The sequence below is a fragment of the Tsukamurella sp. NPDC003166 genome (assembly GCF_040611135.1).
In the GTDB taxonomy this organism is placed as follows: domain Bacteria; phylum Actinomycetota; class Actinomycetes; order Mycobacteriales; family Mycobacteriaceae; genus Tsukamurella.
This window is the reverse complement of the sequence record NZ_JBEXNL010000010.1, coordinates 1-55,012: the sequence shown is the minus strand read 5'-3', so window position 1 is coordinate 55,012 and position 55,012 is coordinate 1. Positions and strand designations below refer to the sequence as shown.

The window sequence follows — 55,012 nt, the reverse complement described above, 5'->3', positions numbered from 1 at the left end:
GCCGACATCCGCGCGCAGATCGAGCGAGTGCATGCGATCGCCGCCGCAGCAGGGCGGAGCACTCGGCCACGGATCTGGGTCACCTTCCGGCCGATCATCGACCGCACCGAGGAACTCGCGTGGGCCAAGGCCCACGAGTACGTGGATCGCATCGCCTCGAACTTCCAGCAGGTTCTGGGTTCGGACCGGCGCTTCTCCGCGGACCCGCAGAACGTCGGCTCGCAGCGCGCGCTCGACTTCGCCCGCCGCGGCGAGGTCTACGACCGCGCGCTGTGGACCCGCACCGCCGCGGCGACCAACGCGGCCGGCGCATCGACCGCGCTGGTCGGCACGCCGGAGACGGTGGCGGCGGCGATCGTCGACTACATCGATCTAGGTGCGGACCTCGTCTCCATCCGGGGCTACGACACGCTCAACGACGCGATCGACTACGGCCGATTCGTGATTCCGCTCGTCCGTGAGGAACTCGCGCACCGTGCTCGCACCGGACGGCGCGGCACGCTGCAGGCCGACAACCCCGGCGCGCTCGCGGGAGTCGGCGCATGACGACCACCGAATCCCGGACCCTCCCCACGCCCGACCTCTCGCCCGCAGCGCTCGGCGCCGTCACCGCGGAGATCGCGGCGACCGCCGAGCGCTACGACCGCTCCGGCGAGATCCCCTGGGACGGGCTGGCGGCCGCGCACCGGGCCGGTTTGCTCACGGCCACCGTCGCGGCCGAGTACGGCGGGCCCGGGCTCGGCCCCCTGGAGGTGGCGCGGATCCTCGTCGCGATCGGCGAGGGCGATGCCTCGGTGGCGCTGCTCGTCGCCAACACGCTCGGCGGACACCAGGCGCAGGCCGTCGCGCGGCACTGGCCGGAGGCGGCGTACGCGGACCTGCTCGCCCGCAGTGTCGAAGGGCCGGCGTTGGTGAACACGATCCGCGCTGAACCCGAGCTGGGCGCGCCCGCGCGCGGCGGGCTGCCCGCCACTACGGCGACCCGCGTCGGTGACGCTTGGGTCGTCAACGGCCGGAAGGCCTTCGCCACTGGCGGTGAGGCGCTCGCGTACCACCTGGTGTGGGCCGTCACCGACGACGGCCGCGTGGGCCATCTCGTGGTGCCCGGCGACGCCCCGGGCATTACCTGGATCAAGACCTGGGACCACCTCGGGCTGCGTGCCTCCAACACGCACGACGTGGTCTACGACGGCGTCGAGGTGCCCGCGGCGAACTTCGTGGAGATCCCGCGGGTCGACGGCCGCTACGTCGACCCCGCCGCGACCCCGAGCGTGTGGGGCCTCGGTCACGCGGCGCTGTACATCGGCGTGGCGCGGGCCGCTCGGGCCGCGTTCGCCGACTTCGCCACGACCCGCGTTCCGACGGCACTGGGTCGCCCGATCGCGACGACCGAACGGATCCAGACCGTCGCCGGAGAGATCGACACGCACATCACCATCGCCGAAACCCTGCTGGCCGGGGGCATCTCCCGAGTCGTGGACGGGGACGACGCCGGACACCTCGCCGCCGTCAAGGTCGCCATCGCACGGTCGGTGGTCGAGGCCGTGCAAACCGCCGTCGGTGCGCTCGGCAACGCCGCGCTCACGCGGCGCCGGCCCCTGGAGCGCCATCTGCGTGACGTGCTGTGCGTCCGCGTGCACCCACCGCAGGAGGACGTGGTGCTGCTCACCGCCGGCCGCCGGGTGCTGGGCATATGACGGTTTCCCAACAGCGGAAGACCGTGGCCCCGCGGACCGTCGGGGCCGAACCGATCGAGAGGATCCCCGCATGACAACCGCCGCAACCACCTTCACCGACGCCTGGCGTGCCTGGCGCACTGAGCGAGAGGCCGCGGCGACGGCACCCGGCGGCCTGGCCGTGGTGACCGGGACGCATTGGCTCTCCGACGAACCCGCTCCTGTTGAAGGCGTGACCGGGAGGTGGAGCCGGGCGGGCGATCGCGTCGTCGGAGACCTGGGTGGCAGCACCGTCGAGCTGGGCATCGGTGAGACGGCGGAGATCGGAGGCGTGACGGTGCGCGCCCTGTCCAATCCGCGCGGGATCGGCGTGCGACTGTTCGACGATGCGTCCCCGTACCGCGCCGGGCTGGCGGGGATCGACGCCTACGAGCCCGACGAGGTGTGGGTCCTGCCCGGACGGGTGACCGTCCCGCGACGGGCGACGGTGCAGGTCCGGCACGCGGACGGCTGGGTGGCCGATGTTCGCATCGCCGCCGACGTGGTGGTGACCGTCGAGGGTCGCGAGGTGACGCTCGCCGCCTGGGACGACGGTGCCGGGGCGCTGCAGGTCAGCTTCGCCGACAGCACCCGCTCGAGTGAGGAGACGGGTTTCCGGTTCCTCTCGCTGCCGCGCGGGGAGGGACCCGTCACCGTCGACTTCAACCGCGCGTACCTGCCGCCGAGTGCCTTCACCCCGCACTACCTGTGCCCGAACCCTCCGGCCGGCAACACTCTTGACGTCGCCGTCGAGGCCGGCGAGCGGCGACCCCGCCGTCGCTGACGGCGCCGGGCGGCTCGGCCCCGAAACACGCCGGAGGGGCGGCACCGTCGGACATGACGGTGCCGCCCCTGGCGCTCTGCGGCGTGGATCAGAGGTGACCCGAGGTGCAGGTCCAGACGAAGATCGACCCACCGCCGGACAGCGAGATGGCGCTCCGCTGTGCCGCGTAGAGGGAGCGGCCCGTGCCGCCCTGGTACCGGGTGCGGGTCTGGGCGACGGCGCCGCAGCCGTCGCTGAAGGAGGCGAGCACCTTGCAGCTGCCCCAGCCGCACGAGTTGAGCGCGGCGCGCTCGGCGGCCGCGCGGGACGGGTAGTCCCACGAGCGGCCCGTCGCGCCGTTGGACGCGACCGCGATGGCGCCGAAGTTGACGGCGGCGTTCGCGGCGGGGGCGGCCGCGATCTGGATGCCGCCGGCGACGCTCGCGGTGGCGACGGCGGCGACGAACGCCTTCTTGGTGAGGGACTTCATGATGGTGCCTTTCTCGGAAGAGCTGGGGGATGGTGCGATCCGGGGGAGACCGCGACGGGGTCAGCGGGGCAGGGCCTCGCCGGCTTCGGGCTTGTCGGTGGTCTCGATGGGCGTCACGTTCGGCTTGGTCACGGTGACCTTCTCGCCGAACTTGGAGAAGGTGAGCGTGATCGACCCGTCGGTGGCGGGCGTGATCTCGATGCGGACGAGCTGCTTGTCGCCGGACTTGCGGACCCACACGGTGGTGGGGACCGGGACGCTCTTCTGCGGATCGACGCGCGAGCCGGAGATCGTGGCGATCTCCGTCGCGGGCACGGTGCCGGTGATCTTGGTGGTCTCCTGGCCGTCGATCGTCTCGGTGCCGACGGCCTTGGCGCCCGTGATCTTGGTCAGGATGTTGGGGATGCCCGTGCTCTGGTCGAAGAGGGCCGAGACGTCGTAGATCGACTTCCCGTCGCCGTAGTCGACGTACTTGTCCCCGAAGAGCGCGGCGTACATCGTGCCGTCGATGAAGGTGAACTTGCCCTCCGCGTTGCCGGGCTGCACGAGCGCCGTGCCCTGCGCCCGGGTGGCGGGCTTGATCTGGAGGTCACCGTCGACCTTGGAGATCGGGAGGCCCTGCACCTTCCCGGCCACCGCGACGACGAAGTGGGTGCTGGTGAGGTTCTTGGCCGCCTCGGACGACTCCTTGAGCACGGCCGGGGCGTCGATTCCCGACGCGTCCGCCGATGCGGTGGGCGTGGACTCCGAGCCCGTCGACGAGCTGCCCTTATCGGCGCAGCCGGTGAGCGCGACCGTCAGCGCGAGCGCCGCGGAGGCGGCGACGAGAGCGGGGCGGGAAGACTTCATGAGATGTGTTCTCCATTCACTTCGACTGCGGTAACCATCGTCGGCGGCGCTTAATCAACGCTTGCCGTCCTCTGAATTCAGACATAATCGCCAGGGGCGCAGGGTCGATCGCAAAACTTACCGACGGGTAGGTTGCGGAGCCCGATAACCGCAGGTCAAGTGAGATAGGTCATGGAACAAGGGTCGGCGCCCGGGCGGATTCGCGGAGGCATAGAGTCGTCTGCGGACCCGTGATGAATGCGGGTGGACCGAGTAACCAGACAGATGGTGAGCTGATGGATCTCTTCGAATACCAAGCGAAGGAACTGTTCGTCAAGCACGGCGTGCCCACATCGGCCGGCCGCGTGACGGACAATGTCGCCGACGCCCGCGCGATCGCCGAGGAAATCGGCAAGCCGGTGATGGTCAAGGCGCAGGTCAAGGTGGGTGGCCGCGGCAAGGCCGGCGGCGTGAAGTACTCCGCCGACGCCGATGCGGCGCAGGCCAACGCAGAGGCCATCCTGGGCCTGGACATCAAGGGTCACGTCGTCAAGAAGCTGCTGGTCGCCGAGGCGAGTGACATCGCCGAGGAGTACTACATCTCCTTCCTGCTCGACCGCGCCAACCGCACCTACCTGGCCATGTGCTCGGTCGAGGGCGGCGTGGAGATCGAGGTCACCGCCGAGGAGAACCCGGACGCGCTGGCGAAGATCGCCGTCGACGCGACCAAGGGCGTCGACCTGGCCACCGCCCGCGCGATCGCCGAGGCCGGCAAGCTGCCCGCCGAGGTGCTCGACGCCGCGGCCGTGACCATCCAGAAGCTGTGGGAGGTCTTCGTCGGCGAGGACGCCACCCTGGTCGAGGTCAACCCGCTCGTCCGCACCCCGGACGACCAGATCCTCGCGCTGGACGGCAAGGTCTCGCTGGACGAGAACGCCGACTTCCGCCACCCCGATCACGAGGCCTTCGCCGACGCCGGGTCCACCGACCCGCTCGAGCTCAAGGCCAAGGAGAACGACCTCAACTACGTCAAGCTCGACGGCCAGGTCGGTGTCATCGGCAACGGTGCGGGCCTGGTCATGTCGACGCTCGACGTGGTCGCCTACGCCGGCGAGAACCACGGCGGCGTCAAGCCGGCCAACTTCCTCGACATCGGCGGCGGCGCGTCCGCGGCCGTGATGGCCGCCGGCCTCGATGTCATCCTCGGTGACGAGCAGGTCAAGAGCGTGTTCGTCAACGTCTTCGGTGGCATCACCGCGTGCGACGCTGTCGCCAACGGCATCGTCGGCGCCCTCGAGACCCTGGGCGACTCGGCCTCCAAGCCGCTCGTCGTGCGCCTCGACGGCAACAAGGTGGAGGAGGGCCGGGCGATCCTGGCCGCCGCGAACCACCCGCTGGTGACGCTCGCGCAGACCATGGACGAAGGCGCCGACAAGGCCGCCGAGCTGGCGAACAAGTAAGGGAGACAACAGAAAAATGGCTATCTTCCTGACCAAGGACAACAAGGTCATCGTCCAGGGCATCACCGGCGGCGAGGGCACCAAGCACACCGCGCTGATGCTCAAGGCCGGCACCAACGTCGTGGGCGGCGTGAACGCGCGCAAGGCGGGCACCACCGTCTCGCACACCGACAAGGACGGCAACGCCATCGAGCTCCCCGTCTTCGGCTCCGTCGCCGAGGCCATGGAGAAGACCGGCGCCGACACGTCGATCGCCTTCGTGCCGCCCGCGTTCTCCAAGGACGCCATCGTCGAGGCCATCGACGCCGAGATCCCGCTCCTGGTGGTCATCACCGAGGGCATCCCCGTGCAGGACTCGGCGTACGCCTGGGCCTACAACGTGGAGAAGGGCCAGAAGACCCGCATCATCGGCCCGAACTGCCCCGGCATCATCACGCCGGGCGAGGCCCTCGTCGGCATCACCCCGGCCAACATCACCGGCACCGGCCCCGTCGGCCTCGTGTCGAAGTCGGGCACGCTGACCTACCAGATGATGTACGAGCTGCGCGACTTCGGTTTCTCCACCGCCATCGGCATCGGCGGCGACCCGGTGATCGGCACCACCCACATCGACGCCATCGAGGCGTTCGAGAAGGACCCGAACACCAAGCTCATCGTCATGATCGGTGAGATCGGCGGCGACGCCGAGGAGCGCGCCGCGGCCTACATCCAGGCCAACGTCACCAAGCCCGTCGTGGGCTACGTGGCCGGCTTCACCGCTCCCGAGGGCAAGACCATGGGTCACGCCGGCGCCATCGTCTCCGGCTCCTCGGGCACGGCCGCCGCCAAGAAGGAGGCCCTCGAGGCCGCCGGCGTCAAGGTGGGCAAGACGCCCTCCGAGACCGCCGCTCTCGCCCGCGAGATCCTCAAGTCGCTGTAACAGCAGCGCATTCGGTCCACGGCCCCGTCTCCCCTCCGGGAGGCGGGGCCGTCCCGTTTCCGGGATCGACGGTGCGGGGCTACGCCGACGGTGCGCGCTCGACGCCGCGGAATGCCAGGTACAGCAGCAGCGCCGCGGCAGCGAGGCCCGCGCCCAGCAGGCACGCGCCGGTCCAGCCGGCGAGCGGCCACAGCGCGGCGGTCGCCGCGGAACCCAGTGTGCCGCCGAGGAAGAAGGTGCCCATGAACACCGCGTTGATCCGTCCGCGGGCCTCGGGCCGGAGCGAGAAGACCACGGCCTGCGACGAATTCAGCGCCGCCTGCTGCCCGATGCCCATCAGCGCCAGTCCGATGATCAGCGCGGGCAGGCCGATCGCGCCGCCCGCGGGGATCATGAGCAGCCACGCCGCGGCCTGCAGCGCGAGGCCGCCGGCCGTGAGCACTGCGCCGTGGCCCCGGTCGACGAACTTCCCGATCGTCGGGCCGGAGAGCGCGCCGACCGCGCCGAGCAGCCCGATCGCGCCGATGGCGGCCGGTGTCCAGCCGTAGCGCGGGCCGGCGAGCAGGAAGGTCACCGCGGCGCCCTGGACCATGAACGAGCCGAGCGCGAGGCCGATCAGCACCGCCCGCAGGCGCAGCACCGGCAGTTCGCGCACGAGCCCGGCCATCGAGACCAGGAGGGCGCGGTAACCCGACGGGGTCAGTCCCGGGCGGCCCGGGTCGTGGCGGGGGAGCGCCCGGGCGAGCGCCCCGGTGACCGCGACGAGGAGCGCCGCGAGCACGAGGTACGGCGTGCGCCAGCCCGCGACATCGGACAGCACGCCGGAGAGGAAGCGGCTCACGACCGTGCCCAGCACCAGTCCGCTCATCACGATGCCGACGGCGCGGGCCTGGTGCTCCGGTCCCGCGAGTTCCGCCGCGTACGGCACGATCACCTGCGCGCCGACGGAGGTGATCGCCGCGACCGTGGCCGCGACCAGGAGCACCCCGCCCGACGGGGCCGCTCCGGCGAGGACCAGCGCGGCGGCGGTCACGAGCAAGAGGGCCAGCGCCAACGGGCGGCGACGCACCGCGTCGGCCATCGGCACCAACAGGAGCAGCCCGAGGGCGTACCCCGCCTGTGCGGCCGTGACGAGCATCCCGGCGGCGGTCTCCGACATGCCGAGCCGCTCCTGCAGCAGGCCCAGGATCGGGTGCGCGAGGTAGTTTCCCGCGACGGACAGCCCCGTCGCCAGCGCCATCAGGCGGAGCAGGCCGGACGCGGCCGTCGCGGTGCGGTTCGTCGTGGTGGTCATGGCTTCCAGTCTGGGGTGTCCCCATATCATGAGTCCAACGTCTGATTTCGATGAAATGATCTGTTCTGGAGATGATCGGTGGAGCTGCAGCAGTTGCGGTACGTGGTCGCCGTGTCGGAGACGCTGAACTTCACGCGCGCCGCCGAGCGCTGCCACGTCGTGCAGTCGGCCCTGAGTCACCGTGTCGCGGCGTTGGAGAAGGAGCTCGGCGCGCGGCTGTTCGATCGCACCAACCGGTCCGTGCGCCTCACCCGGGCCGGCGAGGCCTTCCTCCCGCACGCGCGGGCCGCGCTCGCCGCGACGGAACGCGCCGCCCACGAGGTCGCCGCGACGCTCGGCGGCATCCGCGGCACCGTCACCGTCGGGACGATCCCCACCTTCACCGCCTTCGACGTGGTCGGCGTCCTGACGGACTACCGGGCGGCGTATCCCGAGGCCACGGTGCACCTGCGGAGCGGCGCGAGCGAGAACCTGATCGAGGACGTGCGGACCGGCACCGTCGACCTGGCGCTGCTGGGGGTGCCGGACGGCTTCTCCACCGCGGGGGTCGTCGCCCGACGGCTCGCCGTCGACCACCTCGTGCTCGTCGTGCCCGAGGCCGAGCGGGTCGACGGTCCGCTCACCCTCGCCGCCACCGCCGACCGCCCGTTCGCCGACTACCCCGCCGGCGGCGCCGGGCGCGCGGAGTCCGACCAGGCCTTCGAGCGGGCGGGCGTGCGGCGCACCGTCGCCTTCGAGGTGGACCGGGCGGAGACCATGCTCGAGCTCATCGCGGCCGGGCTGTGCGTCGGGATGGCCGCGCGGGAGACGGTGCCCGACGGTGCCGGGCTCGCCGTCGTGCCGCTCGTGGACGGTCCGACTCGCTCGCAACTGCTGGTGCATTCGAAGCTCCCGAGTCCCGCGGCCCGCGCGCTCGTGACCGTTGTGGACCATCACACTCGATGAGTTGAATCCCATCGGCGTCGGAGTCGGTGTATAGGGTGGTGGCGTACTGGCTCCGTGCGGAGCCGCGTCGACCTTCGGGGAGAAGAACATGACCTACTCAGGTGGAGGGTACGGGCAGCAGCCGGGCCAGGGGGGCTACGGGCAGCCGGACTACTCGCAGCAGGGCTACGGCCAGCAGGGTTACGGCCAGCCGGCGCAGCAGCCCCAGCAGGGCTACGGCCAGCAGGGCTACGGCCAGCCCGCGCAGCAGCCGCAGCAGCAGGGCTACGGCCAGCAGGGTTACGGACAGCAGGGGTACGGCCAGCAGCCGGACTACGCGCAGCAGGGATACGGTCAGCAGGGGTACGGCCAGCAGTACGGCGGCTACCCGCAGCAGCCGGCCGCGCCCGCCAAGCCGCTGGACTTCGCCCTGATCGCGTCCATCGCCACCGCCGCACTGGGCGTCATCACGTTCCTGCTGGGCTTCCTCGAGTTCACCTCGCTCGGTGGCCAGTACAGTTCCAAGACCATCGACTTCAACGGCTTCAGCACCCCCGGTGCCACCGGCCTCGGGCTGGCCCTCGCTGCGGGCGTCGCCGCCGGACTGAGCCTGATCTCGAAGGGCAACACCGGTCGCACTCCCGCCGCCGCGCTCGCATCGTCCGCGTTCCTGTTCCTGCTGTTCGGCAGCTTCACCTGGAGCGATCAGCTGTACGGCGGCCTGTCCTACGGTTTCTGGATCACGCTGTTCTTCGCGCTGCTCACCGCGGCCGCCGGCGTGGTCCTCGTGCTGATCGACGCGGGCATCGTCAAGAACCCCGCCGCCGTGGCCGCCGCTGCGGCCAGCGCCTCGACGGATGCGTCCGCGACCGCCGCCCCGTCCGCCGACGCCGCGCAGGCGCCCGCCGCTGAGCAGCCCGCCGTCTCGTCCCCGTCGCTCACCGCCGCGCCGTCGGCGCAGGCACCGTCCGCGCAGTCGCAGTGGCCGAGCTACGGCGGCTACCAGGCGCCGGCCCCGTCGGGCTACCAGGCCCCGGGCGCACCGTCGACGCCGGCCGCTCCGGCCGCCCCCGCCACCACGGGCTTCCAGGCTCCGGGTGCGTCGGCGGCACCGTCGAACCCGGGCGCCTCGGCGTCGCCCGACGAGGTGACCACCGCGTTCGGCCAGTCCGCGTCGTCGTCGGCCACTCAGGCCTTCGGCAGCCCGGCCACCCCGCAGCACGGCTCGCACTCCACCGAGGGCGAGAGCAAGCAGGGCCAGTAGTCCCCGCCTGCGGCGCGCCTGAGCCACTATCCGACGCTGCGATGTCACAGTGGTGAAGATGATGGATTCAGCGCGCGCCGCCGGGCCGGGCCCGAGCGAGACCCGGCCGCTGTTCGTGATGGCCTTCGGGCCGTCGCTCGTGACCCTCCTGATCACGTTCGTGGCGGGAGCGGTCGTTCTGCTCACCTCGTCGACCGGTCTGGGGGCCATCGCTCCTACGGTCGCCGGTCTCTGGCTGGCGGTGCACCAGGTGCCGGTCACCGTCAGCGACATCACCCTCGGGGTGCTGCCGCTGGTCCCCACGGTCGCGCTGGTCGCCGGCGTAGCCCGGGCCGCACGCCGCGCCGGCGGCGAGAGGCGCCCGCTCGCCGAGCTCCGCTCCGTGCTGCTGTGCGCCATCGCCGGACCCGCCCTCTTCACCGCCATCGCGCTGGCCGTCGTCAACGACGCCGCGGGGCGGTTCACCATCGGCACGCCGCCGCCGCTCACCGCGTTCCTGTGCACGATCGGCGTGCATCTCGGCGCCGCTCTGCTCGGTCTCGCGCCCGCCTATTGGCGCGACGCCGCCCACTTCCTGCACGTGCCCACCTGGGTCGACGACTGCGCCCGGCTCGCGGGGCGGGCGCTGCTCACGTTCGGGGCCGTGGGCCTCGCGATCGTCGTGGTCCGCCTGGCGATCCGCTGGGAGACGGTCTTCGAGCTGATCCGCTCCGGCAACGACGCCGTCGGCATGATCTCCCTGGTCCTGCTGTCGCTGCTGTACCTGCCCAACGTGGTGATCGGCGCCGCGGCGCTGCCCCTGGGCGCCGGAGTCCAGCTCGGCCCGATCTCGATGAGCCTGTTCTCCGCGGCCCCGGGCCGCGCCCCGGGCGTGCCGATCCTCGCGGTCCTGCCCCAGGCACCGTCGCCCTGGTACCTGCTGCCCCTTCTCGTCGTTCCCGCCTTCGTGGCGGTCCGGGTGGGCCGACGGTGCGCCGCCCGCTCCCTCGACCTCGGGCCGACGGTGACCACGGTCGCCGTCACCGCGCTGCTCACCGCGGCGGGTTTCACCGCGGCGGCCTTCGTCGCAGGTGGGGAGCTCGGCGGGTTCGGCTACGCGGGCGCGGACCTGCTGCAGGTGTTCCTGTTCACCCTGGGCTGGGTCGGCCTCGTCGGTGTCCTCGCCGCGCTCGTTCTGCAGCAGGCGGGCGAGTCGCGCGCCGTTCGCGCCGCGCGCCGGGCCGAGGAGGAGGCACCGTCGGGCTACACGACCTACGCCGACGAGCCCGACGCGATCGACGACGGCGCCACCGTGGAGATCGCGCCCGCGCAGCGGGGCGATCACGACGGCGACCCGGACGACGACCTGCGCGAACACGACGAGTCCGCGGCCGACACCGGGGACTTCGACGCCCTCGCCGAACAGCCGACCGAGGAGGTCCGGCCCGTGTCCCGGCCGGCCCGGCGGGCGACCCCGGCGCCGGCCGCGTCGAAGCGGGAGCGCAGTATCGCGGACATCGAGGAACTCGACAGCTACACGTTCGGCCAATAGGCCGGACCCGGCGATCGGTAGGCCGGATCGAATCGTTCGGACCGGCCGATTAGGCTGGACGCGAATCGTCCCCCTGCGATGGAGAGCATCCTGACCACCCCCAGCCCCTCCGTGGTGCCGCCGTGCGCGCCCGCCCGGATCGTCGTGCTGGCCTCCGGCACCGGTTCGCTGCTCGAGGCACTGCTCGCGGCGTCGTCCGGCCCCGACTATCCGGGGTCCGTCGTCGGCGTCGTCGCCGATCGGAGTTGTCGGGCGCTGGAGATCGCCGCGCAGGCAGGGGTCGAGAGCGCCGAGGTGCCGCTGCGGGCCTACGCCGACCGCGCCGAGTGGGACGCCGCGCTGACGGCCGCCGTCACCGAGCGTCAGCCGCACCTCGTGGTGGCGGCCGGCTTCATGAAGATCCTCGGTCCCGCGTTCCTCGCCGCGTTCGGCGGACGCGTGATCAACGCGCACCCCGCGCTGTTGCCCGCGTTTCCGGGCGCCCACGCCGTTCCCGCCGCCCTCGAGCACGGAGTCAAGCTCACCGGCTCCACCGTGCACCTCGTGGACGCGGGACTCGACACCGGACCGATCCTGGCCCAGGAGGCGGTCGCGGTGGAGGCGGGGGACACCGAGGACACCCTGCACGAACGGATCAAGGTCGTGGAGCGCCGGCTTCTGACAGAGGTCGTCGCGGACGTCGCCCGCCAGGGCTACCGCGTCGATGGACGAAAGGTCACCATTTCATGAGCAGCAACATCCCGCTCAAGCGCGCGCTGATCAGCGTGTACGACAAGTCGGGTCTGGTGGAACTGGCCACCGGGCTTGCCCAGTCGGGCGTCGAGATCGTCTCGACCGGTTCGACCGCGCGCACCATCGCCGACGCCGGCGTGGCCGTGACCCGCGTCGAGGACGTCACCGGCTTCCCCGAGTGCCTCGACGGCCGGGTGAAGACCCTGCACCCGAAGATCCACGCCGGCATCCTCGCCGACACCCGTCTGCCCGAGCACCTCGAGCAGCTGCGCGAGCTGGACGTGAAGAAGTTCGAGCTGGTCGTCGTGAACCTCTACCCGTTCACCGACACCGTCGCGTCGGGCGCCTCCGAGGACGAGTGCATCGAGCAGATCGACATCGGCGGCCCGTCGATGGTGCGCGCCGCCGCGAAGAACCACCCGTCGGTGGCGGTCGTCGTCTCGCCCTCCGACTACGGCGACGTGATCGACAACGCGCGCGTCGGGTTCTCCCTCGAACAGCGCAAGGCGTTCGCGGCGAAGGCCTTCCGGCACACCGCCGACTACGACGTGGCCGTCGCCTCGTACATGACCAATGTCGTGGCGCCCGAGGCCGACCAGAGCTTCCCCTCGTGGATGGGTGGCACCTGGACCCGCGAGGCCGTGCTCCGCTACGGCGAGAACCCGCACCAGGGCGCGGCCCTGTACGTCGGCGGCTCGAAGGCCGGGCTGGCGCAGGCGCAGCAGCTGCACGGCAAGGAGATGAGCTACAACAACTACACCGACGGCGACGCCGCCTGGCGCGCCGCGTACGACTTCAACGAGCCGGCCGTCGCGATCATCAAGCACGCCAACCCGTGCGGCATCGCGATCGGCAAGGACGTCGCGCAGGCGCACCGTAAGGCGCACGCGTGCGACCCGGTCTCGGCCTACGGCGGCGTCATCGCCGCCAACCGTGAGGTCAGCCTGGAGATGGCCGAGCAGGTGTCGGAGATCTTCACCGAGGTCATCATCGCGCCCTCCTACGCCGACGGTGCCCTCGCCGTGCTGCAGCGCAAGAAGAACATCCGCGTGCTGCTCGCCGAGCCGCCCGTGCTGACCACCGAGATCAAGCAGATCACCGGCGGTCTCCTGCTGCAGCAGTCCGACGCGATCGACGCCCCCGGCGACGATCCCGCGAGCTGGTCCCTGGCCTCGGGTGAGCCCGCCGACGAGGCCACCCTCGCCGACCTCGAGTTCGCGTGGCGCGCCTGCCGGGCCGTGAAGTCGAACGCGATCCTCCTGGCGTCGCGCGGAGCGTCCGTGGGCGTGGGCATGGGGCAGGTCAACCGTGTCGACTCGGCGCAGCTGGCGGTGACCCGCGCGGGTGACCGGGTCCTCGGCTCGGTGGCCGCGTCCGACGCCTTCTTCCCGTTCCCGGACGGTCCGCAGATCCTCATCGACGCGGGCGTGAAGGCGATCGTCTCGCCGGGCGGTTCCATCCGTGACAAGGAGGTCATCGCGGCGGCGGCCGAGGCCGGCGTGACGATGTACTTCACCGGGACGCGCCACTTCTTCCACTGAGCCCGCGTTGGCCGGTCGGAGTCACCGGCCGGTTGAGGGCTACCCGGCGGGCGGGGGTGTGCGGGTGATCCTGCCCGCGAGCGGGTTGCCGGCGTCCTCGTACAGGACCTCGCAGTAGGTCACCGCGGGCCGGGAGAGGACGAGGCCGGTCGCGGGCGTGCACCGTGTGATGTCGGAGGCCCCGTCGATCCGGCGGGTGACCTGCCACGCGAGGAGGTCGCACGGGATCGTGCGCACCAGTCCGCTGCGATCGCCCCCGGCCGGGTAGCAGGACCCCGCGTGGAGAACCGGGGCGAGGCACATCGAGCCCCAGCCGTACGTGGTGCGGATGGTGCGCGCGCCCTCGGCGATCCGGATCCTCGCCGCCGCGGTCACGTCCTTCTTCCCGTCCGGGCACGTCATCGCCGTCACCGGGGTGGTCGTGCTGTGCGCGACGACGACGTAGTTCGCCTGCGCGCCGTCGCACGGCACCGTCGTGGCCCGGGTGGCGCCGTGCCCGCCGAGCTGTGCGACGGGGCCGTACGGCACGGAGGCGAGGCACTCGCCGTCCGTCGCGTCGTCGAAGAACGTTCCCGTCGCGCGGCCGTGGTACCAGATCCCGACCGCGACGGAGGCGGCTGCGATCACCAGCACTGCCGCGACGCGCCGCCACCCGTCCATGCGGAGATGTTCCCACGAGACGGCGCTGCGGGCGCGGTCGCGCGGTGCTGGTCGTGCCCGGCGCGCCGTGGGCGGGGCTGGCGGAGACAGCACGGGCCACCGGTGTCCCGGCTACTCGCGGGTGAGGTCGTCCAGTAGCGATACGGCGGCGCGGGCGTACTCGCCGATCCAGCGGTCGTGGATCCGCTTGATGGGCACCGGCGCCAGGGTGAGGTGCCGCTCGCGGCCGACCTTCCGGCCGATCACCAGCTCCGCCCGCTCGAGGACGCGCAGGTGCTGCAGCACGGTGGTGCGGTCGAGGTCGGGGAACTGCGCGCACAGGTCGCCGGTGGTGCGGGGCGACTGTTTGAGCACGTCGAGCATGCGGCGGCGGGTGCCGTTCGCGAGTGCTTTGAAGACCTGGTCATCGGCATCGTCGGGCTCGGCGGCGCGCGGCGTCCCCGTCGCCGAGAGCGCGCCCGCGGCGGCGGGCGTCCCGGGATTACTCTTGCGGTCGGCGTCAGACATGTTGTAGTTTTATCACATGTCCGAACTCAGAGAACTCACCTTCACCGTCTCCGGCTACGTGGCGCGCCCGACCGCGCAGGTGTACGAGGCCGTCGCCGACCCCGACCAGCTGTCCAGGTACTTCACCACCGGTGGCGCCCGGGGGCGGCTGGCGTCGAACACCGAGGTCACCTGGGACTTCGCCGACTTCCCCGGCGCCTTCCCGGTGCAGGTGGTGGAGGCGACGCCGCACTCGAAGATCGTGATCCGCTGGAACGCGGAGCACGCCGTCGCCGGCGACGGACACACCACCACGACGTTCGAGTTCGCCCCGATCGACGACGACAGTCGCACGCTCGTCACCATCACCGAGTCGGCGTGGACCGCGACCGAGGACGGCGCCAAGAGCGCCTTCGGCAACTGCATGGGCTGGACCGGCATGCTCGCCGCGATGAAGGTGTGGGTCGAGCACGGCATCAACCTGCGCGAGGGCTTCTACACGTAACCCGGCGTCGACAATCCCCGCCCGCCCTGACAATGTGGGGACATGTCGGACAACGCCGTCGCCCTCGCCCGGACCGCCTACGAGACCGTCGAACCCTTCCACGTGGTCGCGTACTTCAACCCGGGCATCCGGGACGCCGTCCGCGATCTGGGCATCGACCAGCACGCCTTCTACGTGGGCGCCCGGGCCGCTCCGATCGGTGAGGCGCACGCCTCCGTGGTCGCCGCCGCGTTCTACAATTTCGCACCCGCGCTGATCGGGACCGCGTGGACCGTCGCCGTCGACGCGGGACTCGCCGAGATCGACGACCGCCGCTACGTCATGCTCGCCGAGCAGTACCGCGGGATCCTCGCCGGCATCGATCCCGCCGAGGTCCGCGCGCTCGCCGAGGGCTTCGGTGACCTCGTCGCCGATCTGCCGCTGGCAGGTCGCACCCTCGCCTCGGCCTGGGCATCGTCGACGGTGCCGGACGACCCGGCCCTCGCCCTCTGGCGCCACCTCTCGGTGCTGCGCGAATGGCGCGGTGACAACCACCTCGCCGAACTGATCCGGCACGGGCTCACGGGCCTCGAGGCGGGCGTCCTGCACGAGGCGGACGTCCCGGATCCGACGGTGCGCCGTCGGGTCATGGGCCGCAGGTTCTTCCGCATCACCCGCGGGTACAGCGAGCAGGAGTGGGGCGACGCCGTCGCCCGCCTCGCCGAGCGCGGCCTCGTCGAGGGCGAGCCGGAGGAGCATCGCCTGACGGGCGAGGGCATGGGCGTCTACCTCGACATCGAGGCGGGTACCGACGCCATCTCCGCCGCCGCGTTCGGCCCGGGTGCGGAGCAGCTGATCGCCCGGATCCGGCCGCTGACGAAGGCCGTGATCGACGCGGGTGTCATCCCCGGGACCAAGAAGAAGTAGCCCCGCCGTATTCCCGATTTCGCTGCGGGCGTAGACACTGGGGCGGCGCGGGCCGATCGGCGTAGCGTGGACGGCGTGACTTCCGCACGCTCCGATGCACGCACCGATCGCCGCTCCGACACCCCCGCCGAGCTGCCCGCCACGCTCGGCGAGCTCAGGGCCTCCGGCCACGTCTACCGGGGGATCAAGGACGAGCTCCGCAACAACCTGCTCACCGCGCTCCGGGCGGAGACGAACCCGTGGGACGGCATCCAGGGCTTCGACGACACCGTCATCCCGCAGCTCGAGCGGGCTCTGCTGGCCGGCCACGACGTGGTGCTGCTCGGTGAGCGCGGCCAGGGCAAGACCCGCCTGATCCGCACGATCGTCGGTCTGCTCGACGAGTGGACCCCGGTCATCGACGGTGCCGAGCTCGGCGAGCACCCGTACCACCCGATCACCCCGGCCTCGATCCGTCGCGCGCAGGAACTGGGCGACGATCTGCCCGTCGCGTGGAGGCACCGCGAGGAGCGCTACTCGGAGAAGCTGGCCACGCCGGACACCTCCGTCGGCGACCTGGTCGGCGACGTGGACCCCGTCAAGGTGGCGCAGGGCCGCAGCCTGGGCGATCCCGAGACCATCCACTTCGGCCTCATCCCGCGGGCGCATCGCGGCATCGTCGCCGTCAACGAGCTGCCGGACCTGGCCGAGCGCATCCAGGTGGCGATGCTCAATGTCATGGAGGAGCGTGACATCCAGGTGCGCGGCTACACGCTCCGCCTGCCGCTCGACGTGCTGCTCCTGGCGTCCGCGAACCCCGAGGACTACACGAACCGCGGCCGCATCATCACCCCGCTCAAGGACCGCTTCGGCGCCGAGATCCGCACCCACTACCCGCTGGACCTCGAGGACGAGGTCGCGGTCATCGAGCAGGAGGCGGACGTGGTCGCGTCCGTGCCGCAGTACCTCACCGAGGTGCTGGCGAGGTTCACCCGCGAGCTGCGCGAGTCGCCCGCCGTGGATCAGCGGTCCGGGGTGTCCGCCCGGTTCGCCATCGCGGCGCAGGAGACCATCGCCGCTGCGGCGCTGCACCGGGCGGCCGTCGGGGGCGAGGAGCTGCCGGTGGCGCGCCCCGTCGACCTGCTGACGGTGCCGGACGTGCTGCGCGGCAAGGTGGAGTTCGAGGCGGGCGAGGAGGGACGCGAGGTCGCGACCCTGGTGCACCTGCTGCGGCGCGCCACCGCCGCGACGATCGGTGAGTACCTGCTCGGCGTCGACCTGGGTCCGCTGGTGGACGCGATCGAGGCCGGCGGGCCGATCGTCACCGGCGACGACGTGACGGCCGCGGCGCTGCTCGAGAACCTGCCCGAGGTGCCCGTGCTCGCGGAGGTGTACCGGCGGCTCGAGGCCGAGTCGCCCGGGGAGCGCGCCGCCGCAGCCGAATTCGCGCTGGAGGGCCTGTACTTGGCGCGGCGGATCGGCAAGGAGTCCGACGACGAGGGGCAGACCGTCTATGGCTGATCGACCCCGTCGCGGGCAGGGGATGCGACGCGGACGACTCGCCCGGTACCGCCGGTACACCGGCGGGCCGGATCCGCTGGCCCCGCCGGTGGACCTGCGGGACGCACTCGACGAGATCGGTCGGGACGTGATGAACGGCGTTTCGCCGCGCCGCGCGCTGCAGGAGTACCTGCGGCGCGGCGGCGAGAACCGTCGCGGGCTGGACAGACTGGCGGAACTGGCTAACCGGCGGCGCCAGGAGTTGTTGCAGCGCAACAACCTCGGCAAGACCTTCGAGGACGTCCAGAGGTTGCTCGACGAGGCGGTGCTCGCGGAGCGCAAGGAGCTCGCGCGGGCGCTGGACGACGATGCCCGGTTCCAGGAGATGCGCTTGGCCGACCTGCCGCCGTCGGCGGCACAGGCGGTGCGCGAGCTGGGCGACTACCCGTGGCGCTCGCCCGAGGCCGCGCAGAAGTACGAGCAGATCCGCGATCTGTTGGGGCGCGAGCTGCTGGATCAGCAATTCGCCGGGATCAAGCAGGCGCTCGAGGGCGCGACCGACTCCGACCGCGCCGCGATCCAGAAGATGCTCGACGACCTGAACGCACTGCTGGACAAGCACAATTCCGGCTCCGCGACCCAGGAGGACTTCGAGGAGTTCATGGCCGAGCACGGCCAGTACTTCCCGGAGAACCCACGGAACATCGACGAGCTGATCGACGCGCTGGCCAAGCGGAGCGCCGCGGCCCAGCGGCTCTACAACAGCCTCACGCCCGAACAGCGCGCCGAGCTCGAGGAGCTGTCGCAGGCGGCCTTCGGCTCGCCGCAACTCTCCCAGGCGCTGAGCGACCTCACGGGCAAGCTCATGGACGCCCGTCCCGGCGAGGACTGGTACGGCAGCCAGGAGTTCGAGGGCGATCAGGGCATGGGCCTCGGTGACGCCACGCAGGCCATGCAGGACATCGCCGACCTGGAATCCCTGGCGGACCAGCTGAACCAGCAGTACAACGGCGCATCGCTCGACGACATCGACCTCGAGGCGCTGCAGCGCCAGCTCGGCGACGAGGCGGTGGCCGACGCGCGGACCCTCGCCGACCTGGAGAAGGCGCTGAGGGACCAGGGTTACTTCTCCCGCGACGCCGACGGCTCACTCCGCCTCTCGCCCAAGGCGATCCGGCAACTCGGCCAGTCGATCCTGCGGGATGTGGCGCACCGTCTGACCTCCCGCGGAGGCGAGCGGAACACCGCCCGCACCGGGGCGACGGGCGAGGCCACCGGCGCGAGCCGGGAGTGGCGGTTCGGCGACACCGAGCCGTGGGACGCCACCCGGACCGTGCTCAACGGCGTACTCCGGCAGGCCGCCTCCGGCACGGCGGGTCCGGTGGCACTCGACGCGCGCGACATCGAGGTGACCGAGACCGAGGCCCGCAGCCACGCGGCGGTCGCGCTGCTCGTGGACACCAGCTTCTCCATGGTCATGGAGGGGCGCTGGCTGCCGATGAAGCGCACGGCTCTGGCTCTGCACCAGCTGATCTCGACGCGCTTCCGCGGAGACGACCTGGCGCTCATCGGATTCGGCCGGTACGCGCGCACGCTGAGCGTGGGCGAGCTGACCGGGCTGGACGGCGCGTACGAGCAGGGCACGAACCTGCACCACGCACTCCAATTGGCGCAGCAGCACTTCCGTGCGCATCCGAATGCGCAGCCGGTGCTGCTCGTGGTCACCGACGGTGAGCCGACCGCCCATCTCGAGCGGAACGGTGAGCCCTTCTTCGACTACCCGCCGCACCCGCGGACCGTCGCGATGACGGTGCGCGGCCTGGACGCCGTCGCCGCACAGGGCGCCCAGATCACCGTCTTCCAGCTGGGTGACGACCCCGGCCTCACCCGCTTCCTCACCGCGGTGGTGCGGCGCGTGGGCGGCCGCCTCGTCTCCCCGGACCTCGACGGTCTGGGCGCGGCCGTGGTCAGTGATTACCTGGGCAGCCGCAAGCGGCGGTGATCACCGGATCGTCACTTCGGACCGCCCAGGTGGTCTCGCCCAGGCGCGGCACCCCCGCGGGCGCGGTCGACGGTGCCCGGCGAGAGGCCTCGCCGTCAGCGCGGGCAGAGCCAGTGGCGCGCCTCCTGGGCGATGTCGCCGCGGGCGCTGCCGCCGGCGCACACCTTGCGTCCGTCGCGGATCATCGCTGCGGCGTCGGTGATCTCGGTGCCCCGGGCGGCGACGGCGTTCAGGAACGCGTTCTCAGAGCGTGAGTAGGCCGCGTGCGGGGGTCGGCCGGCATCCCATCGGATGCCGCCGGGGCACAGCCACCGTCGGGCCTCCTGGGCGATGTCCTTGCGCGCCGACCCGCCACGGCACACCGTGTAGCCGTCCCGGAGCATCGCGGGGGCATCGGTGATATGGGTGCCTCGAGCGGAGACGGCGCCCAGGAACCCGTTCTCCGCGGGAGTGAATGCGGAGGCGGCACCCGGACTCGCGAACACCGTGACGGCGGCGACCGCGGCAACGGCCGCGGCACGCAGTGTTCTGTTCATCGTTCCTCCGATCGGTCGGGATGCACCGACTGTGCCACTCGGAGGGCGCGGGCGGCAGCCCTCCGGCCGGGATTCATCCGGTCGGAGGACGGGCCCGAACCGAAGCCGGCCTCCCCGCTGGAGCGCGGGGAGGCCGGATCGTCGAGGGTGGGGCGCCGCGTCAGAGCAGGCGGCCGACCACCGGGAGGCGCTTGAGGAGCAGTGCGATGCCGGTGGGCTGGTTCTTCTTCGGCGCGGGCTTGTCGGCCGTGGCCTCGTCCTTCGACGGTGCCTTCGTCTCCGGCTTCGTCTCGGCCTTGGCCTTGGGGGCGGCCTTCGGGTCGGCCTTGGGGGCGGCCGCGGGCTTCGTCGACTTCGCGTCGATGGAGGCGGGCGCCTTGCCCTTCGCCGCGGCGTCCTTCTGCGCGGCGATCGGGGTGATCTTGGCCTCCGACGCCTTGACCGGTGCCTTCTTGGCGGCCGGCTTGCTCGCGGAAGGCCTGCTCGCGGAAGGCTTGCTCGCCGCGGGCTTCGGCGCAGCGGTCTTCGCAGCTGCGGGCTTGGCGGCGGTCTTCGCGGGGGCCTTCGCGGCAGTGGCGGTCTTGGCCGGGGCCTTCTTCGCGGGCGCGGCCTTCTTGGCGGCGCTGCTCTTCGCTGCGGCGGGCTTCGCAGCGGCGGCGGCCTTGGCGGGCGCGGCGGGCTTCGCGGGCGCGTCGGGCTTCGCGGGCGCGTCGGCGGCACCGTCGAGGCCCAGGACGGACCAGGCGTCCTCCCAGGCGGCCACGGCGTCGGCGGTCACCACGAGGTTGGTGTTCGCGGTCAGGGTCTTGCCCGGGTTCTTGCCCTCGTAGCCGGCGGCGAGCTTGGCGACGTGCGCGGCGTAGTCGGCGGCGGAGACGATGGCGATCGGCGCACCGTCGGACAGGTCGACGAGCGCCCACGCGGTGACGGGCGCCTTGGCGACGGCCTCGCCCTTGCGGGCCTGCCAGGTGTCGCCCGTGGTGGCCTTGACGCGGAGCGTCTCGGTGCGGTCGGCTGCGGTCACGGTGACGAGCACAGTGCTCCCCTTCGTGGCGACCTCTGCCTTGCCCCCGCGGGCCTGAACGGCAGAGACGAACACCTCGACGGCGCGCTGAGCGGCGGTCTGAGCCATGGGTCTCTCCTGAGTGTGTGGTCGCGGCGCGCCGTACAGCGCACCGCTCGTGGTCTTATTAACCCACGAGTAAGATGTCGAACCCAAGCCGAAACGGGCGTCACAGGCGTAATGTGACCCGGTCGTTCGTCACATCCGTCAGGTGAGAAGAGCCGCGATCAGCATGATCGCCGGTATCGACAGCATCGTCGTGATAAGGCCGGAATCCCGCGCCAGGATCACGCCTCGGTTGTATCGCAGGCCGTAGACCAGCACGTTCTGCGCGGTCGGGAGAGCCGCGGTCACCGTCTGCGCGAACAGTGCGTGCCCCGTCTGGCCGAACAGGAAGCGCGCCATCGCCCATGCGACCACGGGCATTGCGATCATCTTGAGCGCGGTCGCCAGCGCGATGTCCCGACGGGGCGCCTCGCCCTTCTGCAGCACCCGCACCCCGCCCAGCGACAGCCCGAAGACGATCAGCGCCATCGGCACCGACGCGTCGCCGAGCAGTTTGACGGGGCTCATCAGCCAGTCCGGGGGATGCCACCGCGCGAGCGAGATCACGAGGCCGATCAGGGCGCCGACCACGATCGGGTTGAGCAGGGGAGTGGCGACGGTGCGCCAGATCGGCTGGGTCTTCTCGGGACTGTCCCGGAACTCGGCGACGTCGAGCATGGTCAGCGCGATCGTCGAGTAGATCAGGATCTGGAACAGCAGCAGCGGAGCCACGTACGAGGTGTCGTGCAGCACGAACACCGCGATCGGGATGCCCAGGTTCGACGAGTTGACGTAGCTCGCCGCGAGGGCGCCGATCGTCGCCTCGCCCATCGGCCGGCGCCGGAACGCCCGCACGATCACGTAGTAGATCGCGCCGATCACCAGTGCCGACCCCGCGCTCACCCACAGCCGCGAACTGAACAGCACCGTCACGTCGGTGGTCGCCAGCGCGTGCAGCAACAGGGCCGGGGTGAGCAGGTAGAACACCAGGAGCGAGAGCTGCTTCTCGGGCTGCTCGCCCAGGACGCCGACCCGGCCGACCAACCAGCCCGCCGCGATGATGATCGCGATCACGGCGAAGCCGGCCAGTACGGAGGTCACGGGCGAGAAGGTTACGCGCCCGAAGTATCGCGGTGTTTCGTCGCCCGGGCGCGGTCGATTTTCGCGGTGCGGCGCCCGCGATGTTCTGCGACGTCACCCCGCGGGTGGCGACTCTCGGATTCTGTCCGGATCGGGGGCAGCACGCTCGCCCCCTGGCCGACAGCGCAGCGCGGGGGACGGCGGCGCGGCGTGGGGGATGTCGTCGCCGCGTGGGGGACGGTCGGCCCCTCATGGGGAGCCGGTCGTCTGGAGGGGGAGCGATGTGGCCCGGGGGAGGTCGTCGCCGCGTGGGGGACGACGGTGCGGCGTGGGGGACGACGGGGCGGCGCGGGGGACGACGGGGCGCCCGCCCACCCGCGGTCCGTGTCCGCCCACCCGCGGCCTGCGTTGTCCGATCCGGACAGGATCCGAGAGTCCGCCTCCGCCGGGACTCGCTGACATCCGGCGCCGACTCGCCCGAGCCTCCGTCGCCCCCGGGCAACGAGCCTCGGCCTCCCCCGCACGCATCGTGCGGCGCTATTTCGTCGAGTACGGCAGCAACGCCATCTCGCGGGCGTTCTTCACCGCCAGCGCGAGCCGCTTCTGGTCCTGCGGCGACAGCCGGGTCACGGCGCGGGAGCGCAGCTTGCCGCGGTCGTTGAGGAAGGTCCGCAGGTAGGTGACGTTCTTGTAGTCGAGGGCACCGTCGGGCACGCGGACGAGGCCGCGGCGCGCGGCCGGGGCGCGTAGGGGCTTGCGTGCCATCACCAGCTCGACTTCCGGACGCCGGGCAGCTGACCGTCGTGCGCCATCTGCCGCACGCGCACCCGGGACAGGCCGAACTTGCGCAGGTGTCCGCGGGGCCGGCCGTCGGCGGCGTCGCGGTTGCGCACGCGCGTCGCCGAGCCGTCCCGCGGTAGCTTCGCGAGCGCGCTCACGGCCGCCGCACGGTCGTCCGGCGGCGTCGAGGGGTGCGCGATGACGCGCTTGAGCTCGGCGCGCCGCTCGGCGTGCCGGGCCACCAGGGCCTTGCGCCGCTCGTTGGCCGCGATCTTCGCCTTCGTCGCCATCAGCGCTCCTCGCGGAAGTCGACGTGCTGCCGGACCACGGGGTCGAACTTGCGCAGCACCATGCGGTCGGGGTCGTTGCGGCGGTTCTTCCGGGTCACGTACGTGTACCCGGTGCCGGCGGTGGACTTGAGCTTGATGATCGGTCGGATCTCGTTGCGGGCCATTTACAGCTTCTCCCCTCGGGACAGGATGTCGGCGACCACGGCGTCGATGCCGCGGCGGTCGATGGTCTTGATGCCCTTGGTGGACACCCGGAGCGTGACCGAGCGCCCGAGCGAGGGCACGTAGTAGCGGCGGCGCTGGATGTTCGGGTCCCAGCGGCGGTTCGTGCGCACGTGACTGTGCGAGACCCGCTTGCCGAAGCCGGGCGCGCGGCCGGTGACCTGGCAGTGTGCGGACATGGTCCTCCTTCTTGCGAACGGTTGTCGATAAGGTAACGTACTAGAAATGGGAATCATTTCCAACAGAACTCCAGTCCTGCTCCTCACCGGCTTCGGTGGGCAGGAGCGAGCCCTCGAGCTGGCCGAACCCGGCACCGTCGTCGTGCACCACGACCTATCGGGCCTGCGCGAGGGGCTGGTCGTCCGGTCGGAGGCCACCGTCCGGCCCGACGGCACGGCCGAGGAGCGCGTCGCTCTGCTCGAACTCGCCCACGGCTGCGTCTCGTGCACGCTGCGCGAGGACCTGCTGCCGTTGCTGCGCTCCCTGCGTCGTCGGCGGAACGTCCGGCGGATCGTGGTGCGCCTCGACCCGACTCTGGAGGCCGACGCGCTGCGGCATGCGATCGAGCACGTCGTCGTCGAGATGGTCGGCAGTGTGTCCGCTCCCGCGGCCCGCGACGTCGAGGTGGTCGGGACGATCGGCTTCGTCGACGGCGCGACCTGGCTCGACGACGCCCTCGGCGAGCAGGACCTCGGCGAGCGGTTCGCGGTGCCGGACGACGACGAGCGAACCGTCGCCCAGCTGGCCGTGGGGCACGCGCAGAACGCGGACCTGCTGGTGGTGACCGGCGACAGCCCGGACCCCGCCCGCCTGCGCGCCGTGCTGCGCCGCCTGGCGCCCGGTGCGCCGATCGCCCGCGAGCGGGTGCCGCTGGCCGGCCTGCTCCCACGGCTGGGAACTCCGCGCGCACCGATCGAGCCCTTCGGTCCGCTCCTGCCCGGCTGCCCGCCGCTCGACGCCGACGGCGACGTCCGCCTGATCGAGTTCAGCGCCCGCCGCCCGCTGCACCCCGGCCGCTTCCACGAGGCCATCGACGTGCTGCTCGACGGTGTCGTCCATGCGCGGGGCCGGATGTGGCTCGCCACCACGCCCGACGAGGCCTTCTGGCTGGAGTCCGCCGGGGCGGGGCTGCGCGTCGGGGCCGCCGGACGGTGGCTCGCCGCCGGCGGCGACGGCTCGCCCGAGCGGTGGGCGATGGCGTCGGCGGCGTGGGACGAGACGCACGGGGACCGTCGGACCGACCTGGTGGCACTGGTCGCCGGGGCAGACCCCGCGCAGATCACCGAGACCCTGCGGTGGGCCGAACTGACCCCCGCCGAATTCGCCGCCGGGCCGCCGGCGTGGGCCGGCTGGCACGACCCGTTCGGCGCGATGCACGCCGACCCGTGCGAGGACCTGACCCCCGACCAAGCGGCCGGGACACGAGAAGACGAGGAGATGTCATGAAGCAGGGAATCCACCCGGAGTACCGCCCCGTCGCGTTCCAGGACGCGTCGACGGGGAAGGTGTTCGTCACCCGGAGTACGGCGACGTCGGCGCGGACCGTCGAGGTCGAGGGCGAGACCTATCCGCTGATCGTCGTGGACGTCACCAGTGACTCGCACCCGCTGTGGACGGGCAAGCAGCGCCTCGTCGACACCGCCGGCCGGGTGCAGAAGTTCCACGAGAAGTACGCGCGTTTTGGCGGGCGGGCCGCGGGACGGTAGACTTCAGTGCTTGTGACGTTGGAAGCCTTCCGGGCTCGCGTCGAGAGCTTTTCTCATCAAGACCGATAGGAAGAATCATGGCTGTACCGAAGCGCCGTATGTCGCGGGCGAACACGCATGCTCGCCGCTCGCAGTGGAAGGCGAACAACCCCGAGCTGCAGGCCGTGCAGGTCGGCGGCCGCACCCACCTGGTTCCGCGTCGCCTCGTGCGCGCCGCGAAGCTGGGCCTGGTCGATCTCGACCGCCGCTAAGAACTGATCTTTCCGCAAGAGCGGGTCGGCCTGGTGCCGGCCCGCTCTTGAGGTGTATGCAAGCTCGTTAGGGGGGTTCCGTGCTGCTGGCGGTGCTGAACTACGCGGGTATCGCGGTGTTCGCCGCGTCCGGCGCGTTGATCGGCGTCCGCAAGCGGCTCGACCTGTTCGGCGTCTGGACGCTGGCCGCGCTCACCGGCGTGGGCGGCGGCGTCGCGCGCGACGTCCTGCTCGGCATCCACCCGCCCGCGTCCTTCCAGGGCTGGGAGAACCTCACCACCGCCACGATCGCGGCCGCCTTCGTCTTCGTGTTCCACCCGCAGTTCGGGCGGCTCAAGCTGTCGGTGGTCGTCCTCGACGCGATCGGCATGGGCGTGTTCTCCGCCGCCGGCGCGCTGACGGCCCTGCATCACGACGCGTCGCCCTTCGCCGCCGCGCTGATCGGCATCACCGCCGCGCTCGGTGGCGGCGTGCTGCGCGACATCCTCGTCAACGAGGTGCCGCTGCTCATCCAGGAGCGCGACCTCTACGCCATCCCCGCGCTCGCGGGGGCCGGCGCCACCGTGCTCGCCTCGTACTGGGGCGCCACCGACGCGCGGTCGCTCCTGGTCGGTGCCGTGCTGGCCACGGGCTTCCGGCTGCTCGCCCTGTGGCAGGGGTGGAGGGTGCCGGTCGCCCCCGAGAACGTCGCGCGCCAGTTCTACCGCGGGTGCCGCTGGCTGCTCCGGCGCTGACGGCCCGGCGGCTGTCCTTCGTTCGGACTAATCCACCCACGATCCGGCTGGTCACGCCCTCGGCCCACCTACCATGCAGGTTTCGAGTGGAGAGGCGTGCGATGAGTGATGCGGACCGTCGGGCAGGGGCGGACGGGTTCCGTGCGCGGCGACGAACGCAGGACCCGGCGCCGGCGGCCCGGCCTCCCGTTCCGCCGCAGCAGCCGTCCGTCTGGAGCGCGCCCGTCCCCCCGCCCGCGCCGCCCCGGCCGGTTCACCCGCACTCACAACCGCTGCAGCACCCGCAGCAGCAGGCACCGGTCCCACGGACGCATCCGCTGCCGCCCGCACCGCCGCCGCCCACCCCGTCGACGCCGGTCCTGCGTGCCGACTCGCCCGCGGCGGTCACCGTCGAACCGCCGGAACCGGGGGCCGACGACGCGACGTCCGGGCGGTCCCGTCGGAGGAAGCGGCGGCGCTACCGCGTACTCGCGGTGGCGCTCCTGGTGGTGGCGTTGCTCGTGGGCGGCGCCGCGGGCGGGTACTACCTGCAGAACGAGGTGTCCGCGCGCCGGACCAGCCCCGACCCCGCGGTGGTGACCGTGCCGCAGGCGGCGGCCGGGGGCGGTGAGGTCCGGATGCTCGACGTGCGGGGGATGGACGAGCAGGTGGCGCGGCAGGCCCTCATCGACCAGGGCGTCTCGGCCGATGTGATCAGCGTGCGGACCGAGCCCGCTGCGGGCTCCCCGGGCCGGGTGGTGTCGCAGACCCCTGCCGCGTCCACGCAGAACCCGCAGAAGGTCGAGCTGACGATCTCCGCGGAGGCGCGGATGCCGGTGGTGCTGGCGACCGACGGGCAGCAGACCTCGGTGACCCTGCAGAAGCTCGGCGCCCAGGTGACCATGGTGAGCCGGTACCAGCCCGGGGCACGCCCGGGCGATGTCATCGCGTCCGTCCCGGCGGCGGGTGCGGTGCTGCCGCAGGACGTGTCGCTGACCGTCGCCGAGGCCGGGTCGACGGTGCTGATGTCCAGCCAGCGGCTCGTGCGGGGGAGCTGCGACTCGGGGTCGTACTCGCTCAACGGCAAGGACTTCCCGAAGTCGACGGCGTGCGGTGTGAGCACCGATCCCGAGCTGTACGAATGGGTGACCAAGCGGGCCGTCGACGAGGTGGTGGCCACCGTCGGGATCGCGGACCGCGCCGACACCGACGGTGAGGCCCGGGTCGAGGTGCTGGCGGACGGCCGGTCCGTGGCCGTGGTGACCGCGCGGTACGGGGCGACGGAGAACCTCGTGGCGCCGGTCACCGGGGCCCTGCGTGTGGCGCTGCGGATCACCCGGATCAAGGGCAAGAGCACCGTCTACCCGGTGTTCGGCGACGGGCAGTTCCGTGGCAGCGCCGACATCGCACAGAAGCTGGCGGCGAACTGATGCGCCGCCTGGCCCTGCTGGTCGTGGCGTTGCTCCTGATCGTCGCGGCGCCCGCGGTCCTGCCTCCGCGCACGGCATCGGCGCCCGTCGCGGCCGCGCCGGACACATCGGCGGTGCTCATCGTTCTCGACCTGTCGTCGTCGATGAACTCCGACGACGGGACAGGCATCACCAAGCTGGACGGTGCCAAGCGCAGCCTGGTGAACCTGGTCAACAAGATGCAGCGCGGATCGAGGCTGGGGCTGTGGACCTATCCCGGGAAGTCCGATTCCTGTTCGGCGGGTGGGTACGAGCCGAACGCCGAGGTCAAGCCCGTACAGAACCCCTACGACATGGGGCTGACGATCAGTGGGCTGTCCGCGAACGGCGACACTCCGACGGGCGACGCGCTCAAGGCGGCGGCCGCGTCCGTGAAGGGGAACGAGAAGAACACCACGATCATGTTGGTCTCCGACGGCGAGAGCAACTGCAACAACGATCCGTGCGCGGTCGCGAAGGACCTGGCGGCGCAGGGCCTGATGCTGACCATCAACACGGTCGGCTTCCGCATCTCCGACCAGGGCAAGAAGGAACTCGAGTGCATCGCGGGCGCCACGAACGGCAAGTACATGTCGGTCGACGACTCGCAGCAGCTCGGCAAGGTGCTCTCGGCCGCGGCCGTCCCGGCCCTCGAGCTGACCACGACGGTGCCCGACACGGCGCCGACCGGCGGCACCGTCGACCTGTCCGCGACGGTGAAGAACGTCTCCGACAAGCCTGTCAGCGGGGTGCAGGTGGGCCTGCAGTTCCGGCTCACGGGTGATCCCGCGGCCGTCGCGCCGGCGGTGATCCCGCCGCGCTTCGACCTGGGCACGCTGGCGCCGGGGGAGTCGCTGACCCGGAAGTGGACCGTCCAGACGACGCCCGCCGGGAAGCCCGGGAACCTCAACTGGTCCATCGGGGCCTGGGGTGACACGACGGTGCCTCTGCGCAAGTCCGGCACGATCCGGTCGACGGATGAGCGGCTGACGGGGTCGGGGCCGATCCTCGAGATGATCATGAACTCGAAGCACAAGGCCGTCGTGATGGGCGACTCGTACAGCTCGGGCGAGGGCGGCGGCGACTACCTGGGCCGCGACGCGGACCACGCGGACATGTGTCACCGGAGCCCGCACACCTACGCGGCACAGCTGCTCGGCTCCGCGGATCGGGTGAACATCCTCGCGTGCAGCGGCGCGGTCATCGACGACATGCGGGATCCGCAGATCGAGCGGTACCCGATCGGGTCGGCGGCGCGGACCGGCCGCGGCCAGCTGAACATGCTCGACGCCGCGGCGGCCCCGTCGGCGGTCTTCCTGACGCTGGGCGGCAACGACATCAAGTTCGCCGATATCGCGAAGGCCTGCATCCTGAACGTCGCGGTGGACACGGACTGCTCGGCGGGCACCGGTCCGAACAGTCTCCCGACCACGGTGAACAACGGCCTCAAGACGATCGAGGGCCTCAATGTGATCTATCGGGATGTCTTCGCGCGAGCGAACACCCAGGCGAAACGCGCCGCGCGGGGCGGGGCCATCGCCCCGGTCATCGTGCTGCCCTACGTGATGCTGTTGCCCGAGACCGTGCGCGCGAAGTCCTGCGCGAACCTCAACGCGAACGAGATCCGGTTCCTCAACGACGTCGAGGAGCGACTGAACGCGAAGGTCCGCTACGAGGTGGAGCAGGCCCGGGCGGACACGGCGAACCCCGCCGAGGTGTACTTCGCGAGCGAGGTCGCCGATGCGTTCCGGCCGGTGGGAACGATGTGCGATACCGCGGGCAATGTCGTGACCGCGGCGGTGCTCGAGGGGGCGGTGTCGAACGCAGGGGACGCCGTCGCCACGGGATTGTTGGGGTGGGGAGCAACGAAGTCGGGTTTCGCGCAGGAACTCGCGCATCCTACGAAGGCGGGGTACGGCTCGATCGCGGAGGGGCTGCGGAAGTGGTCCCGGCACGCCCAGCGCACGACGGTGAACGGGGTCGCCGCGCCGTCCGTCGGGCTCTCCACCGCGAGCGCGGTCCCGGACCTCCGGATCGACCTCGGCACCCGGACCCGCCAGGGCGTGGACGCGGCGGGGAAGGCGATCGGGGACGGCGTCGCCGACCTCGGCCGGACGGTGCAGTCGAAGGCCGGCGACCTGATCGAGATGGTCGGAAAACTGCCGTCGTCGAAGCAGGTCTCGGTGCTGCCGGAGGCCGTGGGGCAGCTGCATTCGACGCCACGGATCGTGGGCACCACGGTCGTCGACCCGGAGGGCGCGTTCACGCTGCGGGTGCGGATCCCGGCGGATCTGCCGGCGGGGCGGCACGTGCTGGAGGTGTTCACGTTCGGCGACGGCGAGCCGGCGACGGGCTGGCGCATCCCGATCGTGGTGCGGTCCCCGCTGCCGTGGTGGCTGTCCGCCGCCGGGGGCGTCGCGGGCGCGGCTCTGCTCGGTTCGGCGGTGCTGTTCTGGCGGGCCCGGCGCCTGCGGGAGGCCAGGTAGCGCGGCTCCGCTCAGGCGGTCCGACGGTCCGCCGCCCGTTTCGTCCGGTACATCGCGGCGTCTGCGCAGGCGAGGAGGTCGTCGAGGCAGGCGACACCGTCGGCGATGCCGTGCGCGATCCCGGCGCTGGCCTGAACGGGGACGGGGTCGGCGGGGTCGAAGAGGCGGTCGCCGAGGTCGGCGGGCAGGTGATCGGCGACGACCGCGAACTCATCGCCGCCGATCCGGGCGACGAGGGCGTTTGCGCCGCAGACGGCTTGGAGCCGGCGCGCGGCCAGCTGCAGGACGTCGTCGCCGGTGGCGTGGCCGTAGGCGTCGTTGATGCGCTTGAAGTGGTCGAGGTCGATCACGGCGACGGCGACGTGGCCCGACCGGTTCCGGGTCACGGCGGTGAGCCCGCGCCGGTTGAGGAGGCCGGTCAGCTCGTCGAGCCGCGACAGTCGTTCCGAGGTCACGGCGTAGTGGCCGAGGCGATCCTTGCCCGCGAAGGTCAGCCAACCGAGTTGTGCGGCGGCGGCGACGGTGCCGAGGCTGATCATCAGGTCCGCGGGGCGAACGTCGTGGACCCGGGCGGCGACGACGGTCGTGAGGATCATGCACTGGATCAGGAAGCCGTACTGGATCAGCACGGCGACGCGGCCGTGCCAGGCGTACGCGTAGCAGACGGTGGCGAGCATCCAGGTCGTCTCCAGGAGCGCGACCAGCGTTGAGGGCGCTGCGTGGACCGCGATGAGCAGGCCGACGTTGCTGAACGCGAGGTACGCGAGTGACTCGTGGTAGCCGAGCGGGCGGCCAGTGGCGAACCGCGCCCCCCAGAGGAATCCGGGTACCGCCGCGATCAGGCTGAGGATCGCGGCGGGTGATCGGGCGTCGAGGGCGAGCAGTGCGATGGCGGTCCATCCGCCGAGCACGTACACGGCCGCCAGCAGTGACGCGGGGCGTTCGAGGCCGAGGCTGCGGATGAGGTTGAGGTTCTGCTGGTGGACCCGAGCGCCGTCGCGGTACATCCCGTGCAGGCGGACGAGGCGCGTGGCAGCACTGCGGTGGGCGAATCCTAGGGCTGAGGACACGAAGGAAGTGTATGCCAGTGCATCTGACATGCACCAATTAAGTGAACCGACGTTCCGGATTACCGGAGTCGCGCGTCATCGGGTCTCTTCAGCGAATTCCTAGCCTGCTTCGGTAAGACTGGTAGCCATGCGAATTCTGGTGGTCGACGACGACCGCGCGGTGCGGGAGTCCCTGCGGCGCTCACTGACCTTCAACGGGTACCAGGTGGACACGGCCGTGGACGGCCAGGACGCCCTCGATCACATCGCGGGCAACCGCCCCGACGCGGTGGTGCTCGACCTGAACATGCCCCGGCTCGACGGCCTCGAGGTGTGCCGTCGCCTGCGCAGCGCGGGCGACGACCTGCCGATCCTCGTGCTCACCGCGCGTGATGCGGTGAGCGACCGGGTCAGCGGGCTGGACGCGGGCGCCGACGACTACCTCCCCAAGCCCTTCGCGCTCGAGGAGCTGCTGGCCCGCATGCGCGCGCTGCTGCGCCGTGCGGCGCCGGACACGGGCGCGGACAACGAGGTGCTCACGTTCGAGGACCTGAGCCTCGACCCGGCGACCCGTGAGGTCTCCCGCGGTGAGCGCTCCATCAGCCTCACGCGCACCGAGTTCAGCCTGCTCGAGATGCTCATGGGCAACCCGCGCCGCGTGCTCACCCGCAGTCGGATCCTCGAGGAGGTGTGGGGCTACGACTTCCCGACCTCGGGCAACGCGCTGGAGGTGTACGTCGGGTACCTGCGCCGCAAGACCGAGGCCGACGGCGAGAGCCGCCTGATCCACACCGTGCGGGGCGTCGGGTACGTTCTGCGCGAGACCCCGCCGTGACGCCCGGGGGCGCTGCGTGACGGCGCGCATCCCGACGGTGTCCGGTCCCCTGCCCCGGCACGCCCGGCCGGAGGTCCGGGACAAGCGCCCCATGCGCGACCCGAACCCGATCACCCGCAATGTCAGCTTCCGCTGGCGGGTGACGCTGCTGGCCGCGGTGGTCGTGGGCATCACCGTCGCACTGATGGCGGCGTCGGCGTTCTTCGTGGTCAAGCGGGCCATGTACGCGGACGTCGACAACCGGCTGCACCAGCAGGTGGATTCGGTGGCGCCGGCGATGAGCTCGCCGGTCACGCAGTTCACCACGGTGATGATGATGCTCATGTTCCGGCCGGACATGTCGGTCAACCGCACGATGGTCGTCTATCCCGACGGGACGCCGTACCACTCCGGGCCCTCCGGGCAGGTCCCGATCGGCGACGACGAGCGCGCGGTGATCTCGGGCAAGCTCGAGCAGTCGCTGCGCTCGGTCGGCGACACCAGGGTCATGGCCCGGCGGCTGGACAACGGCGTCACGATCATCGTGGCCGAGGACCTGACGCCCACGAAGAACCTGCTCAGCGAGTTGGGGACGGTGCTCATCGTGGTCGGCGCGTGCGGCGTGATCCTCGCGGCGATCGCCGGCACCGCCGTCGCCCGCGGGGGCCTGCGACCGGTGCAGCGGCTCACCGAGGCGGCCGAGCGCGTGGCCAAGACCGACGATCTGGCACCGATCCCCGTGACCGGCCGTGACGAGCTGGCCCGGCTCACGATGAGCTTCAACGCGATGCTCCGCGCGCTCGCGGAATCGCGGGATCGGCAGGCGCGGCTGGTGGCCGACGCCGGGCACGAGCTGCGCACGCCGCTCACCAGCCTGCGGACCAATGTCGAGCTGCTGGTGGCGTCGAACCGTCCGGGGGCGCCGCCGATCCCCGCGGACGACATGAAGGAGCTGTCCGACGACGTGATCGCGCAGGTCGAGGAGCTGACCACACTGGTGGGCGACCTCGTGGACCTGGCCCGCGAGGACGCGCCGGAGGCGGTCAACGAGGAGGTCGATCTCGAGGAGGTCCTCGCCAAGGCGGTCGAGCGGGTGGAGCGACGCCGCCCGACGGTCCGCGTCGAGGTCGCGTCGTCGCCGTGGTTCGTCTACGGCGATCAGGCCGGCCTCGGTCGGGCGGTGATCAACGTGCTCGACAACGCCGCCAAGTTCTCGCCCGACGGTTCCGTGGTCCGCGTCTCGCTCGCGGAGACGGGCGTCGACCGGGCGGCGCTCACCGTCGCCGACAGTGGGCCGGGCATCCCGGAGGAGGACCGTGAGCTGGTCTTCGAGCGGTTCTACCGATCGATGGCGAGTCGTTCGATGCCCGGCTCGGGCCTCGGACTCGCGATCGTCAAACAGGTGATCGAGCGGCACGGTGGCAGCGTGGCGGTCGGTTCCGCCGACGGTGGCGGTGCCCTGGTCCGGTTCGAGATCCCCGGCAGCCCCGTGGCGGGCGGACGGGCCCCGCAGATCGTGCATCGGGAACCCCGCATGCGGCTGCTGCGGGGGAAGTGACAATCTGCTCACAGCGACCTCACAGACGGCGACTGCAGTCTTGGCGTGAGAAACGAAGGAGGGGCCTGACATGACCGAGGGTCCGCAGAATCCCTATCAGCAGGGACAGCAGCCGGGACAGCCAGCGCAGCAGCCCGGACAGTACCGGCCCACCCAGCAGTACTCGAACCCGTACGCGGCGGCGGGGTCCGGCGCACCGTCGGGCTACCCGGTGCCGGGCGGGGTGCAGACGGTGCCCCCGGCCCCGTCGGGCTCGCCCACGGGCGGGCCGAAGCTGGGCGCCCTGGTGGCGCTGGGCGTCGCGATCGCGCTGGTCGCGTCGCTGCTGTCGGTGACCGGGGCGTACCTGGTGTGGGGCAACGACTCCGCGAGCACGACGACGACCGTGTCCGGGGGAGCGGCACCGCCGGTCGTGAAGGGGTCGGTGCAGGAGGTGGCGCAGAACGTGCTGCCCGCCGTCGTGTCGATCGACAACCAGGCGGGGTCCTCGGAGTCCTCGGGCTCGGGTGTGGTGATCACCGCGGACGGCAAGATCGTCACGAACAACCATGTGATCGCGGGGAACGGCAAGCTCACCGTGTCCTTCTCGGACGGCAGCGTGAGCAACGCGGCGGTGGTCGGCGCGGATCCGGTGACCGACCTCGCGGTGATCCAGACGGACAAGCGCGACCTCAAGCCCCTGGCCTTCGCGGACAGCGGCAAGCTGACCGTGGGCCAGGAGGTCGTGGCCGTGGGTGCGCCGCTGGGGCTCGCGGGCACGGTGACCAGTGGCATCGTCTCGGCCCTCAACCGTCCTGTCGCGACGAGTGGCAAGGATTCCGACGAGGCGACCGTCGTCAATTCGGTGCAGACGGACGCCGCGATCAACCCCGGCAACTCCGGCGGTGCGCTCGTGGACATGGCGGGGCAGCTCGTCGGTATCAACTCGTCGATCGCGACGCTCGGATCGTCCCGGACCACGGGGCAGCAGAGCGGCAGTATCGGCCTCGGCTTCGCGATCCCGGCGAACCTGGTGCAGCGGATCAGCAAGGAGCTGATGGCATCGGGGAAGGCCTCGCACGCCGCGGTGGGCGTCCAGGTGGACCCGCGGCAGACGTCGGTCACCCGGCCCGGGGCCCTGGTCGCGGGGGTGTCGGCGACGGGCGCCTTCGGTCGCGCGGGCATCCCCACGGGCGCGCTCGTGACGAAGATCGACGATCTGCAGATCACCGACGGCTACGGATTGATCGGGGCCGTGCGCTCGTACCCCCCGGGGGCTACCGTGACCATCACGTACCTCGAGAGCGCGAGCAGTACGAGTCCGGTGTCCAAGCAGGTGACGCTCGATAAGTTGGACAAATGATGCGAGGAGTGGACATGACCGCAGCGGATTGGCCGGAGGACGAGGTGCTCGACGTGTCGACGCTCGACGAAGCGGCGCTCGACGGTGCCGGGGTGATCGGTCGCGCGCTCGTGGTGGTCGTCGACGACCACGTGCAGCCGGGCGTCCCGAACGCCGGAAAGTCAGTGGGGTCGCTGGTGACCGAACTGCTGGAGGAGGCGGGCTTCGAGGTGGACGCCGTGGTCGTGGTCCCCGCGGAGGAGGTGGACGTGCGCAACGCGCTCAACACCGCGGTGATCGGCGGCGTGGACCTGGCGGTGACCATCGGCGGTGTCGGCGTGGGCGCCCGCGACGTGACGCCGGAGGCCACCGAGGACATTCTGGACAAGAAGTTGCCGGGCATCTGCGAGGCGCTGCGCTCGTCGGGCTTGGCGGCCGGCGCCACCGACGCGGGGCTCTCGCGCGGCCTGGCCGGCGTGTCCGGCAGCACCGTGGTGGTGAACCTGGCCAGCTCGCGCGCGGCGATCCGGGACGGCATGGCCACGCTCACCCCGCTGGCCACCCACGTGATCCGGCACATCGCCGGTGGAGACGACCAGGCCCGGTGACCGAGGGCACTGACAGTCGGTCCGGCGGGCCCGGGCCCCGGAAGTACTCCGCGCGCGACATCGCGCGGATCTTCGGGGACGTTCTGCCCGCGCAGACCAAGGACGACATGTCCGACGATGCCGCATCCCGCTCGGGTGCGGCATCGCCCGTTTCCAGGTCCGACGGTGACGCGACCGAGCGCTGGTATCGCGAGAACCGTCCGCCGCACCACGGGGGCTGACCCGCTCGACCGTTCTGCGCTGCGAACCGTGTAAGGTTTTGCATTAGCGCTAGCAGTGTGACGAAGGACACAGTCGTGCGGACTGACGGTCAGGTTACGGGACCGGGTTGCCTGAGTGAACTCTCAGGGGAAGCCTACCCTTACCGGACCGCTGGTCAGGGCGTAGTTACCGGTGAGTATGTCCTAAGAAGTCCTGGTTGCGACCTCGAAGCTGGTTTCTGATTGAGAATTACATGTTTCGAAAGATACGATTAACGAAGATCGAAACCGTTGCGGACTGTCGAAACCTGAGGATATGCTGCGCGGGAACCGAAGGTCGACGTAGATCTCCGGGGAAACGACAGTGGTCGCGTGCTGAGACAATGCGCGGGATTCGGTAGGCGGCTGGGTGAGCTGCCACGCCGGCGGTCCTGATCGGGGCGTCACTCCACAGATTCCTGGTGAGGGGAACGAATGAGCAAGATGAGCAAGGTCGCAATGCGCGCAGGCGTCGTTGCGGTCGCGGTGGCAGCTGCTGCCTCGGTCGCTGCGGGTTCGGCTGGTGCTGCGCCGCTGCCGAACGGTCAGAAGACGGTCGCTGCGCCTGAGGGGTGGAGTGTCGTTCTGAAGTCGACGGGTAACTCCTTCTCGATCCAGCCTTCGCTGGCTACTGCGCAGACGCGGACGGTGTGGGTGACTACGACCGGTGCGGTGGATGTGAAGCCTGCTGCTGGTGTGAAGGATATCCAGGGCAAGCTGGGTGTTGGTGTCGTGTCGGGTTGCCAGTTCCCGGGTGCGATTGGTGGTTCGGTGGGTGTGACCGGGCCGGGTGCGTCTGCGGGACTGGGTGGTTCGGGTTCGCCGAGTGCGAGTTTGTCTCTGGGTGGTGTGTCCGTTGGTTTGGATGTGCCGTTGAGCCCGGGTTCGACCTCGTCGGTGACGGGTTTCGGTCGTGGTGATCAGCCGAACTCGTTGGATTCGATCAAGTTCTCGAAGGCTGGTACGTACACCGTGGGCCTGAAGAACTACGACCTGAATTACGGCAACTGCAGTGGCTATGCGCAGGCTCGCGTTGTGACGTGGGTGGAGATCAAGGGCAGTAATCGTATTCAGGGCTTCCTGTACGGTGCGCCCTTCAGCATGGGCTAAGCCCACACCCCAAACCCACTCTTGCCCGTCTCGGGCTGACTAATCACGAAGGACATCATGAAGAACCTCGCAATCCGCGGCGCTGCCGTCGCGGCTGTTGCTGGCGTTGCGCTCGGCGCGGCCGCCACCGGCGTCGCGAACGCCGATACGTTCATCCCCCTGCCCGGCGAGTCCGTTACGCAGAAGATCGGCGACGGCTCAATCACCATCTCGCTTGGTAAGAACAGTGCGCTGCTGTCGCCCGGTATGGTGGCGCTGCCGACCACGCGCAACGCTTGGGTGTCGGGCGCCCTCTCCGCCAAGCTCACCGGCACCAAGCCCAGCGGGGGCTCGATTCAGGCCGGCTACGTTGTTGGTTGCCAGGTGCAGATCGGTTCGGCGAAGCTCAGTGTCGGTTCAAGTGCGACCGGTCCGGTTTTCTCGTCCAAGACGGACGACGCCAAGATCGCCGGTGTGAGCGGTTCGACGGGTGCGACCTTGTCGCTGGCCGCCGGAACAATCGGTACGCAGGCGCTGACCTTCGACCGCAAGAAGTGGCCGAAGCCGGGCGATGAGATCAGCCCGAGCTGGAATGTGCCGAGCCAGAGCTACGACTTCGACGGTGCCTCCGGCTCGCTTTCGTGGGCGGACCAGACCATCGGTGTCGATGGCTGCGGCGGCTACGCGCAGGCACGCTTCTACGCCTACGTGACCGGCAAGGTCGGCAACAACGAGGGCACTGCGGTGCTCTGGGGCAAGCCCTTCACGCTGGGCTGATAGGCAGAGAACTTCGATGACGACACGGGGTCGACGCCGATGAGGCGTCGGCCCCGTGTCTTCTTATTCGCTGTCCTTACTAGGACTTTACTTTGATCGCGTTCGTGGGATGATTGCCCCGGGCACGATGTCGGCGAAGCCGATGAATCAGCTGAGTGAGTTTGGCGGGTCCAACCCGGTGCGAACACTCGGCACTAACCTTGAGGGGAACAAACAATGAATCGACGGAGAGCGTCCATCGCCGCGGTGGTTACTACCGCTGCCCTCGTTGCGACACCGACCTTGGCGTCTACCGCCAACGCTGAGCTGTCGCCCACCAACATCCTGAACGTTCTGGGCGCACCGCTGCAGAACGCCAACCAGGTCATCAAGGCTGGCGTGGTCCAGACCGGCGATCTCAATGACGACGGCAGCCCGAAGACGACAAACCTGCCCAATGCGCTCTTCGCGACACTGGTCAACCAGGGCGGAACCGGCAACACGGCCGAACTGCAGAAGCGTCTGAAGAGCTATCTCGACCAATCGACCGCCAGTTTCGGTTCGCTGCCGACTAAGGTCGTCGGCTACGACGTGGCAGCGATCAGTGCGCTGTTCGCTCCGGCCGCTAAGCCGCTGGCGTTGCAGACGGTGTCGGCTGGCCCCGCGGCTGCCCCGAGCCTCGGATCGGCGCTCGATGTCCTCGGCCTCCCGCTGCAGCTCGCCACGAATGCGCTGCAGACGTTCAACGTCGAGTTGCGCGACGCCAAGGGCCAGCTCGTCCTCGACAAGGACAAGAAGACGACCCAGACGAACGTTGTGAACGCGATCTTCAAGGCCGTGGTTGATTTCGGTGCCACCGGTCAGTGGGGAGCGCTGGCGAACAATGTGAGCCTTTACCTGGCGCAGTTCGGCGCAAACGTCGCGTCGGGCGGCTTCGTCTCGCAGAAGCCCAAGGAAGTCGTGACGCCTTCAGTGGCGACGGTCCAAGTTCAGTCGCTGACCGTAGCGGCGAAGGATACGCCGAAGTCGAGCCCCGCCGACGCAGGTCTCGTCGGTGACCTGCTCAACGTGGCCGGGATTCCGCTCAACAACGTGAATCAGGCGATTCAGTCGTTCGTCGTTGTGATCGGCCAGGACAAGGACGGCAATGACATCAAGACGAATGTCGTCAACGCCGTGTTCAAGGCGGTCGTGGATCTTGGACTGACCGGCCAGTGGGGCAAGCTTGCTGACACCGTGACGGGCTACGTGGCTACCGCCGCCAAGCAGGTTGCGGACCTCCCCGGCAAGGTGCTCGCCTACGACACGACCGCGATCGGCAATGTGTTCAACGGTGGCCTTGCGCCGGTTCCGGCTCCGAAGACCGTTCCGTCGGGCGACGCCCTTCCGACGAGCACCAAGTCGCTCACGCTGCGCACCGCCTCCTCGGGGTCGGGCTCTGAAGGCGGTCTGGGCACCGGGTCCTCACCGGCGGATGTCGCTCCGTCCGAGGCGCCGACCGTTTCGCAGCAGCCGCCCGCGACGACTGGCTCCAAGGGCAAGGGTGTTGACCTGTTCGAGAAATTTGCTGACGCGCTGGGCGGCAAGGGCGGGCCGGCGTCCGGTGGTGGTACGACCGGTGGTGGTACGACCGGTGGTGGTACGACCGGTGGTGGTACGACCGGTGGTGGTACGACCGGTGGTGGTACGACCGGTGGCGGTACGACCGGTGGCGGTACGACCGGTGGCGGTACGACCGGCGGCGGTACGACCGGCGGCGGTACGACCGGCGGCGATGCTTCGAACGGTGGGACGACTGGCGGCGCGGCGTAGCTGACGCCTGTCTCCACCGACGAGGGGGTGGTCATCCGAAGGGATGACCACCCCCTCGTCGTCTCCGCTCGGTGATGGATCATGTGTCCCAGCGATCGGTTTGTTGCATCGCTGTTACGGCGCCAGCGGCGCGGACGAGAAACTGATTAACAATTCTTGGCGTCTGTTAAGGTCTCGCCACGAAGTTGCACCGGGTGCGGCGCGGGAACTACCGTGCATCTACGCCGCTCGCGCTACGGTCTCACCGGTTGACCTGCGAATGTATTGCAAGTCGTTCATACTTGCGTTCCTTCTGGGCGCCTGAGAGGTTGCTGGCAATGAGGAGAGTTTTCACGCTCAGGCGAGTGGCGCGTGACAAGCATGTACTGACCATGAAACGAGGGCGATGGTGAAGGCGAAACTGAAACCGAGTGTAGGGCGCGCATGTGTCGTTGCGGTCGCGGTGGCAGCTGCTGCCTCGGTCGCTGCGGGTTCGGCTGGTGCTGCGCCGCTGCCGAACGGTCAGAAGACGGTCGCTGCGCCTGAGGGGTGGAGTGTCGTTCTGAAGTCGACGGGTAACTCCTTCTCGATCCAGCCTTCGCTGGCTACTGCGCAGACGCGGACGGTGTGGGTGACTACGACCGGTGCGGTGGATGTGAAGCCTGCTGCTGGTGTGAAGGATATCCAGGGCAAGCTGGGTGTTGGTGTCGTGTCGGGTTGCCAGTTCCCGGGTGCGATTGGTGGTTCGGTGGGTGTGACCGGGCCGGGTGCGTCTGCGGGACTGGGTGGTTCGGGTTCGCCGAGTGCGAGTTTGTCTCTGGGTGGTGTGTCCGGTGGTTTGGATGTGCCGTTGAGCCCGGGTTCGACCTCGTCGGTGACGGGTTTCGGTCGTGGTGATCAGCCGAACTCGTTGGATTCGATCAAGTTCTCGAAGGCTGGTACGTACACCGTGGGCCTGAAGAACTACGACCTGAATTACGGCAACTGCAGTGGCTATGCGCAGGCTCGCGTTGTGACGTGGGTGGAGATCAAGGGCAGTAATCGTATTCAGGGCTTCCTGTACGGTGCGCCCTTCAGCATGGGCTGATTTGCCCGTTTCTTTGGGCGGCAGCCCTCATTGTAAGGATGGACTACATGACAAATATATTTCGACGCACGGTTGCCGGATGTGCGATCGCAGCCGTCTGTTCCACGGCAATCGTGGGAACTGCGCATGCGGACACTTTCATTCCTCTGAAGAATGTGTCGGTGACCCAGAAGGTTGGGGCGGGCACCATCACCATCACCGTCACGCGGCAGTCTGCGAGGCTTTCACCGGGAATGGTCGCCTTGCCGACTACGCGCAATGCGTGGGTGTCGGGCGCGATCGAGGCGAAGGTTTCCGGCGCGGACGCGAGCGGTGGCTCGATTGAGGCGGGGTATGTCGTCGGCTGTCAGGTCGCGATTGGCGACGCAGGCCTGTCGATCTCGGGTGGCGCCAACGGCCCGGTACTCGCGTCGAGTAGCGATGATGCATCGATCGCCGGGACCTCGGCGTCCACCGGCGCGTCCCTCAAGCTGGCCGCTGGCACGATCGGCAATCAGTCGCTGACCTTTGATCGCAAGTCGTGGCCGAAGCCTGGTGACGAGATCAAGCCCGATTGGAATCAGCCCTCCACGAGCTACGACTTCGAAGGCAAGGGCGGTTCGCTGTCGTATGCCGACCAGACCATTGGTGTCGACGGCTGCGGCGGCTATGCCCAGGCCCGACTCTATGTCTACGTCGCCGCGCAGATCGGTGACCACGAGGGCACCGCGGTGCTTTGGGGCCCGACCTTCACCCTGGGCTGACACCGCGCCCTCGGCGCACCGTCGGCCCAAAGGAACGGAGGCCGGCTTCCCACACGGGAGGCCGGCCTTCGTCCTGACTGCGGTCAGTGAGTTGAGCGCTACGCCGCGGCCGCAGGAGGCTCCGGCGACAGGCTCTGCCAGTCGACCTCCGCGTCGTGTTCCGCCAACATCTCCTCGAGGATCGGCGGACCGTGGGGCCCGTCGAGGATGGCGGCGATGTCGTCGTAGACAGTGCCGATGAGGTCCTCGTACTGCACACGCAATTCCTCACTGCGCCACAGTGATCGGAGCAGGGCCCGCCGCTTCTGCCAACGTTCAAGCGACTGGCGGTACAACTCGTTAGCGTGGTGCTGATGGTTCACCCGGATCTCGCCGGTGGGATCGGCTTTGCGACGCCAGCCGGTGCGGCCGGCGTGCTCACCGTGCGGAACGGTGATCGTCTCCCACCCGCCCGGGTAGTCGCTCGTGCTCGGCGTGACTCTCCCGTGGTGCTTGTCGCACGCGAGGGTCAGCAGGGTGATGTCCGTGGCGCCGCCGTCCGCCCACTCCGTGATGTGGTGGACCTGGCAGCGGGTCGCGGGCGCGTCGCAACCGGGTGCGGTGCAACCCTTCTCGCTGCCGTACAGCGCGATCCGCTGATCCGGGGTGGCCAGCCGCTTCTCGCGGCCGAGGAACAGCGGCCGGTTCGCGAGGTCCAGCACCAGCACGTACTTCGGGTTGGTGCCCATCATGCGCAGCGCGTCCTCGACGGGCATGCGCCCGCCGGTGGCGGTGGTGGCGAACCCGGCCTCGGACTCGAGTTGATCGATCCCCAGCGTGACGATCGGGACGCACGGCACACCGCGGTGCTGCCCCAGCGCGCCGGAACCGACGAACTCCCGCAGCGCCGCGAGCAGCGCATCGTGATTGCGCTGCCCCTGCGAGCGGGTGTCGCGCTGGGCCGCCTCGGCGACGGCGTCCTGGTCCGCGGGGTCGACGGGGTTCTCCGCGTCCGACGGGTTGTTCACGCCCGGCCGGGCGAGCTTCTCGAAGACCACGTCCATCAAGGCGCGGCACTCGGGGGAGAGCGCACCGTCGAGGTCGGACATCAGATCGTCACCCTGTTTGCCCAGGTTCACCTCCCGCTTGCGCGCGATGTTCTCCGGGCTGGGCTCAGCACCGTCGGGATCGATGAGCTCGTAGGCGCGCTGCCCGATCTTGGCGAGCTCCTCCGGCCGGACACTGAGCGCCGCGGTGACGAGCACGTCCTCGAGGAGGGCGAGCTTCTCCGGAGTGGCCTCGGGCGCCTTGGCCACCTTGTCGATCCACTGCTCCACCGCGGCGGCGTGCCGCTCGGAGACAAGGCCTTCCCGCTGCGCCGCGGAGAGCTCGGGCAGCCGGGGCTCCGGCGCCTCGCCTCGCACATTGCGCGGCGCGCGGGACCTGGCGCCCTTCATCCGGTCTCGTGCCTCCGTGCCCGCGAGCCGCAGCTGATCGACCAGCATCTCCTTGATCCCCGTGTAGCCCAACTGCCCGGGGATCCCCTGCTCGACGCACACCTGCGCGAGGAGATGTTGGCCGTGCGGCACCTTCCGCGCCGCCTTCTCGAGCCGGGGGAGCGCATCCAGGACTTCCTCCGAGGAGAGCATCACGGGGCTCGCCGCAGCGAGTTTCTCAGCCGCATGTTCGAACGAGGTGAGGGCGGCCAGGTATTCGGCTGCTGTGCTGGTAGTCATGGTTGCCACCTCCTCGGACTGCTACCACGAGTCTACTCCGATATTCGGGGAATATCGATGCAATCGAACAAAAAAGCTAGTAACCTGAGAGTATGACAGCGGCGCTATCGGCGTCGCCTTCGTGTCACCTGAATCGTTGTGTGCGATGCCCTGCCGTCGGGTGCCTGCGTGGTGGGAACCGAACCCCGTGCTGGTGCGTCCAATTGATGAGGGCCGCGGCGACGCGAGAGGTCCGCTCGCGCGAGCGGGCGCAGCGGTTGTTGTGGAGCGTTGTCGCTGTGGCGGTCGCGGCTGGTCCAGGACTGCGTCTGTCTCGTGATCGCTGGCCCCAGGGGACCTCCGAAGTGCTGCACAGTGTCTGGACCCTGGTCACATCGCCGGGATTCGGCGCGGTCCGCGCCGTGATCGCCGCTCTCGTCGCGTTCATGGGGGCGTTGCGGAGTCAGGTGCGGTCCGCCAGCAAGGATCGATGGTGGGCGACCTTCGAGTGGGTGATGAAGAACCGCGTCAACGAGAAAGATGCGGATTCCGCGATCGCGGCGGAATGGCTCGCGTTCCTGAAAGGGACCGCGACCAGCCCTGATGAGGGCCCTATCATCAACGTACTGATCGAGGAGGCGCTGAGGCGCGGACCACACGAGAGCTGAGAAGGACATCCGGGTCGTCGCGCCGGCGGGCAAGGGGCTGTACCGCGCGGTGAACGCGAAGGTCATCCGGTCGACGCCGCTCGCCGGGCACCGTTATCGGCTTCATCTGTCGAACGGGAAGGACGTGGTCGCTACGCGGTCGCCGGGCGGCCGGTACGTGCTCGTCAAGAAGCCGGCACTCAAGTCCTCCTCCAAGACCTCGCTCCGCATCCCGGCCGCGTCCGCGGTTACCGACCCCGGAGAGCGGCCCATGTCCGCGGCGACCCGCGACAAGCTCGTCGCGATCCTCGAGATGGACAACACCGGGCTCTCGCGCCGCGGCGTGCGGTAGCGGCGCACCGTCGGACCCGGTACCACGAGAGCCGGCCGCCCCGCGTGGGGGAGGCCGGCTCTCGTGGTGCGCGAGTCAGCGCTGCGTGGGGAACTGCCCCGTGGGCGGCAGGGCCGAGTGCGCGCCGCCCTGCGACGGCGCGGCCTGCGCGGCCAGCAGGTCGCGGATCTCGACGAGCACGTCCACCTCGTCCTCCGCGGCCTTCTCCGGCGCGAACCGGGCCTTCATCCGCTCGTACGGCATGATCAGCAGGAAGTAGACGACCGCCGCGACCAGCACGAAGTTGATCACCTGCGTGATGACCGCGCCGAGGTCGATCGTGGTGGCGGCGACGCCGGTCTTGATCTCCCAGGCGAGCCCCTGCACGTCCTTGCCGCCGCCGATGGAGGCGATGAGCGGCTTGACGATGTGATCGGTGAACGCGGTGACGATCGCAGTGAACGCCGCACCGATGACCACGGCGACCGCGAGGTCGAGCACGTTGCCCTTGAGGAGGAAGTCCTTGAAGCCCTTGAGCATGTTTGTCGTCCTTCGGAAACTTGTAACGGATGCGACGCGTGGTGCAGTGTCGCAATTATGCTAACCGCATGAACCGAATCCGCGCAGTCGACGCGGGCGTTTCGGCGGGTGTGATTCTCGTCGTCGGCGGGCTCGCCGCCGGGTGGTACGGCGTGGACCGCGCCGTGCCCACGCCGCGCACGCCCGTCGCCGACCACACCTACCGCGTGGGGAATGCCGCTGCGGGAGTGGACTTCCGCGCACCGTCGGGCTGGGACAAAGTGCCGTCGGGCCGGGCCGACGTGGTGCGCTTCGTGCATCCCAGCGGCAGCTCGCTGTCCGTGCGCCTGACGACCGGCATGACCGACTTCGACACCGCGGCGCCGCGCCGCCTGCGCGAGTTCGAGACCGGCGGCGTCGACGCGCACTTCACCGGCGACATCCGCGGCCCGCAGTTCGCGGGTCGCAGCTGCGCCGCGACGGGCGGCGGCAGGTCGGGGGAGTGCGCCGTCGTGGGCCACTCGGACCTGTTGGTCACGGTGCTCACGCTCCGCGGGCCCGACGGTGCCGCCCCCGACCTGACCGCGCTCGTCCAGACCCTGCGGGAGGCCTGATGCGCGCGCAGCTCACGACCATCGGCTTCTGGGTGTTTCTGGCGGGCATGGCGTTCGGTGCGTTCGTGCTCGTGCGCGACATGACGCCCCGCATCGCGGAGACGGGCGGTGCGGTCGCGGTCGCGCTGCCGATCATCCTGGTGGCGGCCGCGCTGATCGCCGTGATCATCTGGGCGCTGGACCGCTCGCACGCCCAGCTGCGCGCCGTCTGGGCGCTCGCCTTCGCGTGGGGCGCGATCGGCGCCTGCGGGCTCGCGTTGCAGATCAACGGGTTCGCGTCCGACGCCGTCAACGACGTGCTCGACGACCCGGGCTCCACGACCTGGGGCGCCGCCCTCGTCGGGCCGCTGGACGAGGAGAGCATCAAGGCCGCCGGCGTCGCGCTGCTGCTGGTGATGTTCCGCGACCGCCTGCGCCGGCCGCTCCAGATCTTCGCGGTGGGAGCGTTCGCGGGCCTGGGCTTCCAAGTGATCGAGAATCTCTCGTACGCAGTCACCTTCGCGGTCCGCGATGCCCAGTCCGATACGGTCGGTGCGCTCACGGTCACGCTCGTGCGCGCCCTCTTCGGCTTCCAATCGCACTGGGTGTACACGGGCTTCTTCGCGCTCGGCCTGGCGCTGCTCCGAGTCCGGCCGGTGCTCGCGCCGATCCCGATCGTGCTCGCCTACGTCATGCACTTCTGGTGGAACGCGCCGAGCGGCGACAACCCCATGGTGGCGCTCCTGCTCATCGTGCTCAAATGCGTCGTGACGCTCTCGCTCCTCGGCGGCGCGTGGACGTGGATGATCTACGAGCAACGCCGGTGGCTGCAGCGCGCCATCCGGATGCCGGAGGCCGCGAAGCTCGCGCCGCCCGCGGAACTGGCCACGCTGCCCACTCGCGCGCTGCGCCGTAACGGCGAGAACTACCTGCGCTTCTACTACGGCCCCGCCGTCGCCGAGGTGGCGCGCAAGCGCCAGAAGTGGCTGATCCGCGAGCTCACCTACCGGGTCGGTTGAGCGGTCGACGGGTTCGGTGTGCGCCCTCACCGGAACACCACGGACAGCGGTGAACTGAGCGCCGCGGCGGCGACGGCGTGCGCCTCCGCCTCGGACATCGCGAGCATCACGGTGCGGGCCTGCTGCCGCGAGGCCTGCGCCGCGGCGGCGACGGCGACCGTGGCCGAGCGGGCCAGGACGGAGGGCGCACCGTCGTCCCGCTCGCCGGCCCGGGGCTTGCGCTGCGCCACCACGTCCACCACGTCGCCGGGGCGGAGCAGGTCCATCGTGGCGGCGTCCTGCAGGGCGATCGGCACCAGACGTGAGCCGGGGCGGATGAAGCCCGCGGTGCGATCGCTGAGCACGCGCCGGCCCGTGAGGATCTCGCCCGCGCCGACGGGCCCCGTCACCGACCGCCCGACCGCCTCGTCGGGCCGCGTCAGCGCGTCCTGGGGCGCGAGGTCCGCCGGAACCGTGCGCATCACGAGGTCCTCGCCGACGAGTTTCCCTCCTGGCCCCAGCTCGCGCGCCGCGACGAGCACCTGCGTTTGCGGTCCGCTCGGCCGGCTCGTGACCGCGACGATCAGCGCCACCACCGCGAGCGCCCCGGCCGCCGCCCGCCGCGCCGTCAGCGTGCGCGCCCACCCGGGCCGCAGTGCGGCCCGCATCCGTTCGACCCCGGTCGGCTGCAAGGACTCCATGCCCGGAATCTACGACGGTGCGCCGACGGCGGACCGTCGGACAGGGCCCCGGAAGTCGACCCTGTGGATAACCCCGTTCCTGTGGAGGAACGGCCCCGATCAGGCCTGCGGATCCTTGTAGTAGACGATCTGGTGCGTGGTCGCCAGCAGGGTGCCGTTCCGCCCCCAGACCTGGCCGTACTGGTCGAAATGACCGTGGCCGAAGCGCGCGGCGCGGGCGGTCGCGAGGAGGTGCTCGGCGCCCTGCTGCTCGAGTTCGTCGGGGCTCGCGTGGAAGTACGTCGTCAGCGAGATGGTCCCGGCCGGGGCGTAGGCGCCGCGACGCCGGAAGATCCGCGGGTAGAAGGAGTCCGCGATCGACGCCAGCGCCGGGTAGTCGAGCGGGCGGGCGGGCTTGTCGCGCAGCCACATCGTGGTGGTCGAGTCGTCCTGTGGGCCGTCCATGTCCAGGCTGCCCTCGACGAAGCGGGTCTCGTAGTTCTTCGCCCACTCCACGAAGTCCGGCAGCGACTGCTCCGGGTAGTCCTCCGGCGCCTGCACCTGCGGGAAGGGGGTCTCGGTATCACCCCAGGTGTCGCGGCGCGTGCCGAACACCGCGGTACCGGAGGCGACGGGGCCGTCGCCCTGGCTCAGGACGAAGGCGACATGCTGATTGGTGCGGTTCGTGCGCAGGACGGTGACGGCGAGGTCCCAGGCGCCGTCCTTGATCGGGGCGGCGAAGTTCAGCGTGAGGCTCAGCGGATGACCCTGCGCCTCCGGGTGCGCCTGCAGCGCCGCCACGACGGTGCCGGCGGTGATCCCGCCGAACGGCCCGACCATGTTGTTGTACGCCGGGTGCGTGTGCGCCCGGAAGCCGCCGGCGATCGGCTCGACGGCGGTCGCTTCATCGAAGACGTGGGTCATGCCAGCAACGTAGCAAGGCTAGGAGCTGGTGGCCTTGTCGACCTTGGCGGCGGTGTCCGAGCTGCTCTTGGTCTCCGACTTCGCGGTGGTATCGGCCTTCGAGCTGCGGGAATCGGTGCGGTAGAAGCCGCTGCCCTTGAACACGACGCCGACGGAGTTGAACAGCTTCCGCAGCGGCCCGCCGCAGTTGGGGCACACCGTGAGCGGATCGTCGGAGAAGGACTGCACGGCGTCGAAGGCCTCGCCGCACTCCTTGCATTGGTACGAATAGGTAGGCACCGATCGATTCTACCGCTCGATTAGCACTCTGGCGATTCGAGTGCCAGTGGTGTGAGCGGATACGATACGGCCATGAGTGCCCCGCGTACGCCGTCGCCCGCGCGACGGATCGTGGACGCCGCCCGCGAGGTGATCGCGGCGAACGGGATTCCCGGCGTCAGCATGGACCAGGTCGCCAAGCAGGCGCACGTCTCCCGCAGCACGCTGTACCGGATCTTCCCCAACCGCGACCAGCTGATCGCCCGCGTCGTCGCCATCGAGATCCGCACGCTGCGCCGCAAGCTGGACAAGACGATCGTCGGGTACACGCCGCAGCAGACGCTGGTCGAGGTGTTCGTGCTGAGCATCGGGCAGGCCGAGTCGAACATGGCCGTGTCCAAGGTGCTGGCCGCCGAGCCCGAGTACTTCCTGCGCATCCCGCGCGGCGTCTGGGACCTGCTGATCCAGGGCATCGTCATCCGGCTGCGCAACTCCGGCGCCGAGCAGGACTACGCGGAGCTGTGCTCCGTCGTGGACCTCATGCTGCGGATCACGGGCTCGCTGCTGTCCAACTCGCCCACCGGGCTGGACATCAGTGACTCCGATGCTCTGCGGGCGTACGGCGAGAAGTACATCTCCCGGCTCCTGATCTAGACCGGGTTCACGGCGTGAACTCCACCAGCCCCGACGGGGTCAACGCCGCGTCCACCGGCACATCGGTGGGCTCCGATGGCAGGAAGTCCACCAGCTCGTGGTCGTACACCACCGCGATCAACCGCGGCCCCGCGACCAGCGACCTGTCGTAGTACCCCGCGCCCCGTCCCAGCCGCACGCCGGCGCGCGAGACCCCCAGCGCCGGCAGCAACACGGTGTCCACCGAGGCCAGGGCGTCCGTGCCCAGTCGCGGCCCCGTCGGCTCCAGCAGCCCGAACGGCCCCGGCGCCAGCGATCCGCTCCAGGCCCAGTCCAGCGGCCCGGGCTCGGCCGGGGTGACGGGCAGGAGCACTCGGCCGGGCAGGGTGAACGACGGTTCGGATCCGACGGGGACGTAGGCGGCCACCACGCCCAGGTCCAGGGCGCCCATCACCGCGGTCAGCCGGGCCGCCGCTTCGCCGCGCGCGACATCGGAGAGTCCGGCCCGGGTGCGGCGGAATCGGTGGCGCCAGGCGCTCTTCATCTCCGACACGGGCAGGGGATCCACATGCACGCATTCGAACTCGTCGTGGTCCGTCACGGCGAGCTCCTCTCGGGCGATGTCACAGCCACGCAGATCGTTACCTTCACGTGACCTAGCTTATGGTGGAAGGATGAGCACAGAGCCCTCCATCCCGAGAACCGCGGTCGTCCCCGCCGCCGGCCTCGGCACCCGATTCCTCCCCGCGACGAAGACGGTTCCCAAGGAGCTGCTTCCCGTCGTCGACACTCCCGGCATCGAGCTCGTCGCCGAGGAGGCGGCGGCGGCGGGCGCCGAGCGCCTCTGCATCGTCACCAGTCCCGGCAAGGACGGCGTGGTCGCGCACTTCGTCGAGGACCTCGTGCTCGAGGGCACGCTGGAGAAGCGCGGCAAGACCGCGATGCTCGACAAGGTGCGCCGCGCCCCCAATCTGATCCACGCCGAGGCCGTCATCCAGGAGAAGCCGCTGGGCCTCGGGCACGCCGTGGCCTGCGTCGAGCCGGTCCTCGACGACGACGAGGACGCCGTCAGCGTGTTGCTTCCCGACGATCTGGTGCTGCCGATCGGCGTGCTCACCACCATGGCGAAGGTGCGTGAGAAGCGCGGCGGCTCGGTGCTGTGCGCGATCGAGGTCACCCCGGAGCAGATCAGCAGCTACGGCGCGTTCGACGTCGAGATCGTGCCGGACGCCACCAATCCCGACGTGCTCAAGGTCAACGGCATGGTCGAGAAGCCCAAGGCCGAGGACGCCCCGTCGAACTACGCGGCGGCCGGCCGCTACCTGCTGGACCGCGCCGTTTTCGACGCGCTGCGCCGCATCGACAAGGGCGCCGGCGGCGAGATCCAGCTGACCGACGCCATCGCGCTGCTCATCAGCGAGGGGCATCCCGTGCACGTCGTGGTGCACCGCGGAACCCGACACGACCTCGGAAATCCCGGGGGCTACCTCAAGGCTGCGGTTGACTTGGCGTTGGACCGTGACGACTACGGTCCCGACCTGCGCTCCTGGCTGCAGGATCGCCTGAACAAGTAGGAGGCCGAGGACATGCGCTCCGTGGAGGACCATCTGGCTCGGGTCACGGCGGCGGCGGTGGCGCCGCGACCGGTGCGCGTGGGGATCTCCGAGGCGCAGGGCCTCATGTGCGCGGAGGAAGTGGTCGTCGAGAACGCCCTCCCCGCCTTCGACCAGGCCGCGATCGACGGCTACGCCGTGCGCTCCGTCGACGTGGCGAGGGCCGGCGAGACCGACGAGGAGACCGGCGAGCAGATCATCGTCAGCCTCCCGGTCGTCGGCGAGGTGCGCGCGGGCAACCGGCAGCCCATCCGGCTGCAGCCCGGGCAGGCCGTCAAGGTCGAGACCGGCGCGCCGCTGCCCACCCTCGCCGACGCCGTCCTCCCCGACAAGTGGACCGACGGTGGGCTGTCGAAAGTCCGTGTCGGACACTCGGTCCGGTCCGGGCAGTACGTCCGTCGCACCGGTGACGACGTGCAGCCCGGCGACGTGGCCGTGCGGCGCGGCACCGTCGTCGGGCCGGCCCAGGTGGGCCTCCTCGCCGCAGTCGGGCGGGACAAGGTCCTGGTGCATCCCCGGCCGCGCGTCGCGGTGATCTCGGTGGGCCGGGAGCTGGTCGACATCGATCGGGACACCGGCGCCGGCCAGGTCTACGACGTGGCCTCCTACGCGCTCGCCGCGTCCGCCCGCGACTGCGGGGCCGAGGTGCACCGCGTCGGCATCGTGGGCACCGACGGGGTCCGAGAGGCCGTCGAGGCGCAGCTGCAACGCTCCGAGGTCGTGGTCATCACCTCCGCGCTGGGCGGTTCCGCCTCCGAGGACATCTCCTCGGCGCTGGCCGAACTCGGCGACCTGGTCGTCGAGCGGATCGCGATGCACCCCGCATCGGTCCAGGGCTTCGGCGCCCTCGGTCCCGACGAGGTGCCCACCTTCCTGCTGCCGTCGAACCCGATGAGCGCGCTGGTCGCCTTCGAGGTGATGGTGCGCCCGCTCATCCGCATCGCGCTGGGCAAGCGGCAGCCCATGCGTCGCCTGGTGACCGCGAAGAGCGCGGCGGCCTTCGAGTCGCCCGAGGGGCGGCGCGAGTACGTGCGCGGCCAGCTCATGCGCGACGAGAACAGCGGCGAGTTCATGGTCGCGCCGATCCCGGACAACGGCTCCCACCTGCTGGTGAGCCTTGCCGAGGCGAACTGCCTCATCGTGGTGGACCCGGAGATCACCGAGGTCCGCGCGGGCGACGACGTGATCGTCGCGTTCCTCGCCCAGCGCGGCTGACGCGGGTGTTCGGGGCGAACTGGCAGGTCGAACTCGGGCCGCTCACCACGGCCGCCGGCGTCGTGCGGCTGCGGCCGATCCGCGCCCGCGACGGGCGGCAGTGGTCGCGCCTGCGCCTGCTCAATCGAGCGGAACTGGAGCCGTGGGAACCGTCGGGCGAGACGAACTGGCAGCGCCGGCACACCGCCTCGCAGTGGACGCCGCTGTGCGCGTCGCTCCGCTCGCAGGCCCGGTCCGGGACCATCGTCCCGATGGTGATCGAGGTCGACGGTGCCTACGCCGGCCAGATCACCATCGGCAACATCACCCGCGGGCAGCTGCAGAGCGCGTGGGTGGGCTACTGGGTGGACCGCGGGTTCACGGGCCGCGGCGTGGCGACGGTGGCCGTCGCGCTGGCCGTCGACCACTGCTTCGGGGCGCTCGGCCTGCATCGGGTGGATGCGACGGTGCGCCCGGAGAACGGCGGATCGCGCGCGGTGCTGCGCAATTCGGGGTTCCGTGAGGAGGGGCTGCTGCGCCGGTACCTGCATGTCGACGGTGCCTGGCGCGACCATCTGCTCGTCGCGATCACGGCCGAGGAGATCGCGGATTCCATGGTCGCGCGGGTCGTCCGGTCCGGCCGTGCATGGTTCTGAGATACCGACTCGCGTGTGACTGAAGTGACTGTTTGAGATTTTTGGGGTTTCGCTACGGCGCGTCGGGCGCGCTGATCCACCCTGGTGAAATAGCCTTCGAGGCGACTTACACGGATGTGATCCGTGCTCGCTGATTGCCGGAGGGAGCCGACATGATCCCGCAGACACTGCTCTGGGTGGGGCTGATCGTCGCGTGGCTGGTGGTGCTCGTTCCGATGCTCGCCGCGCGTCACCCCAGGGTGAACCAGGTGTCCGACGCGACGCTCAAGACCCGCCTGCTGCACCGCGGCGGCTCGGCCACCCGCGCCGTCCGTCGCCGCATCCGCCCGGCGGCCACCGTCGCCGAGGAGCGCGCCGACGAGGCCGACCTCCGGGAGGACGACGCCGAGCCTCGCGAGGACGGCCGCATCGTGCTCGGGAAGGTCGACGACGAACCGGCCGGTGAGGATCTGGCAGACGAGGACGCCGAGGCGCACGCCTACGTCGACTCCGACGTCGACGACCTGCACGGGGCCGGCCCGATGGACGGCGACACCACCCCGATCCCCACGGTCGAGCGGGCCGCGATGCGCGCGAGGGCGTCGATCGTCGACCTGGACGCGCTCGCATCGAAGGCCGACGCCGCCGACGATACCGACGCCGCCGCACCGGAGTCCGAGCCGATCGTCCGGCGGGTGACCGCGCCCGTGGTGCCGGCCGCCGAGGACGACCTCGTCGCCGATGAACTCGACGCAGCAGACGATCTCGAAGCGGTAGACGATCTCGACGCGACCGACGAGCTGGACGACGCCGAGCCGGTGGACGGGCTCGCGGATGAGGACCTTGCCGACGACCAGCTCACCGAGGAGATCACCCCGGCGACCCGGCCGAAGGCCGAGCCGGCGGAGATCGACGCGCGCGGCGACAGCCCGCACCGCCGCCGCGGCGGCTACGACCCCGAGAACGACGCCCGCCTCACGGAGGCCCGCTTCCGGTTCCGGCAGCGCGTCACGCTCGTGCTGGGCGTGCTCGCCGTCGTCGCGCTCGGCGCCGGACTGATGGACGTGCCCTTCGCCTGGTACGGCCTCGGCGCCGTCGTGCTCGCGTTGGCCGTCTACCTCACCTACCTCCGCCGGACGGTGCGCATCGAGGCCGAGATCCGTCGCCGCCGCACCGCGCGGCTGGAGCGGGCCCGGAGGGAGCGGGAGCGCGAGGCAGAGGTGCTCGACGGTGTCCCCGCGCACCTGCGCCGCGGCGGCTGCGTCGTCATGGAGATCGACGACGAGGACCCCGCCTTCGACCACCTCCCGCGCTACCGCGCCGAGGAGTTCGACTTCCTCGATCGGCCCGCTGACGTGCGGGAACCGTACGAGCGGAAGGTCGGTTAACAGTTTGCCGGGCGGGCTTGCTAAGGTAGTCGAGTTCCGCAAGGGGCTATAGCGCAGTTGGTAGCGCGCCTCGTTCGCATCGAGGAGGTCAGGGGTTCGATTCCCCTTAGCTCCACAGAATCGGGCCAGGTCAGAGCATGTTTCTGACCTGGCCCGAACTCGTGTCACCACCATGTCAACACCATGTTGTCGCCCGGTCGCCATACGGTCCACGGCATGGCTAGCATCCGACCGCGCCGCCGCAAGTCCGACGGTGGCACCACGTACGCCGTGCTCTACCGCCACCGCGGCAAGCAGACCGGCACCAGCTTCGACAGCCTCGACGAGGCCGAGAAGTTCAAGGCCCTCATCGACCTCGTCGGCGTGGACGCCGCAGTGGCGAGCCTCGACATCGAGGCCCCGCCCGCGCCGCTCCTCGTCGACTTCCTCGAGTCGTACGTCGCGACCCGGACCGGCGTCGAGCAGGGCACCACGAAGAAGTACCGGGCCTACATCGCCAACGACTTCGCCGACCTTGGCGACCTCATGGTGTCCGAGGTGACCGAGACCGTCGTCGCGGCGTGGCTCAACAGCCTCGACGGTGCCGCCAAGACGATCGCGAACAAGCACGGCTTCCTGTCCGCCGCGCTGGAGCAGGCCGTGCGGGCCGGCCACCTGGCGAGCAACCCGTGCGCGCACTCCACGCTGCCGCAGGGCCTCCGTAAGCCGCCGTTCTTCTTCTCCGCCGCTCAGTTCACCGCGCTGGAGGCGGCGATGCCTGAGCAGTGGCGCACGCACGCCCGGTTCCTGGCGGCGTCCGGCGTCCGGTTCTCCGAGTCGACCGCGCTCACCGTCGGCGACGTGGACCTGGCCGAGGGCACGGTACGCGTCGAGAAGGCGTTCAAGTACACCGGCTCGAACCGTCTGGCGAAGCTCAGCACGACGAAGACGCGGCGCGGCGTGCGCACCATCAACGTGCCCGCCTCCGTGCTCGAGCTCCTCGACCTCGACCGCGATCCCTTCGAGCGCCTGTTCCAGACGCAGGCGGGTACGCGCATCACCTCGCAGGCCTTCCACAACCGGGCTTGGAAGCCCGCGTTGGACCGCCTCGACGCCGCGCACAGGAAAGCCGAGGGGGAGTGGGTGGCGCTTGACGCGAACGCTCAGAAGGCGTCACCGCGACCACGGCATCCGCTCGGCGGGAAGCGCCCGCACCCGCACGATCTCCGGCACACCTGCGCGTCGTGGATGATCGCCGCTGGCGTGCCCCTTCCGGCCATCCAGGCGCACCTCGGCCACGAGTCGATCAAGACGACCGTGGACCTCTACGGCAGCTTGGACCGCAACGCTGGCCGTCGTGCTGCCGCAGCTATCAGTGCGGTGTTCGACGGATCGGCGGATTGGTCGGACGGCCCCGTCGCGAGCCCTTGACGATGTGGCTCACAGGTGGTGGCGCGATCGCCCGACAGTCCGACGCTACCGGCGACCGCGCTCCGCGCTCGTCTTCCATGCAGCCTCGGACGTGCCAGCCACGCCAGCGAACGTGTTGAGGGCGAAATCGGCCTGTACCGATCGCTCAGCATCGGTCTGTGGGCGCTGCATATTGTTGACTTGCATGTCGGCGATCTGCTTGGCGAACGGGGAGGTCTTGACCTTCTGAACCGCCCCGGGTAGTCCGGAGACTCCGAATGTTGGAAGGTTGGAGTCATGGCAGGGAGCACATCGAATCGGTATCCGGCTGAGTTGAAGGCG

60 protein-coding genes and 1 tRNA gene (1 of these 61 cut by a window edge) are annotated in these 55,012 nt (G+C 70.4%); 41 read left to right on the top strand and 20 right to left on the bottom strand.

The features are described from left to right. From ABZX10_RS13140 to ABZX10_RS13130, 3 genes are all read left to right on the top strand, one after another. A protein-coding gene (locus tag ABZX10_RS13140; RefSeq protein ID WP_355540000.1) for an LLM class flavin-dependent oxidoreductase crosses the window boundary here: on the top strand, positions 1-546 show its end. Its footprint begins 630 nt before the window's first position; only the last 546 of its 1,176 coding nucleotides appear in the window; the start codon falls outside the window, past its left edge; its stop codon occupies positions 544-546. Next, positions 543-1,697 carry an acyl-CoA dehydrogenase family protein gene (locus tag ABZX10_RS13135; protein WP_355539997.1) on the top strand — a complete coding sequence of 385 codons (1,155 nt, stop codon included), beginning with the start codon at positions 543-545 and terminating at the stop codon, positions 1,695-1,697. Before ABZX10_RS13140 ends, ABZX10_RS13135 begins: the two co-directional genes overlap by 4 nt. A 70-nt stretch (positions 1,698-1,767) precedes the next feature. Next, complete coding sequence (locus ABZX10_RS13130; protein WP_355539994.1) at positions 1,768-2,499, top strand: DUF1684 domain-containing protein; 732 nt, start codon at positions 1,768-1,770, stop codon at positions 2,497-2,499. An 88-nt stretch (positions 2,500-2,587) separates the two neighbouring features. Here ABZX10_RS13130 and ABZX10_RS13125 read toward each other — a convergent pair whose 3' ends face one another. Beyond that, entirely contained in the window at positions 2,588-2,968 is a 381-nt protein-coding gene (locus ABZX10_RS13125) for a DUF4189 domain-containing protein (protein WP_355539991.1), read from the bottom strand. A 60-nt stretch (positions 2,969-3,028) separates the two neighbouring features. Beyond that, positions 3,029-3,817: an LppX_LprAFG lipoprotein gene (locus ABZX10_RS13120; RefSeq protein WP_355539988.1), complete on the bottom strand. Its 789-nt coding sequence runs from the start codon at positions 3,815-3,817 to the stop codon at positions 3,029-3,031. A 275-nt stretch (positions 3,818-4,092) separates the two neighbouring features. Here ABZX10_RS13120 and sucC point away from each other — a divergent pair, with 275 nt between their 5' ends. Together sucC and sucD are read left to right on the top strand one after the other, a co-directional pair. Continuing rightward, on the top strand, positions 4,093-5,256 hold the full coding sequence (gene sucC / locus ABZX10_RS13115) for an ADP-forming succinate--CoA ligase subunit beta (protein ID WP_355539985.1): 1,164 nt from the start codon (positions 4,093-4,095) through the stop codon (positions 5,254-5,256). Positions 5,257-5,272: 16 nt separating this feature from the next. Then, positions 5,273-6,175, top strand: a complete 903-nt coding sequence (sucD, locus tag ABZX10_RS13110; RefSeq protein WP_355539982.1) for a succinate--CoA ligase subunit alpha — start codon at positions 5,273-5,275, stop codon at positions 6,173-6,175. Positions 6,176-6,254: 79 nt separating this feature from the next. Here the strand turns inward: sucD and ABZX10_RS13105 are convergent, their stop codons facing one another. Next, the gene (locus ABZX10_RS13105) at positions 6,255-7,469 is read right to left on the bottom strand and encodes an MFS transporter (protein WP_355539979.1); all 1,215 of its coding nucleotides are present in this window, start codon (positions 7,467-7,469) and stop codon (positions 6,255-6,257) included. A gap of 78 nt (positions 7,470-7,547) precedes the next feature. On the opposite strand from ABZX10_RS13105, the gene ABZX10_RS13100 reads away from it, so the two are divergent. From ABZX10_RS13100 to purH, 5 genes are all read left to right on the top strand, one after another. Continuing rightward, the gene (locus ABZX10_RS13100) at positions 7,548-8,414 is read left to right on the top strand and encodes a LysR family transcriptional regulator (RefSeq protein WP_355539976.1); all 867 of its coding nucleotides are present in this window, start codon (positions 7,548-7,550) and stop codon (positions 8,412-8,414) included. Between the two features lie 88 nt (positions 8,415-8,502). Further along, positions 8,503-9,657 carry a DUF5336 domain-containing protein gene (locus ABZX10_RS13095; RefSeq protein WP_355539973.1) on the top strand — a complete coding sequence of 385 codons (1,155 nt, stop codon included), beginning with the start codon at positions 8,503-8,505 and terminating at the stop codon, positions 9,655-9,657. A gap of 58 nt (positions 9,658-9,715) precedes the next feature. Then, positions 9,716-11,188 (top strand): DUF6350 family protein, encoded by a 1,473-nt coding sequence (locus ABZX10_RS13090; protein WP_355539970.1) that lies wholly within the window; start codon positions 9,716-9,718, stop codon positions 11,186-11,188. A 78-nt stretch (positions 11,189-11,266) separates the two neighbouring features. Continuing rightward, entirely contained in the window at positions 11,267-11,917 is a 651-nt protein-coding gene (purN, locus tag ABZX10_RS13085; protein WP_355539967.1) for a phosphoribosylglycinamide formyltransferase, read from the top strand. Then, on the top strand, positions 11,914-13,461 hold the full coding sequence (gene purH, locus ABZX10_RS13080) for a bifunctional phosphoribosylaminoimidazolecarboxamide formyltransferase/IMP cyclohydrolase (protein WP_355539964.1): 1,548 nt from the start codon (positions 11,914-11,916) through the stop codon (positions 13,459-13,461). Before purN ends, purH begins: the two co-directional genes overlap by 4 nt. Positions 13,462-13,500: 39 nt before the next feature. Here purH and ABZX10_RS13075 read toward each other — a convergent pair whose 3' ends face one another. Continuing rightward, positions 13,501-14,121: a hypothetical protein gene (locus ABZX10_RS13075; protein ID WP_355539961.1), complete on the bottom strand. Its 621-nt coding sequence runs from the start codon at positions 14,119-14,121 to the stop codon at positions 13,501-13,503. A 111-nt stretch (positions 14,122-14,232) separates the two neighbouring features. Next, positions 14,233-14,628, bottom strand: a complete 396-nt coding sequence (locus ABZX10_RS13070; RefSeq protein WP_355539958.1) for a metalloregulator ArsR/SmtB family transcription factor — start codon at positions 14,626-14,628, stop codon at positions 14,233-14,235. A gap of 16 nt (positions 14,629-14,644) precedes the next feature. Between ABZX10_RS13070 and ABZX10_RS13065 the strand changes: the two genes are divergently transcribed. The 4 genes from ABZX10_RS13065 to ABZX10_RS13050 all read left to right on the top strand — a co-directional run bounded on the left by ABZX10_RS13065 (position 14,645) and on the right by ABZX10_RS13050 (position 19,499). Next, positions 14,645-15,112 carry an SRPBCC domain-containing protein gene (locus tag ABZX10_RS13065; RefSeq protein WP_355539955.1) on the top strand — a complete coding sequence of 156 codons (468 nt, stop codon included), beginning with the start codon at positions 14,645-14,647 and terminating at the stop codon, positions 15,110-15,112. A 42-nt stretch (positions 15,113-15,154) separates the two neighbouring features. Beyond that, on the top strand, positions 15,155-16,018 hold the full coding sequence (locus tag ABZX10_RS13060; protein ID WP_355539952.1) for a hypothetical protein: 864 nt from the start codon (positions 15,155-15,157) through the stop codon (positions 16,016-16,018). 75 nt (positions 16,019-16,093) lie between these two features. After that, positions 16,094-17,518 carry a sigma 54-interacting transcriptional regulator gene (locus ABZX10_RS13055; RefSeq protein ID WP_355539949.1) on the top strand — a complete coding sequence of 475 codons (1,425 nt, stop codon included), beginning with the start codon at positions 16,094-16,096 and terminating at the stop codon, positions 17,516-17,518. Then, positions 17,511-19,499 (top strand): VWA domain-containing protein, encoded by a 1,989-nt coding sequence (locus tag ABZX10_RS13050; protein WP_355539946.1) that lies wholly within the window; start codon positions 17,511-17,513, stop codon positions 19,497-19,499. The genes ABZX10_RS13055 and ABZX10_RS13050 overlap by 8 nt, the downstream gene beginning before the upstream one ends. Before the next feature lie 95 nt (positions 19,500-19,594). On the opposite strand, the gene ABZX10_RS13045 is transcribed toward ABZX10_RS13050, so the two are convergent. The 7 genes from ABZX10_RS13045 to rpmB form a co-directional block, all read right to left on the bottom strand. Next, positions 19,595-20,035, bottom strand: coding sequence for a hypothetical protein (locus ABZX10_RS13045; RefSeq protein WP_355539943.1), 441 nt, complete (start codon positions 20,033-20,035; stop codon positions 19,595-19,597). A 160-nt stretch (positions 20,036-20,195) separates the two neighbouring features. After that, positions 20,196-21,167: a hypothetical protein gene (locus ABZX10_RS13040; RefSeq protein ID WP_355539940.1), complete on the bottom strand. Its 972-nt coding sequence runs from the start codon at positions 21,165-21,167 to the stop codon at positions 20,196-20,198. Positions 21,168-21,305: 138 nt separating this feature from the next. Continuing rightward, the gene (locus ABZX10_RS13035; RefSeq protein WP_355539937.1) at positions 21,306-22,244 is read right to left on the bottom strand and encodes an AEC family transporter; all 939 of its coding nucleotides are present in this window, start codon (positions 22,242-22,244) and stop codon (positions 21,306-21,308) included. 516 nt (positions 22,245-22,760) lie between these two features. Beyond that, positions 22,761-22,988: a 30S ribosomal protein S18 gene (gene rpsR / locus ABZX10_RS13030; RefSeq protein WP_355539934.1), complete on the bottom strand. Its 228-nt coding sequence runs from the start codon at positions 22,986-22,988 to the stop codon at positions 22,761-22,763. Continuing rightward, positions 22,988-23,293: a 30S ribosomal protein S14 gene (gene rpsN / locus ABZX10_RS13025; RefSeq protein ID WP_355539931.1), complete on the bottom strand. Its 306-nt coding sequence runs from the start codon at positions 23,291-23,293 to the stop codon at positions 22,988-22,990. Before rpsN ends, rpsR begins: the two co-directional genes overlap by 1 nt. Continuing rightward, positions 23,293-23,457, bottom strand: coding sequence for a 50S ribosomal protein L33 (gene rpmG, locus ABZX10_RS13020; protein WP_355539928.1), 165 nt, complete (start codon positions 23,455-23,457; stop codon positions 23,293-23,295). The genes rpsN and rpmG overlap by 1 nt, the downstream gene beginning before the upstream one ends. Next, entirely contained in the window at positions 23,458-23,694 is a 237-nt protein-coding gene (gene rpmB, locus ABZX10_RS13015; protein ID WP_068747083.1) for a 50S ribosomal protein L28, read from the bottom strand. A 55-nt stretch (positions 23,695-23,749) separates the two neighbouring features. On the opposite strand from rpmB, the gene ABZX10_RS13010 reads away from it, so the two are divergent. The 6 genes from ABZX10_RS13010 (at position 23,750) to ABZX10_RS12985 (ending at position 30,119) form a co-directional block, all read left to right on the top strand. Next, positions 23,750-24,961: a GTP-binding protein gene (locus ABZX10_RS13010; protein ID WP_355540300.1), complete on the top strand. Its 1,212-nt coding sequence runs from the start codon at positions 23,750-23,752 to the stop codon at positions 24,959-24,961. After that, positions 24,958-25,221: a type B 50S ribosomal protein L31 gene (locus ABZX10_RS13005; RefSeq protein ID WP_355539924.1), complete on the top strand. Its 264-nt coding sequence runs from the start codon at positions 24,958-24,960 to the stop codon at positions 25,219-25,221. The genes ABZX10_RS13010 and ABZX10_RS13005 overlap by 4 nt, the downstream gene beginning before the upstream one ends. Positions 25,222-25,298: 77 nt before the next feature. Further along, positions 25,299-25,472 carry a 50S ribosomal protein L32 gene (rpmF, locus tag ABZX10_RS13000; protein WP_013127873.1) on the top strand — a complete coding sequence of 58 codons (174 nt, stop codon included), beginning with the start codon at positions 25,299-25,301 and terminating at the stop codon, positions 25,470-25,472. A gap of 80 nt (positions 25,473-25,552) precedes the next feature. Then, on the top strand, positions 25,553-26,206 hold the full coding sequence (locus ABZX10_RS12995; RefSeq protein ID WP_355539919.1) for a trimeric intracellular cation channel family protein: 654 nt from the start codon (positions 25,553-25,555) through the stop codon (positions 26,204-26,206). A 101-nt stretch (positions 26,207-26,307) separates the two neighbouring features. Further along, on the top strand, positions 26,308-27,615 hold the full coding sequence (locus ABZX10_RS12990) for a PASTA domain-containing protein (protein ID WP_355539916.1): 1,308 nt from the start codon (positions 26,308-26,310) through the stop codon (positions 27,613-27,615). After that, complete coding sequence (locus tag ABZX10_RS12985) at positions 27,615-30,119, top strand: VWA domain-containing protein (protein ID WP_355539913.1); 2,505 nt, start codon at positions 27,615-27,617, stop codon at positions 30,117-30,119. The genes ABZX10_RS12990 and ABZX10_RS12985 overlap by 1 nt, the downstream gene beginning before the upstream one ends. An 11-nt stretch (positions 30,120-30,130) precedes the next feature. On the opposite strand, the gene ABZX10_RS12980 is transcribed toward ABZX10_RS12985, so the two are convergent. Then, a complete protein-coding gene (locus tag ABZX10_RS12980; RefSeq protein WP_355539910.1) occupies positions 30,131-31,189 on the bottom strand; it encodes a GGDEF domain-containing protein in 1,059 nt (352 codons plus the stop codon). A 127-nt stretch (positions 31,190-31,316) separates the two neighbouring features. Here ABZX10_RS12980 and ABZX10_RS12975 point away from each other — a divergent pair, with 127 nt between their 5' ends. The 10 genes from ABZX10_RS12975 (at position 31,317) to ABZX10_RS12930 (ending at position 41,174) form a co-directional block, all read left to right on the top strand. Continuing rightward, positions 31,317-32,003 (top strand): response regulator transcription factor, encoded by a 687-nt coding sequence (locus tag ABZX10_RS12975; RefSeq protein WP_355539907.1) that lies wholly within the window; start codon positions 31,317-31,319, stop codon positions 32,001-32,003. Positions 32,004-32,094: 91 nt separating this feature from the next. After that, complete coding sequence (locus ABZX10_RS12970) at positions 32,095-33,540, top strand: HAMP domain-containing sensor histidine kinase (protein ID WP_355540297.1); 1,446 nt, start codon at positions 32,095-32,097, stop codon at positions 33,538-33,540. Positions 33,541-33,610: 70 nt separating this feature from the next. Beyond that, positions 33,611-34,882, top strand: coding sequence for a trypsin-like peptidase domain-containing protein (locus ABZX10_RS12965; RefSeq protein WP_355539904.1), 1,272 nt, complete (start codon positions 33,611-33,613; stop codon positions 34,880-34,882). Positions 34,883-34,896: 14 nt separating this feature from the next. Continuing rightward, positions 34,897-35,469 carry a molybdopterin-binding protein gene (locus ABZX10_RS12960; RefSeq protein WP_355539901.1) on the top strand — a complete coding sequence of 191 codons (573 nt, stop codon included), beginning with the start codon at positions 34,897-34,899 and terminating at the stop codon, positions 35,467-35,469. Continuing rightward, on the top strand, positions 35,466-35,690 hold the full coding sequence (locus ABZX10_RS12955) for a hypothetical protein (RefSeq protein WP_355539898.1): 225 nt from the start codon (positions 35,466-35,468) through the stop codon (positions 35,688-35,690). The genes ABZX10_RS12960 and ABZX10_RS12955 overlap by 4 nt, the downstream gene beginning before the upstream one ends. A 453-nt stretch (positions 35,691-36,143) precedes the next feature. Beyond that, a complete protein-coding gene (locus ABZX10_RS12950) occupies positions 36,144-36,818 on the top strand; it encodes an MspA family porin (protein WP_355539895.1) in 675 nt (224 codons plus the stop codon). Between the two features lie 57 nt (positions 36,819-36,875). Beyond that, positions 36,876-37,574 carry an MspA family porin gene (locus tag ABZX10_RS12945; RefSeq protein ID WP_355539892.1) on the top strand — a complete coding sequence of 233 codons (699 nt, stop codon included), beginning with the start codon at positions 36,876-36,878 and terminating at the stop codon, positions 37,572-37,574. Positions 37,575-37,856: 282 nt separating this feature from the next. Further along, the gene (locus tag ABZX10_RS12940) at positions 37,857-39,365 is read left to right on the top strand and encodes a hypothetical protein (protein ID WP_355539889.1); all 1,509 of its coding nucleotides are present in this window, start codon (positions 37,857-37,859) and stop codon (positions 39,363-39,365) included. A 388-nt stretch (positions 39,366-39,753) separates the two neighbouring features. Further along, a complete protein-coding gene (locus ABZX10_RS12935; protein ID WP_355539886.1) occupies positions 39,754-40,431 on the top strand; it encodes an MspA family porin in 678 nt (225 codons plus the stop codon). 161 nt (positions 40,432-40,592) lie between these two features. Continuing rightward, positions 40,593-41,174 (top strand): MspA family porin, encoded by a 582-nt coding sequence (locus ABZX10_RS12930; protein WP_355539883.1) that lies wholly within the window; start codon positions 40,593-40,595, stop codon positions 41,172-41,174. Between the two features lie 98 nt (positions 41,175-41,272). Here the strand turns inward: ABZX10_RS12930 and ABZX10_RS12925 are convergent, their stop codons facing one another. Further along, a complete protein-coding gene (locus ABZX10_RS12925; RefSeq protein WP_355539880.1) occupies positions 41,273-42,889 on the bottom strand; it encodes a DUF222 domain-containing protein in 1,617 nt (538 codons plus the stop codon). A 278-nt stretch (positions 42,890-43,167) separates the two neighbouring features. Here ABZX10_RS12925 and ABZX10_RS12920 point away from each other — a divergent pair, with 278 nt between their 5' ends. Then, on the top strand, positions 43,168-43,536 hold the full coding sequence (locus tag ABZX10_RS12920; protein ID WP_355539877.1) for a hypothetical protein: 369 nt from the start codon (positions 43,168-43,170) through the stop codon (positions 43,534-43,536). Between the two features lie 49 nt (positions 43,537-43,585). Next, entirely contained in the window at positions 43,586-43,867 is a 282-nt protein-coding gene (locus ABZX10_RS12915; protein WP_355539875.1) for a hypothetical protein, read from the top strand. 75 nt (positions 43,868-43,942) lie between these two features. Here ABZX10_RS12915 and mscL read toward each other — a convergent pair whose 3' ends face one another. Further along, the gene (gene mscL, locus ABZX10_RS12910; RefSeq protein WP_355539872.1) at positions 43,943-44,386 is read right to left on the bottom strand and encodes a large-conductance mechanosensitive channel protein MscL; all 444 of its coding nucleotides are present in this window, start codon (positions 44,384-44,386) and stop codon (positions 43,943-43,945) included. 68 nt (positions 44,387-44,454) lie between these two features. On the opposite strand from mscL, the gene ABZX10_RS12905 reads away from it, so the two are divergent. Both ABZX10_RS12905 and ABZX10_RS12900 read left to right on the top strand, forming a co-directional pair. Then, entirely contained in the window at positions 44,455-44,979 is a 525-nt protein-coding gene (locus ABZX10_RS12905; protein WP_355539869.1) for a hypothetical protein, read from the top strand. Continuing rightward, on the top strand, positions 44,979-45,977 hold the full coding sequence (locus ABZX10_RS12900) for a PrsW family intramembrane metalloprotease (protein ID WP_355539866.1): 999 nt from the start codon (positions 44,979-44,981) through the stop codon (positions 45,975-45,977). The genes ABZX10_RS12905 and ABZX10_RS12900 overlap by 1 nt, the downstream gene beginning before the upstream one ends. 26 nt (positions 45,978-46,003) lie before the next feature. Here ABZX10_RS12900 and cpaB read toward each other — a convergent pair whose 3' ends face one another. From cpaB to ABZX10_RS12885, 3 genes are all read right to left on the bottom strand, one after another. Further along, positions 46,004-46,657, bottom strand: a complete 654-nt coding sequence (gene cpaB, locus ABZX10_RS12895) for a Flp pilus assembly protein CpaB (RefSeq protein ID WP_355539863.1) — start codon at positions 46,655-46,657, stop codon at positions 46,004-46,006. 99 nt (positions 46,658-46,756) lie between these two features. Beyond that, complete coding sequence (locus ABZX10_RS12890) at positions 46,757-47,560, bottom strand: thioesterase family protein (protein ID WP_355539860.1); 804 nt, start codon at positions 47,558-47,560, stop codon at positions 46,757-46,759. 18 nt (positions 47,561-47,578) lie between these two features. Continuing rightward, entirely contained in the window at positions 47,579-47,839 is a 261-nt protein-coding gene (locus ABZX10_RS12885; RefSeq protein ID WP_068574848.1) for an FmdB family zinc ribbon protein, read from the bottom strand. A gap of 72 nt (positions 47,840-47,911) precedes the next feature. On the opposite strand from ABZX10_RS12885, the gene ABZX10_RS12880 reads away from it, so the two are divergent. Further along, positions 47,912-48,472: a helix-turn-helix domain-containing protein gene (locus ABZX10_RS12880; protein WP_355539855.1), complete on the top strand. Its 561-nt coding sequence runs from the start codon at positions 47,912-47,914 to the stop codon at positions 48,470-48,472. A gap of 7 nt (positions 48,473-48,479) precedes the next feature. Here the strand turns inward: ABZX10_RS12880 and ABZX10_RS12875 are convergent, their stop codons facing one another. Then, on the bottom strand, positions 48,480-49,052 hold the full coding sequence (locus tag ABZX10_RS12875; RefSeq protein ID WP_355539852.1) for a 5-formyltetrahydrofolate cyclo-ligase: 573 nt from the start codon (positions 49,050-49,052) through the stop codon (positions 48,480-48,482). A 73-nt stretch (positions 49,053-49,125) separates the two neighbouring features. Here ABZX10_RS12875 and ABZX10_RS12870 point away from each other — a divergent pair, with 73 nt between their 5' ends. From ABZX10_RS12870 to ABZX10_RS12845, 6 genes are all read left to right on the top strand, one after another. Further along, a complete protein-coding gene (locus tag ABZX10_RS12870; RefSeq protein WP_355539849.1) occupies positions 49,126-50,025 on the top strand; it encodes a UTP--glucose-1-phosphate uridylyltransferase in 900 nt (299 codons plus the stop codon). A gap of 12 nt (positions 50,026-50,037) precedes the next feature. Then, on the top strand, positions 50,038-51,279 hold the full coding sequence (gene glp / locus ABZX10_RS12865; RefSeq protein ID WP_355539846.1) for a gephyrin-like molybdotransferase Glp: 1,242 nt from the start codon (positions 50,038-50,040) through the stop codon (positions 51,277-51,279). A gap of 5 nt (positions 51,280-51,284) precedes the next feature. Beyond that, positions 51,285-51,914 carry a GNAT family protein gene (locus ABZX10_RS12860; protein ID WP_355539843.1) on the top strand — a complete coding sequence of 210 codons (630 nt, stop codon included), beginning with the start codon at positions 51,285-51,287 and terminating at the stop codon, positions 51,912-51,914. Positions 51,915-52,066: 152 nt separating this feature from the next. Then, complete coding sequence (glpR, locus tag ABZX10_RS12855; RefSeq protein ID WP_355539840.1) at positions 52,067-53,281, top strand: gephyrin-like molybdotransferase receptor GlpR; 1,215 nt, start codon at positions 52,067-52,069, stop codon at positions 53,279-53,281. Positions 53,282-53,323: 42 nt separating this feature from the next. Continuing rightward, a tRNA-Ala gene (locus ABZX10_RS12850) sits at positions 53,324-53,396 on the top strand. 101 nt (positions 53,397-53,497) lie between these two features. Beyond that, complete coding sequence (locus tag ABZX10_RS12845) at positions 53,498-54,691, top strand: tyrosine-type recombinase/integrase (protein ID WP_355539837.1); 1,194 nt, start codon at positions 53,498-53,500, stop codon at positions 54,689-54,691. A gap of 45 nt (positions 54,692-54,736) precedes the next feature. Here the strand turns inward: ABZX10_RS12845 and ABZX10_RS12840 are convergent. Beyond that, the coding region (locus tag ABZX10_RS12840; protein ID WP_355539834.1) for a hypothetical protein at positions 54,737-55,012 on the bottom strand (276 nt) is incomplete at its 5' end.

Coding starts and splice junctions, on each gene's coding strand:
- ABZX10_RS13135 (WP_355539997.1), top strand. CDS start 543: ATGACGACCACCGAATCCCGGACCCTCCCCACGCCCGACCTCTCGCCC.
- ABZX10_RS13130 (WP_355539994.1), top strand. CDS start 1,768: ATGACAACCGCCGCAACCACCTTCACCGACGCCTGGCGTGCCTGGCGC.
- ABZX10_RS13125 (WP_355539991.1), bottom strand. CDS start 2,968: ATGAAGTCCCTCACCAAGAAGGCGTTCGTCGCCGCCGTCGCCACCGCG.
- ABZX10_RS13120 (WP_355539988.1), bottom strand. CDS start 3,817: ATGAAGTCTTCCCGCCCCGCTCTCGTCGCCGCCTCCGCGGCGCTCGCG.
- sucC (WP_355539985.1), top strand. CDS start 4,093: ATGGATCTCTTCGAATACCAAGCGAAGGAACTGTTCGTCAAGCACGGC.
- sucD (WP_355539982.1), top strand. CDS start 5,273: ATGGCTATCTTCCTGACCAAGGACAACAAGGTCATCGTCCAGGGCATC.
- ABZX10_RS13105 (WP_355539979.1), bottom strand. CDS start 7,469: ATGACCACCACGACGAACCGCACCGCGACGGCCGCGTCCGGCCTGCTC.
- ABZX10_RS13095 (WP_355539973.1), top strand. CDS start 8,503: ATGACCTACTCAGGTGGAGGGTACGGGCAGCAGCCGGGCCAGGGGGGC.
- ABZX10_RS13090 (WP_355539970.1), top strand. CDS start 9,716: ATGATGGATTCAGCGCGCGCCGCCGGGCCGGGCCCGAGCGAGACCCGG.
- purN (WP_355539967.1), top strand. CDS start 11,267: ATGGAGAGCATCCTGACCACCCCCAGCCCCTCCGTGGTGCCGCCGTGC.
- purH (WP_355539964.1), top strand. CDS start 11,914: ATGAGCAGCAACATCCCGCTCAAGCGCGCGCTGATCAGCGTGTACGAC.
- ABZX10_RS13075 (WP_355539961.1), bottom strand. CDS start 14,121: ATGGACGGGTGGCGGCGCGTCGCGGCAGTGCTGGTGATCGCAGCCGCC.
- ABZX10_RS13070 (WP_355539958.1), bottom strand. CDS start 14,628: ATGTCTGACGCCGACCGCAAGAGTAATCCCGGGACGCCCGCCGCCGCG.
- ABZX10_RS13065 (WP_355539955.1), top strand. CDS start 14,645: ATGTCCGAACTCAGAGAACTCACCTTCACCGTCTCCGGCTACGTGGCG.
- ABZX10_RS13060 (WP_355539952.1), top strand. CDS start 15,155: ATGTCGGACAACGCCGTCGCCCTCGCCCGGACCGCCTACGAGACCGTC.
- ABZX10_RS13050 (WP_355539946.1), top strand. CDS start 17,511: ATGGCTGATCGACCCCGTCGCGGGCAGGGGATGCGACGCGGACGACTC.
- ABZX10_RS13045 (WP_355539943.1), bottom strand. CDS start 20,035: ATGAACAGAACACTGCGTGCCGCGGCCGTTGCCGCGGTCGCCGCCGTC.
- ABZX10_RS13040 (WP_355539940.1), bottom strand. CDS start 21,167: ATGGCTCAGACCGCCGCTCAGCGCGCCGTCGAGGTGTTCGTCTCTGCC.
- rpsR (WP_355539934.1), bottom strand. CDS start 22,988: ATGGCACGCAAGCCCCTACGCGCCCCGGCCGCGCGCCGCGGCCTCGTC.
- rpsN (WP_355539931.1), bottom strand. CDS start 23,293: ATGGCGACGAAGGCGAAGATCGCGGCCAACGAGCGGCGCAAGGCCCTG.
- rpmG (WP_355539928.1), bottom strand. CDS start 23,457: ATGGCCCGCAACGAGATCCGACCGATCATCAAGCTCAAGTCCACCGCC.
- rpmB (WP_068747083.1), bottom strand. CDS start 23,694: ATGTCCGCACACTGCCAGGTCACCGGCCGCGCGCCCGGCTTCGGCAAG.
- ABZX10_RS13005 (WP_355539924.1), top strand. CDS start 24,958: ATGAAGCAGGGAATCCACCCGGAGTACCGCCCCGTCGCGTTCCAGGAC.
- rpmF (WP_013127873.1), top strand. CDS start 25,299: ATGGCTGTACCGAAGCGCCGTATGTCGCGGGCGAACACGCATGCTCGC.
- ABZX10_RS12990 (WP_355539916.1), top strand. CDS start 26,308: ATGAGTGATGCGGACCGTCGGGCAGGGGCGGACGGGTTCCGTGCGCGG.
- ABZX10_RS12985 (WP_355539913.1), top strand. CDS start 27,615: ATGCGCCGCCTGGCCCTGCTGGTCGTGGCGTTGCTCCTGATCGTCGCG.
- ABZX10_RS12975 (WP_355539907.1), top strand. CDS start 31,317: ATGCGAATTCTGGTGGTCGACGACGACCGCGCGGTGCGGGAGTCCCTG.
- ABZX10_RS12970 (WP_355540297.1), top strand. CDS start 32,095: ATGCGCGACCCGAACCCGATCACCCGCAATGTCAGCTTCCGCTGGCGG.
- ABZX10_RS12965 (WP_355539904.1), top strand. CDS start 33,611: ATGACCGAGGGTCCGCAGAATCCCTATCAGCAGGGACAGCAGCCGGGA.
- ABZX10_RS12960 (WP_355539901.1), top strand. CDS start 34,897: ATGACCGCAGCGGATTGGCCGGAGGACGAGGTGCTCGACGTGTCGACG.
- ABZX10_RS12950 (WP_355539895.1), top strand. CDS start 36,144: ATGAGCAAGATGAGCAAGGTCGCAATGCGCGCAGGCGTCGTTGCGGTC.
- ABZX10_RS12945 (WP_355539892.1), top strand. CDS start 36,876: ATGAAGAACCTCGCAATCCGCGGCGCTGCCGTCGCGGCTGTTGCTGGC.
- ABZX10_RS12925 (WP_355539880.1), bottom strand. CDS start 42,889: ATGACTACCAGCACAGCAGCCGAATACCTGGCCGCCCTCACCTCGTTC.
- mscL (WP_355539872.1), bottom strand. CDS start 44,386: ATGCTCAAGGGCTTCAAGGACTTCCTCCTCAAGGGCAACGTGCTCGAC.
- ABZX10_RS12905 (WP_355539869.1), top strand. CDS start 44,455: ATGAACCGAATCCGCGCAGTCGACGCGGGCGTTTCGGCGGGTGTGATT.
- ABZX10_RS12900 (WP_355539866.1), top strand. CDS start 44,979: ATGCGCGCGCAGCTCACGACCATCGGCTTCTGGGTGTTTCTGGCGGGC.
- cpaB (WP_355539863.1), bottom strand. CDS start 46,657: ATGGAGTCCTTGCAGCCGACCGGGGTCGAACGGATGCGGGCCGCACTG.
- ABZX10_RS12890 (WP_355539860.1), bottom strand. CDS start 47,560: ATGACCCACGTCTTCGATGAAGCGACCGCCGTCGAGCCGATCGCCGGC.
- ABZX10_RS12880 (WP_355539855.1), top strand. CDS start 47,912: ATGAGTGCCCCGCGTACGCCGTCGCCCGCGCGACGGATCGTGGACGCC.
- ABZX10_RS12870 (WP_355539849.1), top strand. CDS start 49,126: ATGAGCACAGAGCCCTCCATCCCGAGAACCGCGGTCGTCCCCGCCGCC.
- glp (WP_355539846.1), top strand. CDS start 50,038: ATGCGCTCCGTGGAGGACCATCTGGCTCGGGTCACGGCGGCGGCGGTG.
- glpR (WP_355539840.1), top strand. CDS start 52,067: ATGATCCCGCAGACACTGCTCTGGGTGGGGCTGATCGTCGCGTGGCTG.
- ABZX10_RS12845 (WP_355539837.1), top strand. CDS start 53,498: ATGGCTAGCATCCGACCGCGCCGCCGCAAGTCCGACGGTGGCACCACG.